This is a genomic window from Streptomyces sp. L500 (assembly GCF_054551825.1).
Map to the genome: position 1 here is coordinate 1 of NZ_JBTOLC010000031.1, position 57671 is coordinate 57671.

The 57671-nt window shown below is 73.7% G+C and carries 46 protein-coding genes and 1 pseudogene (1 of these 47 running past the window's edge); 13 read left to right on the forward strand and 34 right to left on the reverse strand.

The features are described 5' to 3' along the window. Positions 1–157 precede the first annotated feature (157 nt). Complete coding sequence (locus tag ACX9I7_RS23875; protein ID WP_459388453.1) at positions 158–511, forward strand: zinc ribbon domain-containing protein YjdM; 354 nt, start codon at positions 158–160, stop codon at positions 509–511. Between the two features lie 60 nt (positions 512–571). Here the strand turns inward: ACX9I7_RS23875 and ACX9I7_RS23880 are convergent, their stop codons facing one another. From ACX9I7_RS23880 to ACX9I7_RS23890, 3 genes are all read right to left on the reverse strand, one after another. Continuing rightward, positions 572–1468, reverse strand: coding sequence for an esterase/lipase family protein (locus ACX9I7_RS23880; RefSeq protein ID WP_387577017.1), 897 nt, complete (start codon positions 1466–1468; stop codon positions 572–574). Positions 1469–1650: 182 nt separating this feature from the next. After that, positions 1651–2634: a DNA polymerase Y family protein gene (locus ACX9I7_RS23885; protein ID WP_387577015.1), complete on the reverse strand. Its 984-nt coding sequence runs from the start codon at positions 2632–2634 to the stop codon at positions 1651–1653. Positions 2635–2738: 104 nt separating this feature from the next. Further along, on the reverse strand, positions 2739–6224 hold the full coding sequence (locus ACX9I7_RS23890; RefSeq protein WP_459388454.1) for a DNA polymerase III subunit alpha: 3486 nt from the start codon (positions 6222–6224) through the stop codon (positions 2739–2741). Positions 6225–6400: 176 nt separating this feature from the next. On the opposite strand from ACX9I7_RS23890, the gene ACX9I7_RS23895 reads away from it, so the two are divergent. Next, complete coding sequence (locus tag ACX9I7_RS23895; protein WP_459388455.1) at positions 6401–7435, forward strand: YhgE/Pip domain-containing protein; 1035 nt, start codon at positions 6401–6403, stop codon at positions 7433–7435. 484 nt (positions 7436–7919) lie between these two features. Beyond that, positions 7920–8369, forward strand: coding sequence for a subtilase-type protease inhibitor (locus ACX9I7_RS23900; RefSeq protein ID WP_387577009.1), 450 nt, complete (start codon positions 7920–7922; stop codon positions 8367–8369). A 106-nt stretch (positions 8370–8475) separates the two neighbouring features. Here the strand turns inward: ACX9I7_RS23900 and ACX9I7_RS23905 are convergent, their stop codons facing one another. The 8 genes from ACX9I7_RS23905 to ACX9I7_RS23940 all read right to left on the reverse strand — a co-directional run bounded on the left by ACX9I7_RS23905 (position 8476) and on the right by ACX9I7_RS23940 (position 18862). Beyond that, complete coding sequence (locus ACX9I7_RS23905) at positions 8476–9519, reverse strand: S1 family peptidase (RefSeq protein ID WP_459388456.1); 1044 nt, start codon at positions 9517–9519, stop codon at positions 8476–8478. A gap of 304 nt (positions 9520–9823) precedes the next feature. Further along, positions 9824–10681: a slipin family protein gene (locus tag ACX9I7_RS23910; protein ID WP_459388476.1), complete on the reverse strand. Its 858-nt coding sequence runs from the start codon at positions 10679–10681 to the stop codon at positions 9824–9826. A 174-nt stretch (positions 10682–10855) separates the two neighbouring features. Beyond that, a complete protein-coding gene (locus ACX9I7_RS23915; RefSeq protein ID WP_459388457.1) occupies positions 10856–11785 on the reverse strand; it encodes a S1 family peptidase in 930 nt (309 codons plus the stop codon). A 261-nt stretch (positions 11786–12046) separates the two neighbouring features. Continuing rightward, positions 12047–12841, reverse strand: coding sequence for a DUF1684 domain-containing protein (locus ACX9I7_RS23920; protein ID WP_387577003.1), 795 nt, complete (start codon positions 12839–12841; stop codon positions 12047–12049). A gap of 5 nt (positions 12842–12846) precedes the next feature. Further along, positions 12847–14160 carry an NtaA/DmoA family FMN-dependent monooxygenase gene (locus ACX9I7_RS23925; RefSeq protein WP_459388458.1) on the reverse strand — a complete coding sequence of 438 codons (1314 nt, stop codon included), beginning with the start codon at positions 14158–14160 and terminating at the stop codon, positions 12847–12849. Then, positions 14157–15236, reverse strand: a complete 1080-nt coding sequence (locus ACX9I7_RS23930) for an LLM class flavin-dependent oxidoreductase (protein ID WP_459388459.1) — start codon at positions 15234–15236, stop codon at positions 14157–14159. Before ACX9I7_RS23930 ends, ACX9I7_RS23925 begins: the two co-directional genes overlap by 4 nt. A 107-nt stretch (positions 15237–15343) precedes the next feature. Further along, complete coding sequence (locus ACX9I7_RS23935) at positions 15344–17206, reverse strand: FAD/NAD(P)-binding protein (protein WP_459388460.1); 1863 nt, start codon at positions 17204–17206, stop codon at positions 15344–15346. Positions 17207–17632: 426 nt separating this feature from the next. After that, positions 17633–18862, reverse strand: coding sequence for a DUF5685 family protein (locus tag ACX9I7_RS23940; protein ID WP_387576995.1), 1230 nt, complete (start codon positions 18860–18862; stop codon positions 17633–17635). A 275-nt stretch (positions 18863–19137) separates the two neighbouring features. Here ACX9I7_RS23940 and ACX9I7_RS23945 point away from each other — a divergent pair, with 275 nt between their 5' ends. Beyond that, positions 19138–19581, forward strand: coding sequence for a cell division protein SepF (locus ACX9I7_RS23945; RefSeq protein ID WP_387576993.1), 444 nt, complete (start codon positions 19138–19140; stop codon positions 19579–19581). A gap of 90 nt (positions 19582–19671) precedes the next feature. Here ACX9I7_RS23945 and ACX9I7_RS23950 read toward each other — a convergent pair whose 3' ends face one another. Both ACX9I7_RS23950 and ACX9I7_RS23955 read right to left on the reverse strand, forming a co-directional pair. Next, complete coding sequence (locus ACX9I7_RS23950) at positions 19672–20844, reverse strand: acyl-CoA dehydrogenase family protein (protein WP_358622806.1); 1173 nt, start codon at positions 20842–20844, stop codon at positions 19672–19674. Positions 20845–20950: 106 nt separating this feature from the next. Beyond that, positions 20951–22537: an MFS transporter gene (locus ACX9I7_RS23955; protein WP_387576991.1), complete on the reverse strand. Its 1587-nt coding sequence runs from the start codon at positions 22535–22537 to the stop codon at positions 20951–20953. Between the two features lie 197 nt (positions 22538–22734). Between ACX9I7_RS23955 and ACX9I7_RS23960 the strand changes: the two genes are divergently transcribed. Further along, positions 22735–23919, forward strand: coding sequence for a hypothetical protein (locus tag ACX9I7_RS23960; protein WP_459388477.1), 1185 nt, complete (start codon positions 22735–22737; stop codon positions 23917–23919). A 263-nt stretch (positions 23920–24182) separates the two neighbouring features. Continuing rightward, a complete protein-coding gene (locus ACX9I7_RS23965) occupies positions 24183–25205 on the forward strand; it encodes a phosphatase PAP2 family protein (RefSeq protein WP_387576989.1) in 1023 nt (340 codons plus the stop codon). A gap of 83 nt (positions 25206–25288) precedes the next feature. Here the strand turns inward: ACX9I7_RS23965 and ACX9I7_RS23970 are convergent, their stop codons facing one another. Continuing rightward, the gene (locus tag ACX9I7_RS23970) at positions 25289–25504 is read right to left on the reverse strand and encodes an I78 family peptidase inhibitor (protein WP_387576987.1); all 216 of its coding nucleotides are present in this window, start codon (positions 25502–25504) and stop codon (positions 25289–25291) included. A gap of 431 nt (positions 25505–25935) precedes the next feature. On the opposite strand from ACX9I7_RS23970, the gene ctaD reads away from it, so the two are divergent. After that, positions 25936–27624 (forward strand): aa3-type cytochrome oxidase subunit I, encoded by a 1689-nt coding sequence (ctaD, locus tag ACX9I7_RS23975; RefSeq protein ID WP_387576985.1) that lies wholly within the window; start codon positions 25936–25938, stop codon positions 27622–27624. Positions 27625–27633: 9 nt separating this feature from the next. Here ctaD and ACX9I7_RS23980 read toward each other — a convergent pair whose 3' ends face one another. Beyond that, complete coding sequence (locus ACX9I7_RS23980; RefSeq protein ID WP_459388461.1) at positions 27634–28497, reverse strand: hypothetical protein; 864 nt, start codon at positions 28495–28497, stop codon at positions 27634–27636. Positions 28498–28595: 98 nt separating this feature from the next. Then, positions 28596–29846 (reverse strand): glycosyltransferase family 4 protein, encoded by a 1251-nt coding sequence (locus ACX9I7_RS23985; RefSeq protein ID WP_459388462.1) that lies wholly within the window; start codon positions 29844–29846, stop codon positions 28596–28598. Between the two features lie 264 nt (positions 29847–30110). Here ACX9I7_RS23985 and ACX9I7_RS23990 point away from each other — a divergent pair, with 264 nt between their 5' ends. Both ACX9I7_RS23990 and ACX9I7_RS23995 read left to right on the forward strand, forming a co-directional pair. After that, positions 30111–30893, forward strand: coding sequence for a hypothetical protein (locus ACX9I7_RS23990; RefSeq protein WP_387576979.1), 783 nt, complete (start codon positions 30111–30113; stop codon positions 30891–30893). 206 nt (positions 30894–31099) lie between these two features. Beyond that, positions 31100–31414 carry a hypothetical protein gene (locus ACX9I7_RS23995; protein WP_387576977.1) on the forward strand — a complete coding sequence of 105 codons (315 nt, stop codon included), beginning with the start codon at positions 31100–31102 and terminating at the stop codon, positions 31412–31414. A gap of 126 nt (positions 31415–31540) precedes the next feature. Here ACX9I7_RS23995 and der read toward each other — a convergent pair whose 3' ends face one another. The 4 genes from der to ACX9I7_RS24015 form a co-directional block, all read right to left on the reverse strand. Continuing rightward, a complete protein-coding gene (der, locus tag ACX9I7_RS24000) occupies positions 31541–33001 on the reverse strand; it encodes a ribosome biogenesis GTPase Der (protein WP_387576975.1) in 1461 nt (486 codons plus the stop codon). Between the two features lie 65 nt (positions 33002–33066). Continuing rightward, on the reverse strand, positions 33067–33654 hold the full coding sequence (locus tag ACX9I7_RS24005; RefSeq protein WP_387577226.1) for a lysophospholipid acyltransferase family protein: 588 nt from the start codon (positions 33652–33654) through the stop codon (positions 33067–33069). Between the two features lie 44 nt (positions 33655–33698). Further along, positions 33699–34412 carry a (d)CMP kinase gene (gene cmk / locus ACX9I7_RS24010; protein WP_387576973.1) on the reverse strand — a complete coding sequence of 238 codons (714 nt, stop codon included), beginning with the start codon at positions 34410–34412 and terminating at the stop codon, positions 33699–33701. 110 nt (positions 34413–34522) lie between these two features. Then, positions 34523–35608: a prephenate dehydrogenase gene (locus tag ACX9I7_RS24015; protein ID WP_459388463.1), complete on the reverse strand. Its 1086-nt coding sequence runs from the start codon at positions 35606–35608 to the stop codon at positions 34523–34525. Positions 35609–35675: 67 nt separating this feature from the next. Here ACX9I7_RS24015 and ACX9I7_RS24020 point away from each other — a divergent pair, with 67 nt between their 5' ends. Both ACX9I7_RS24020 and ACX9I7_RS24025 read left to right on the forward strand, forming a co-directional pair. Beyond that, positions 35676–36038, forward strand: a complete 363-nt coding sequence (locus ACX9I7_RS24020; protein ID WP_387576969.1) for a DUF952 domain-containing protein — start codon at positions 35676–35678, stop codon at positions 36036–36038. A 54-nt stretch (positions 36039–36092) separates the two neighbouring features. Beyond that, positions 36093–36356: pseudogene (locus ACX9I7_RS24025) on the forward strand (nucleotidyltransferase); the annotation flags it as partial. 54 nt (positions 36357–36410) lie between these two features. Here ACX9I7_RS24025 and ACX9I7_RS24030 read toward each other — a convergent pair. From ACX9I7_RS24030 to ACX9I7_RS24070, 9 genes are all read right to left on the reverse strand, one after another. Beyond that, a complete protein-coding gene (locus ACX9I7_RS24030; RefSeq protein ID WP_459388464.1) occupies positions 36411–37712 on the reverse strand; it encodes a pseudouridine synthase in 1302 nt (433 codons plus the stop codon). Beyond that, complete coding sequence (gene scpB / locus ACX9I7_RS24035) at positions 37712–38350, reverse strand: SMC-Scp complex subunit ScpB (protein ID WP_358621980.1); 639 nt, start codon at positions 38348–38350, stop codon at positions 37712–37714. The genes ACX9I7_RS24030 and scpB overlap by 1 nt, the downstream gene beginning before the upstream one ends. Beyond that, positions 38347–39378 (reverse strand): segregation and condensation protein A, encoded by a 1032-nt coding sequence (locus ACX9I7_RS24040; RefSeq protein WP_387576963.1) that lies wholly within the window; start codon positions 39376–39378, stop codon positions 38347–38349. Before ACX9I7_RS24040 ends, scpB begins: the two co-directional genes overlap by 4 nt. A 69-nt stretch (positions 39379–39447) precedes the next feature. After that, a complete protein-coding gene (locus tag ACX9I7_RS24045) occupies positions 39448–39987 on the reverse strand; it encodes a hypothetical protein (protein ID WP_387576961.1) in 540 nt (179 codons plus the stop codon). Beyond that, positions 39972–41102 carry a ParA family protein gene (locus ACX9I7_RS24050; RefSeq protein WP_126913525.1) on the reverse strand — a complete coding sequence of 377 codons (1131 nt, stop codon included), beginning with the start codon at positions 41100–41102 and terminating at the stop codon, positions 39972–39974. Before ACX9I7_RS24050 ends, ACX9I7_RS24045 begins: the two co-directional genes overlap by 16 nt. A 322-nt stretch (positions 41103–41424) precedes the next feature. Continuing rightward, complete coding sequence (ald, locus tag ACX9I7_RS24055; RefSeq protein WP_126917918.1) at positions 41425–42540, reverse strand: alanine dehydrogenase; 1116 nt, start codon at positions 42538–42540, stop codon at positions 41425–41427. Positions 42541–42733: 193 nt separating this feature from the next. Continuing rightward, entirely contained in the window at positions 42734–44893 is a 2160-nt protein-coding gene (locus tag ACX9I7_RS24060; protein ID WP_459388465.1) for a tetratricopeptide repeat protein, read from the reverse strand. Between the two features lie 228 nt (positions 44894–45121). Next, entirely contained in the window at positions 45122–45769 is a 648-nt protein-coding gene (locus tag ACX9I7_RS24065; RefSeq protein ID WP_387576956.1) for an NUDIX domain-containing protein, read from the reverse strand. Positions 45770–45857: 88 nt separating this feature from the next. Continuing rightward, complete coding sequence (locus ACX9I7_RS24070; protein WP_373298228.1) at positions 45858–47513, reverse strand: CTP synthase; 1656 nt, start codon at positions 47511–47513, stop codon at positions 45858–45860. A gap of 544 nt (positions 47514–48057) precedes the next feature. Here ACX9I7_RS24070 and ACX9I7_RS24075 point away from each other — a divergent pair. Then, positions 48058–49860: a glycoside hydrolase family 15 protein gene (locus ACX9I7_RS24075; RefSeq protein ID WP_387576954.1), complete on the forward strand. Its 1803-nt coding sequence runs from the start codon at positions 48058–48060 to the stop codon at positions 49858–49860. Between the two features lie 69 nt (positions 49861–49929). Here the strand turns inward: ACX9I7_RS24075 and ACX9I7_RS24080 are convergent, their stop codons facing one another. Next, entirely contained in the window at positions 49930–51228 is a 1299-nt protein-coding gene (locus tag ACX9I7_RS24080; protein WP_387576952.1) for an MFS transporter, read from the reverse strand. A 53-nt stretch (positions 51229–51281) separates the two neighbouring features. Between ACX9I7_RS24080 and ACX9I7_RS24085 the strand changes: the two genes are divergently transcribed. Continuing rightward, positions 51282–52979: a PucR family transcriptional regulator gene (locus tag ACX9I7_RS24085; RefSeq protein ID WP_387576950.1), complete on the forward strand. Its 1698-nt coding sequence runs from the start codon at positions 51282–51284 to the stop codon at positions 52977–52979. A gap of 268 nt (positions 52980–53247) precedes the next feature. Here ACX9I7_RS24085 and ACX9I7_RS24090 read toward each other — a convergent pair whose 3' ends face one another. The 4 genes from ACX9I7_RS24090 to recN form a co-directional block, all read right to left on the reverse strand. Next, complete coding sequence (locus ACX9I7_RS24090) at positions 53248–54363, reverse strand: glycosyltransferase family 4 protein (RefSeq protein ID WP_358621962.1); 1116 nt, start codon at positions 54361–54363, stop codon at positions 53248–53250. Between the two features lie 135 nt (positions 54364–54498). Continuing rightward, a complete protein-coding gene (locus ACX9I7_RS24095) occupies positions 54499–55245 on the reverse strand; it encodes a hypothetical protein (RefSeq protein WP_459388466.1) in 747 nt (248 codons plus the stop codon). Next, complete coding sequence (locus ACX9I7_RS24100) at positions 55242–56060, reverse strand: ATP-grasp domain-containing protein (protein WP_387576946.1); 819 nt, start codon at positions 56058–56060, stop codon at positions 55242–55244. The genes ACX9I7_RS24095 and ACX9I7_RS24100 overlap by 4 nt, the downstream gene beginning before the upstream one ends. 51 nt (positions 56061–56111) lie before the next feature. Further along, on the reverse strand, positions 56112–57671 hold the 3' portion of the coding sequence (gene recN, locus ACX9I7_RS24105; protein ID WP_459388467.1) for a DNA repair protein RecN. The gene runs 192 nt beyond the window's last position; 1560 of the gene's 1752 nt are visible here — the last part of the coding sequence; the start codon falls outside the window, past its right edge; its stop codon occupies positions 56112–56114.

A 57671-nucleotide genomic window follows, 5' to 3' on the forward strand; every position in this document is an offset into this window, starting at 1 on the left:
ACGAAAACCCCAGCCTCTCGCGTCACCGGCCTCCGACGCGGAGGCAGCGTCTGATGCTGTGCCCGCGGCTACCTACGGGCACAGCGAAGCCATCATGTAGCGAATTGCAAAGTTTTGCAATTCGTCATGCTTGCAGACCTCGCCATAGACTGTCCTGGTGAACGAGAACCTGCCCCCTTGCCCCGAGTGCTCCGGCGCCTACACCTACGAGATGGGCGCGCTGCTGGTCTGCCCGGAATGCGGCCACGAGTGGACGCCCGCCCCCGCCGAATCCGCGGGCGGTGCGGAGGAGGGCGTGATCCGGGACGCGGTCGGCAACGTCCTCGCCGACGGCGACACGGTCACCGTCGTCAAGACCCTGAAGGTCAAGGGCCACCCGACCGGCATCAAGGCGGGCACCAAGGTCCGCAACATCCGCCTCGTGGAGGGCGTGGCCGGGCACGACATCGACTGCAAGATCGAGGGCTTCGGCGCCATGCAGCTCAAGTCCAGCGTGGTCAAGAAGGCCTGACCCCAACAGGGCCGGGGGCCGCACGCGCGTGCGGCCCCCGTGAATACGGATCGGTCCGGGTCAGCTGAGCATCGAGGCGCAGGTGGCCGGGGTGGCGTGCTCGGGGTCGAGGGCGTTGACGGCCTCGTGGAAGGCGACGCGGTCGATGGTGCCGAGCGTCAGGTGCATGGAGATGTCGACCGGGCAGAGGTCCTGCACCAGCACGTTGCGGACGTTCGGGCCGTCGAGGAACCCGGACCGGTAGGGAGTGACGACCTCGTCGTAACGGGTCGCGATGACGGTGTAGCGGACGCCGGGGACGGTGTCGCCGCCCGCGTTGAGCTTCTTCATGAAGTCCGAGCCGACGACCTGGTCGGTCAGACCGGCGGCGGTGCCGCTGATGACCTTGCGGGCGCCCGGGACGACGTCCAGGAGCTTGGCGATCCCGGACAGGGTCGTGCCGTGGTTGTTGGGCGCGATGCCGACGAGGGCGTTCACCTTGGGTGCTCCGCCCAGGAACTTCAGGTAGTAGCGGGGCAGCATCCCACCCTGCGAGTGGCCGACGATGTCCACCTTGGCCGCGCCCGTGACCGCCAGCACCTTGTCGACGTACCGCGCCAGCTCCCCGGCGGACTTCTCGACCGGGCCGAGGCCGTACATGCCGGGGACGCCGATCTTGCCGTAATCGAAGGAGAAGACGCAGTAGCCGCGCGCGGTCAGATAGGGCGCGAAGGACCACCAGTTGTTGGTGCCGTTCTCCAGGGTGCCGTGGACGAGCACGACGGGGCGGGGGTGGGCGGCGGAAGGCCTGCACGAGTCGTCGTTCCAGCCGCTGCTGACGGTACCGGCACTGCCGACGGCGGACGACGAGGCCGTGGCGGCGGACGCGGTGGTGGGCATCGCGACCGCCGCCACGGCCAGGCCGAGCGCGGGCAGCAGGGATCTGACGGCTCTCCAGACGCGGCGACGCTGCTTCATCTGAACTCCTCGCGGGTGGGGGGTGGGTACGCCGAACAGCGCCGGCAACAGCTGTTACGGGCGTGTGAAAAAGTCGTGAACTTACTTGCGGGTAGATTGCGGGCGATCTTTGCTTGCGTCAAGCAAAATCACAAAGATCGCAATGACTTGCTCAAGTCACGCCATCTCTTCACGCCACGTCTTCATGCCACGTCGTCATGCCGGTCCAGGGCCGCGGCGGGGCCCACCACCCCCGGCCCGAAGCGCGCCCGCGCCCGGTCGATCACGGCCTCGACGCGCCGCGCCTTCTCGTCGGCGGGATCGAACGACAACTGGTGCGCGGCGGCCCCGCCGTCGCGCAGCCGCTCCGCGCGCAGTGCCACGGACCGCACCCTGGCCCGCTGGAGGGCGAGCGCGGCGTGCAGCGCGTACGCCGCGGCGATCAGGTCGGGCGAGTGCGCGGTCGGTTCGGCGAAGGACTTGGCGCGGGTGCTCGACGAGCCGTCCGCGTAGCGGACGGTGAGCTTCAGCCCCTGGGCGACCTGGCCGCTCCCCCGCAGCCGGGCGCCCAGCCCGTCGGCGAGCGCGAGCAGCGCGCGGCGCCGGTGGTCGGGGTCCAGCTCGTCGGTGGCGAAGCGGTGCTCCGCCCCCATCGACCGCGCCCGGGCGTCCGGGGTGACGGGCGTCGGGTCGATGCCTCGCGCCCGCTCGTGGACCCGCCGCCCGGCGGCCGCGCCGAGGATCCGCTCCAGGGTGTGGAGCGGCGCCCCGGCGACCCGGCCGACGCTGTCGAGCCCGTACGCGCAGAGCGCGCGGGCGGTGGCGGGCCCCACGCCCGGCAGCGCGGCGACCGGCTTGCGGGCCATGAAGCCGGCGACGGCGTCCGGCTCGTCGGGGAACGTGCGGACGGCGCCGGGCGGGCCGTCGCGGGCGACCATCCGGGCGAGGGTGGGGTTGCTCGCGATGCCGACGGTGCAGTCGGCGCCGTATCGCGCCAGGGCGCGGACGCGCAGCAGTGTGGCCAGCTCGGCCGGGTCGTGCCCGAAGTAGCGCACGGCGCCGCGCACTTCCGCGAGCGCGGCGTCGGGAGGCAGGGCCTCCACGACGGGCGTCACCTCGGCGAGCAGCGCGAGCAGGCCGTCGTACACCTCCTCGCCGAGGGCGCCTTCGGGCGCGTGGAAGTGCACGTACAGGACGGTCGTCCGCACACCCGGTTGTGGGCAATCGTTCCGCAGGGCGGAACGGGTGGGCACAACCCGGCCCACCGGCCCGCACCGACGCCCTCGCACACTCATCCCGCACTCCCGGAACTCGCGTGCCACAGCTTCCGGCCCGTCGGGGCGCCCTCACCCGCCGGTTGCAGATCCGCCCACGGGTTCATGGCATAGCCGGTGGACAGCCGGACCCGCCGGGAAACCGGCGCCCCCGCCGGCCCCGCCGGCGCTGCCAGAACGGCGGCCACCGCCCCCAGTCCCCCCTCCGCACGGAGCGCCGCCAGCTCCCCCAGGTCCCACGCCGCCGCCCCCACCACGCTCAGGCTGCGCGGCCCGCGTCGCTGGACCACGCCGCGGACGAGCAGCAGCCAGGAGTGGAAGACGACGTGCGCGCACGCCGCGTGGCTGTCGTCGAAGAAGGCGCAGTCCACGAGGCCCGTGCCGTCGTCGAGGGTGGTGAAGATGACCCGTCGCCCCGACCGCACCGGAGGTGTCTGCGTGGCGGCCTTGGCGCCCGCCACCAGAACGGTCTCGCCGTGGCGGGCGTCGCGCAGCCGGCGGGCCGGGATGGCGCCCAGTTCGGTCAGGAAGGCGCGGTGATCGGTCATCAGGTGGCGGGAGGCGTCCATGCCGAGCACGGACAGCTCGGCGCCGAGCCGTTCGGCCGCGTCCAGGTCGGGCAGGCCGGCGGGCTCGGTGCGGGCGCTGTCGATCAGCGTGGGCTGGGCGGCGGACACCCGCCGCTGCCCGCGGTGGAGTTCGGCGATGTGCAGCAGCAGGTCCCGGCGGTTGGCGCCGAAGGCGTCCAGCGCCCCGACCCGCGCCAGCCGTTCGGTCACGGGCCGCCCCGGGCGGGCGCGCTGCCACAGGTCCTGGAGCGAGGTGTACGGGCGCCCGGCGACGATCCGGCGCGCCTCGGCCTCGCTGATGCCCTGCACCTCGGAGAGCGCGAGCCGCACCCCGAGCATGCCACCGGAGGCGCCATCGGACACCAGTTCGATCGAATAGGCCGTTCCCGAGCGGTTGACGTCCAGCGGCAGGATCGGCACCCCGCGCCGCCGCGCGTCGGCGAGCAGCAGCCGTTTGGGATACATCCCGGGGTCGTGGGTGAGCAGCCCGGCGTAGAAGGCCGCCGGGTGGTGGGCCTTGAGCCAGGCCGACTGGTAGGTCGGCACGGCGAACGCCACCGCGTGCGCCTTGCAGAAGCCGTAGCTGCCGAACGCCTCGACGATCTCCCAGGTGCGGCGGACGACGTCCGGCGCGTACCCGCGCGCTTCCGCCGCCGAGGCGAACCAGGCCCGTACCCGGCCGACCCGCGCCGGGTCGGAGAGCGCGCGGCGCGTCTCGTCGGCACGGCCCCGGTCACAACCGGTCATGATCCGCAGGATTTCGATGATCTGCTCGTGGAAGACGACCACGCCGTGGGTCTCGGCCAGCACCTCCTCCAGGTCCGGGTGGGGGTAGCGCGCGGGGGCGCGGCCGTGGCGGGCCTCGATGAAGGGCCGGACCATGTCGGCGGCGACCGGGCCGGGCCGGAAGAGCGAGATGTCGACGACGAGGTCGTGGAAGGTCGAGGGCTGCAGCCGTCCGATCAGGTCCCGCTGTCCGGGCGATTCGATCTGGAAGCAGCCGAGGGTCTCGGTGGAGCGGATCAGCGCGTACGTCCGCCGGTCGCCGGGCGGCACCTGCGCGGGGTCGTCGAGGTCGATCCGGCGCCCGGTGGCCCGTTCGATCTCCCCGACGGCGTGGGCCATGGCGGACTGCATCCGCACGCCCAGCACGTCGAGCTTGAGCAGGCCGAGGTCCTCCACGTCGTCCTTGTCGAACTGCGACATCGCGAACCCCTCGCCGCTGGTGGGCACGACGGGGGTGCGGGCGCGCAGCGTGGCGTCCGAGAGCAGCACCCCGCACGGGTGCATGGCGATCCCGCGCGGCAGCGCGTCCAGCGCCTCGACCAGCTCCCACAGCCGGGTGTTGCCGGGCCCGAGGGGCCCGGCGGCGATCTCCCGCAGCTCGGGCAGCTCGGCGAGCGCGGCGCGGGCGTCCCGGGCGCGGATGTGCGGGAAGGACTTGGCGAGCCGGTCCACGACGTCCGGTGCCATGCCGAGGGCGGCGCCCACGTCCCGTACGGCGTGGCGGATGCGGTAGGTCTCGGGCATGGCGACGGTGGCGACGCGCTCCGCGCCGAAGCGGTCGAAGATCGCGCGGTAGACGTCCAGGCGGCGGGCGGACTCGACATCGATGTCGATGTCGGGGAGCGCGGTCCGCCGCGTGGACAGGAAGCGCTCCATCAGCAGGCCGTGTTCGACGGGGTCGGCGTGGGCGATGCCGAGCAGGTGGTTGACGAGGGAGCCCGCGCCGGAGCCCCGTGCCGTGACCCGGACGCCGAGGGCGCGGGTGTCGTCGACGACCTGGGCGACGGTGAGGAAGTAGGAGGCGAGGCCGCGCTGTTCGACGATGCGCAGTTCCTCGTCCAGCCGGTCCCAGTAGCGGCGGTCGCGGTCGCGTCCGCGCAGCACCAGGGCGGCGGCGCAGCGGGAGCGCAGCACACGGGCGGCGGTGCGGGGGCCGGTGCCGACGAGGTGGGGCTCGGGGAAGTGGACGGAGCCCAGGCCCAGGTGGTCCTGGGGGTCGACGAGGCACTCGGCCGCGGTGTCCTCGGTGGTGGCGAGCAGCCGGTGGGCGCCGGTCCGGCCGAGGCCGGCGGCCTCGGCGATCCGCGCGGCGGCGGCCGTCATGGCGGCCGGGTCCTTGAGCCAGCGTTCGCCGCTGTCGAGGGCCTCGGGCCGACGGCGGTCGACGGGCACGAGCCGGCGGGCGGCGTCGAGGACGTCGGCGACGGGCCCCTGGCCGGGGTCGGCGTAGCGGACGGCGTTGCTGAGGACGGCGCGCACGCCCTGGTCGGCGGCGAAGCCGACGGTACGGGCGGCGAGCCGCAGCGAGCCGGGTCCGATGCCGGTGCGGCCGTGCCAGACGGCCTCCAGCCGCAGCCCGTCACCGAACATTTCGCGCCAGGGCCGCAGCAGTCGTGCGGCGCGGTCGGGGCGTCCGGCGGCGAGCGCGCGGCCGATCTCCGAGTCCGGTCCGAGCAGGACGGTCAGCGGGGCGCGGATGCCGGTGGCGGCGCGGGCCAGCTCCTCCCGGGGCACCTCGGGCCGCTCGGCGCCGCTCACGTGGGCGGCGGAGACCAGCCCGCACAGCGCGGCCCAGGCGGGCGCGCCGTCACGGGCGAGGAAGACCGCGCGGGGCGCGGACTCGTCGACGAAGGCGCCGCCGCGGGCGGGGGCGCGGTGGCGCACGGTGGGGCCGTCGGCGGGCGGCGGTCCGGAGACGGCCAGGTCCACGCCGAACAGCGGGCGTACGCCCGCCCCGGCCGCGGCCTTGGCGAACCGGACCGCGCCGGCGAGGCTGTCGCGGTCGGTGAGGGCGAGGGCGTCCATGCCGCGCTCGGCGGCCCGCTCGGCCAGCCGCTCGGGGTGCGCGGCCCCGTAGCGCGCCGAGAAGCCGGACGCGACGCGCAGGTGTGTGAACCCGGAGCCCGGGGTCGCCCGGAACGCCTCCATCGCACCTCCTGCCGCTCGCGATCACCCTCCCCTTGGCCGATTCTTTTCGCCCCTCCTGTCTCCACCATAAACCACGACTCGAACGTTCGTGCGAACATAAGTGCGAACACCTCCTCCTGTCACCCGGCCGGACCGCACCGACTGCGCCCGCCGCCGGGGCCCCGCAGGCTCGGGGCATGGTCAGCACACCCGGCGGCGGCGCCCGCTTCGTCCAGGAGGTCCGGGACGCCGTGACGGGCCGGGCGGCGGCCCTGGTGATCGGCGTGCTGGTGCTCCAGCTCGCCTTCGTCGCCTCTTACGTCGGCGCCTTCCACAGCCCGAAGCCCAAGGACATCGCGATCGGCGTGGTCGCGCCCGGCCCGCTCGGCGACCAGCTGGTGAAGAAGCTCGACGCGCTGCCCGGCCACCCCCTGGACCCGCGCACGGTCCCCGACGAGGCGCGGGCCCGCGCGGAGATCGGCACCCGGGACCTGGACGCGGCCCTGGTCGTCCATCCACGCGGCACCACCGACACCCTGCTCGTCGCCGGGGGCGCGGGCGCCTCGCTCGCGCAGGCCACCGAAGCGGTCCTCACCCGCGCCGAACGGGCCGAGGGGCGCACCCTGCGGGTCGTCGACATCGCCCCGGCCGCCGCCGGGGACGCCCGTGGCCTCAGCGCGTTCTACCTGGTCGTGGGCTGGTGCGTGGGCGGCTACCTGTGCGCCGCGATCCTCGCCATCAGCGCGGGCGCCCGCCCCGCGAACGCCCACCGGGCCGTCATCCGGCTGGCCGCGCTCGCCGCCTACGCGCTGGCGGCGGGCCTGCTCGGCACGGTGATCGCGGGCCCGGTGCTGGGCGCACTGCCGGGCGGGATCCTCGGCCTGTGGGGGCTGGGCGCGCTGGTCGTCTTCGCCGTCGGCTCCCTGACGCTGGCCCTCCAGGGGCTGGCCGGCGTCGTCGGCATCGGGCTGGCGATCGCGATCGTCGTGGTCCTGGGCAACCCCAGCGCGGGCGGGGCCTACCCCTACCCGCTGCTGCCGCCCTTCTGGCGGGCCATCGGCCCGGCCCTCCCGCCGGGCGCGGGCACCTGGTCGGCCCGCTCCCTCGCCTACTTCCGGGGCAACGCGCTGACCGGCCCGCTGCTGGTGCTCTCCGCGTGGGCCGTGGCGGGCACGGCGGCCACCCTGCTCTCGGCGGCGCTCCGGCGCGGGCGCCCGGTCCCGACGGACTGACGGCTGTCACGACCCCCGTCAGGCAACAGACCGAACGGTCGGTCTGAGTGGTCTTCGGCCATTGCTGCGACGCTCCGGGCTCGGCGTGGCCGCCGCGCGGCCACGGTGCGAGCCCCTTTTCGGCCGGGCGGCGGGGGCCGCCCGAACCGGCTCGGGGATCCTTGGATCCCACGATTCAACGACCCGTAAACAACACTTCCGAAGGCTCTCTTGAGATTCCGTCAACGAAAACAAGGTGTCCTCGCTGGTCAACATTGCTGAAACATTAAATCCCTCCATATCCCGCCGATCCGGACTCGCTTCTTCACCCGGCACTCCCGTGGCGCCGCCGAGGGGGCCCGCCCCGCGCGAGATCCGGCCACCGCGCTCCGCTACACAGTGCTTTCGGGTGACGACCGAAAGTGCTCGCCCAGGGTGCGTTCATGCGCGAGTTGGGCCAGACTGCCGTCCGTTATCTGCACCGACGAACAAGGGAGTGTTCGGAATGCGGTACATCACTGGGGGGATCGCGCTGGGAGCCGCGCTCGCGCTGGGCAGCCTGGCGGGAGCGGGAACGACGGCGACCGCCTCGCCCTCGCCCATACCCGCGGCGCAGACGCAGAGTCTGTACGCGCCCTCAGCGCTCGTACTCACCATCGGCCAGGGCGACTCGGCGGCGACCTCGGGCGTTCAGCGCGCGGTGACGCTCACCTGTACGCCGAAGGCCGCAGGCACCCACCCGAACACGCGTGGCGCCTGCGCCCAGCTGCGCCTCAGCGACGGCGACTTCGACAAGCTCGTCAAGATCAAGGACGGCACCATGTGCACGCGGGAGTGGAACCCCTCCACCGTCACCGCGGAAGGCGTCTGGGAAGGCCGCCGGGTCAGCTTCGAGCACACGTTCGCCAACCCGTGCGAAATGAAGGCGGGCAAGGGCACGGTCTTCGAGTTCTGAGCCGGGCCGGAAAACCGGCCCGGCTCCGACCGGAGCGCGCCCTCGCGCGAAAAGCGGCCCCCGGACACCGTGGAGGTGTGTCCGGGGGCCGCGGTCCGTGGCGGGGTCAGCCGATGGCCGCCCCGGTGGCCGCCAGCGCCCCCGGCACCGGCTGGTAGTACGTCTTCGCGCCCGGGGCCTTGCAGTCCCCGCTGCCGCCCGAGGTCAGGCCGATCGCCGCGTCGCCGTCGAACAGGGGACCGCCGCTGTCGCCGGGCTCGGCGCACACCGTCGTCTCGATCAGCCCGGTGACCTGGCCCTCCTGGTAGTTGACGGTCGCGTCGACACCGGTGACCCGCCCGCCGCGCACCCCGGTGGTGGAGCCGCTGCGCCGCACGGACTCGCCGTTGTAGGCGGGTGCGGCATGGGTGATGGGCTGGGCCTGGCCGCCGTTGAGGGTCACCGCGCTGGGGTGCTCGACTCCGGGCGCGTACTTCGCGAGGGAGTAGTCGTGGCCGGGGAAGACGGAGGTCTGGGTGGTGGCGACCACCGGCCCGCCCTTCTCCGCCGACCAGTTCGCCACGACGTTGCCGCAATGCCCGGCGGTCAGCAGATACGGCTGTCCGTCCTTGACGACGTTGAAGCCCAGCGAACAGCGGGCGGAGCCGCCCCGGATCGCGTCGCCGCCGGCGATCATCCGGGTGAGCCGGGTGCCGATCCTCCGAACGGTCACGGTGTCGCCGAGTTCCGAGGTGACCTCGTTCAGCCGGGCCAGCCTCTCCCCCTTGACCGTGCTGTCGGCGGTCACGACGACCCGGTTGACTCTGGGATCCGTCACCCACGCGGTGCCGGGGATCGCCGCCCGGTCGTCCAGCAGCCGCCGGGTCGCGTCCAGCCGCGCCTGCGAGAACCGGGCCTGCCTGGGCAGCGCGCCCGCCGCCCGGACGATCTCCTCGGCGTCCCGCCCGAGCACGTTGACCACGAGCCGCCCGGTCCCCTCGTCGTAGTACGACCCCGCGGCCGTCAGCGCCGTGAGCCCCGCGAGGGCGGCGGTGGGGACGAGCGGACCCGGCACGGCCTGGGCCTGCTGCGGGGCGAGCGTCATCACGGCGAGGGCGGCGGCCGCCGCGACGGCCGGCACGGCACGCACGGACACCCGACGGATCTTCAACTCGGCACCTCCAGTGGGGGGTTGAGCCCAGGGTCGGGATGCGGCGCCCGGGGCCCGGAGGACGAACGACACAGCCGCACCCCCGAGAGGAGGTCGCGTCCATGCCAAGTTGGTCCGTCGAGTGTCCCGATCGGGTGAGGGACTGCACAAGGGCGAATTTCAGAAGCGCGCATTTCCATGCGCGCGCCCCCTCTTGTCCTCAAGCGCCGGACGGGCTGTTCAGCCCGTCCGGCGCCCCCGGACCGGGGGTCCGGGGGCGGAGCCCCCGGGAAACGGAGAAAGGGCGGGACCGGGGCCAGCCCCCCTACCCGTGTCCGATACCGGCCTCCCCGTCACCGGTATCCGGAATGGCGGGCGGAACATCCGGCGTACCCGAAGCTTCCGGAGCCTCCGGCTCCGCAGGCGCCCCGGCCCGTTCCAGGAACCGCAGCAGCTCCACCGGGAACGGCAGCACGAGCGTCGAGTTCTTCTCCGCCGCCACCGCCACGATCGTCTGGAGCAGCCGGAGTTGCAGCGCGGCGGGCTGCGCCGCCATCGTCCCCGCCGCCTCCGCGAGCTTCTTCGACGCCAGCAGCTCCGCGTCCGCGTTGATCACCCGGGCCCGGCGCTCGCGCTCGGCCTCCGCCTGGCGCGACATCGAGCGCTTCATCGTCTCCGGCAGCGAGACGTCCTTGATCTCGACCCGGTCGATCTGCACGCCCCAGCCGATGGCCGGGCTGTCGAGCATCAGCTCCAGCCCCTGGTTGAGCTTCTCCCGGTTGGAGAGCAGATCGTCCAGATCGCTCTTGCCGATGATCGAGCGCAGCGAGGTCTGGGCCATCTGCGAGACGGCGAAGCGGTAGTCCTCGACCGCGATCACGGCCTCGGCGGGGTTGACGACCTTGAAGTAGACGACCGCGTCCACCCGGACGGTGACGTTGTCGCGGGTGATGCCCTCCTGGGCCGGGACGGGCATCGTGACGATCTGCATGTTCACCTTGCGCAGCCGGTCGACGCCCGGAACGATCATGGTGTATCCCGGCTGCCGGACGTTCGGCAGCAGCCGGCCCAGCCGCAGCACCACACCGCGCTCGTACTGCTTGACCACCCGGGACGACGCGGCCAGGTACACCGCCCCGGCCGACCCGGCGGCCACCGCCGCCGCCACGAGGTCTTCGAGCATCATGACCCCCTGCCGTTACCGTCGGGTGATACATCTCCACGGTATGCCCGCGCCAGGGTGTGGTCGAGCCCCCGGCCCAGGGGGGCCGGGGGCTCGTGTGCTGCTGGCCGCAGGCGTGGGGAAGGGCGGAGCGCGCTCGCGGTCAGGCGCTTGGAGGAGTGCCGGGCGGGTGGGTCAGAAGACGGTCACCCCGTAGGCGGCGAGCGCCTTGGTGACCGGCTGGAAGAAGGTCGTGCCGCCGGAGGAGCAGTTGCCGCTGCCGCCGGAGGTGAGGCCGAGGGCGGTGGAGCCGGCGAAGAGCGCGCCGCCGCTGTCGCCCGGCTCCGCGCAGACATCGGTCTTGATCAGGCCGCGGACGACCTGGCCGTTGCCGTAGTTGACCGTGGCGTTCAGGCCGGTGACGGTGCCGCCGTGGACCCCGGTCGTGGAGCCGCTGCGCTGGACGCGCTGGCCGACGGTGGCGTTGCCGGCGGTGGTGATGCGCTGCGATCCGCCGTTGTAGAGGTCGACCGCGCTGGGATGCGGGATCGAGCCGTTGGTGTACTGGACGATGCCGTAGTCGTTGCCCGGGAAGCTGGTGCCGGTGGTGGGGCCGATGCTCGTGGTGTGGCTGGAGTCGGTGTAGTACTGCGGCTTGCCCTGGGTGCAGTGGCCGGCGGTCAGGAAGTAGTAGGTGTTGCCCTTGCGCACGTTGAAGCCGACCGAGCAGCGCCAGGTCGGCGCGTAGATCGCGTCACCGCCGGCGAGCAGCTTCCGGAAGGTGCCGGGGGTGCGCTCGACGCGTATCGCGTCCGCGTCGTCCCCGGCCGAGCGTCTGATGCTCTCGATGGCCTCGTCGGAGACGGTGGAGTCGGCGGTGACCACGACGGATCCGGCGGCCCGGTCGACGACCCACGCGGTGCCGGGGACGTCGGCGGACTCCACGGCCGTGCTCAGCGAGGCCAGCCGGGCCGCGGATGAGGCGGACGAGGCGGCCTGCGCGCCCGGCTCGGCCCGGGCGACGCCGGTGACGAGGGCGGAGGCGGCCAGGAGTCCGGTCGTCACGGCCAGGGCCCTGCGGTGTCCGGTGGTGCCGCTGCGGGGGGTGGTGCGCTTGATCCTCACGTTCTTCCTCCCGAGGGGGGTCGGGGGTCCACGTGGTGGGCGCGGACCCGTGAGGCGCAGCCAAAAAGGCACACCGGATTCCACTTTCGCCGTGCCCCTGACAAGCGCTGTTCGGGAGTATTCGGGCCATCGACGGCATGGCGCAAGGGCTCCTTTCGGACGCGCCCCCGCGCACCACGAACCGCCCCGGCGGCTCTCCGGCCGCCGGGGTCACCGCCCGGTCTTCATCCGGACATTGCTTTGAGTAGACACTGTGACGCGTCAGCGGGCGAGGAGGTTCCGCTCCCCCGCCTGGACGTCGAAGGGCAGCCGGTTGCCCGGCGGCGGGAAGGGGCAGATGAAGTGCTCGGCGAAGGCGCACGGCGGCAGCAGCGCCCGGTTGAAGTCGACGGTCAGCCGCCCCTCGGCGTCCGGCGCCCCGGGCTTGAGGAAGCGGAAGCGATAGCTGGAGACGCCGCTGGTGCCGTCGGCGACGACGGCCCACAGCGAGCCGTCGGCCTCCGCCGAGACCCGCAGCGCGTACTCCTCCCCGTCCTTGACGAAGGCCAGTTCACCCGCGACGCCCAGGCCGCGCGTCCGCCCGTCGGCGTTCTCCACCGCGACCGTCCGGTCACGGTCGTACGGGCGGAACACCCCGGGCAGCACCCAGCTCGCGTCGTACGCGAAGGCGTCGATCCCGGCGAACGCCCGGCGGCCCGGGGCGGCCGGGTCGAACACCCGGACCGCCCACTGCCCTTCGCGGCACAGGACGACCAGCTTCCGCTCCCCGTGCCCGACCCGGGCCGAGCCCGGCCCGGCGTCGGCGGTGAGCACCGTGGCGCCCTCGAACGGCCGCCCGTCCAGGGTGAGCCCGTCGCCGGCGGAAGCGGTCAGCAGGACCCCGGCGCCGTCCGGGGCCCCGGTCCAGCGCCCGGGAGTGTCCGGGATTCGCCCCTCCGGAAGCCCGGACAGCCAGTGCGTACCCGTCAGGGCGAGCGGGCCGTAGGGGGCCGAGGCCGCCTCGGCGCGCTCCTCGCGCCACTCTTTCCACCGCTGTCGCGCGTCACTCGTGCTCATGGCGGTCAACCCTTCCATACGGGCAGCGGAAGCCCGAGGTGGTCCCGGAGTGTCGACCCCGAGTACTCCGCACGGAACGCGCCACGCTCCTGGAGCAGGGGGACGACCCGCTCGACGAAGTCGTCGAGCCCGCCGGGGGTGAGATGGGGGACGAGGATGAAGCCGTCCGCGGCCTCCTCGGTGACGAACTCCTCCATCCGCGCGGCCACTTGACGTGGAGTGCCGATGAAGGACTGCCGCCCGGTCGCCTCGATCACGGTCTGCCGGATGGACAGGCCCTTGGCCTCCGACAGGGCGCGCCACTTGGCGGCGACGGCGAACGGATCGCCCAGCGGCACCCTGCCCTGGGTCAGCCGCCCCTCCGGGTCGGGGTCGACGTCGGGCAGCGGCCCGTCGGGGTCGTAGCCGGACAGGTCCCGGCCCCAGACCTGTTCCAGGGTGAGGATCGCGGTCTGCGGGGAGACCTGCTGTTCGCGGATGACGTCCGCTCTCTCCTGCGCCTCGGCGGCGGTGTCGCCCAGCACGAAGGTGACCCCGGGCATGATCTTCAGCTCCTCGGGCCGCCGCCCGTGCGCCGCCAGCCGCCCCTTGACGTCGGCGTAGAAGGCGCGGCCCGCCTCCAGGGTGCCGTGCCGGGTGAAGACGACGTCGGCGGCGGACGCGGCGAACTCCCGGCCCTCCTCGGAGTCCCCCGCCTGGATCACCACGGGGTGGCCCTGCGGGCTGCGGGGCACGTCGAAGGTCCCGGAGACGGAGAAGTGCCGCCCTCGGTGGACGAAGGGGCGAGGGGTGCCGTCGGCCCCCGACGAATGTGGCAGCCAGGAGTCCCACAACTCCCGGGCCGTGGCGACGAACTCGGCGGCCCGGGTGTAGCGGTCGGCCCGGTCGAGGTAGCCGCCGCGCCGGAAGTTCTCGCCGGTGAAGGCGTCGGAGGAGGTGACGACGTTCCAGGCCGCGCGCCCGCCGCTGAGGTGGTCGAGGGAGGCGAGGCGCCGGGCGAGCTCGTAGGGCTCGTTGAAGGTGGCGTTGACGGTGGCGGCGAGGCCCAGCCGCTCGGTGACGGCGGCCAGCGCGTTCAGCACGGTGACCGACTCGGGCCGGCCGACGACGTCCAGGTCGTGCAGCCGCCCCTTGTGCTCGCGCAGCCGCAGCCCCTCGGCGAGGAAGAAGAAGTCGAAGAGCCCGCGCTCGGCGACGCGCGCGAGGTGCTCGAAGGAGGAGAAGTCGATCTGGCTGCCCGCCCTGGGGTCGGACCAGACGGTGGTGTTGTTGACGCCGGGGAAGTGCGCGGCGAGGTGCATCCGCTTGCGGCTGGTCATGCGGTCTCCCTGACAGTGGTCTCCTGGGCCGTGGTCTCCCGGACGGTGGCGTAGCGGTTGGCGGGGCGGGCGAGACACAGGTGCTCGCGGAGGGTGGAGCCGGGGTAGAAGCCGCGCGGCAGGCCCCGGTGCTGGAGCACGGGCACGGTGCCGTCGACGAGCAGCGCGAGGTCCCGGTCGGGGTCCTGCGGGCGGAAGTGGAAGCCGTCGGCGACGCCGTCGGTGTACCAGCGGTCGACGAGATCGGCGAGCGCCACCGCGTCGGCGGCCGCGTGGAGCGCGACCGGCAGCGAGGCGAGCACGACGAGCCGGCCGTCGTGGCCGCCGGGGTCGCGGCCGTGGGCCCGGGCGCGTTGCCGTAAGTCGCCGCGCGCGGCGCGGACGGCGTGCGCGGCCCGGGGGTCGTCCGGGTTCCCGACGCGGACGTAGGCGACGTCCGCGTGGCGGGCGGCGGTGGCCTGGGCGGCCGGCGCGGTGGCGTCCACGGCGACCACGGGCCGGCCCTGCGGCGGCCGGGGCACGATGGAGGGGCCGCGCACGCTGAAGCCGGGGCCCTCGAAGTCGACGTGGTGGAGCTTGTCGCGGTCGACGAACCGCCCGGAGGCGACGTCCCGGATCTCGGCGTCGTCCTCCCAGCTGTCCCACAGCCGGGCGACGACGTCGGCGACGGCCTCGGCCTCCCGCCAGGCGGCCCAGGCGTCCGGCGCCTCGCGCCGCCCGAAGACCGCCGCCTCGCGGTCGTCCGTGGACACCTCGACGGTCCAGCCGGCGCGGCCCCGGCTCGCCCAGTCGAGGGTGGCCAGGGCGGAGGAGACGTGGAACGGCTCGGTGTGGGTGGTGGTGACGGTGGGCACGAGCCCGATCCGCTCCGTGGCGGGCGCGACCCGGGCGAGTACGGCGAGCGCGTCGAGCCGCCCCCGCCCCCGCCCGGGCGGCCCGAACGAGTCGCCGAGCGTGACGAAGTCGAACCGCCCCCGCTCGGCGAGCCGGGCGGCCTCGACGTAAGGCTCGGCGGCGTAGGCACCGACCCCGTCGAGAGCGACGGCGAGATGAAGCGGACGAGTAGGTTCAGGCATGGGATCTCCCTAAGAGGTTGTGGGCAGGCGTTCCGCAGGGCTGGGGGCACCTCCCAGCGGTAGCTGGGGGAGGGTGGGCACAACCGGCCCGCGGCCGCGAACCGGCCTCAGCGCACACCGGCGCACAGCGCAAGAAGCGCCCGCGCAGCGGCATCGTTCTGCCGAAAGGCAGGCGCGTTGGTACCCGGCCGCGCAAAGGCACCCGAGGACCGCGCGTCCGTATGCGGCCCGAGCGCGAACCGCCGAGGATGCGGCACCCCGTCGGTCCCGAGGACCCGCCCGTCCTCGGGGTGGACGGCGAGCAGCCCGGCGGGGGTGACGCGCACCTCTCGCCGCAGCTCCCGTAACAGCGGGTCGCGCGACCGGTCGACGGACGGCTCGGGCAACCGCGCCTCCACCAGCGCCCGCGCCTCGACGCCGAGGCCGGGCGCGCTGACGCTCCGCGCCCGGAACACCCCGCGTTCCGCGTCCGTCTCGTAGGCCGTGTCGGCGCCGAGGAACCGGACGACGCCCGCGCGGGAGAGCGCGAGCAGTTGCCGCAGCCGGGGGCCGGGCGGCCCGGAGGCGAGATAGCTGAAGAAGCCGTGCCACTCCGTGCCGATGTCGCCGAGCGCGGCGAGCTGCCCGTAGACCGAGAGAAGTCCGAGGAAGACGGCGAGGTCCGGGCTGTGGCAGGGGTTGTGGCGGCGGGCGAGGTCGGCCTCGATGTGGGCGCGCAGGCCCTCCTGGAGGGCCTCCCCGTCGGGGAAGCGCAGCCCGGCGAGCGGGCGGTCGAGCACCTCCAGGTCGAGCCGGTCGGCGGGGTCGGGCACGGACGCGGAGACCAGCGCGTCGAGTTCGGCGCTGCCGGGTGCGCAGACGGCGTACTTCTCCTCGAAGACCTGCCAGTCGACGGCCGTCCGCGCCGGATGGGCGGTGAACAGCCGGTGGTAGTGGGCGAAGCCGAGCTCCTTCTCCACCAGCGGCCGGATGTCGCGGTGATAGTCGAGCCGGCCGGGGCGGGCGCGGAGTTCCTCGATCTCGGCGGGGCCCAGGAAGCGCGGCAGCGGGGGCGGTTCGCCGTGCCAGCCGTAGCCGATCTTGGCGCGGTAGGGGACGCCGCGCCGGGATCCGACGTGGAGGACGGGCTCGCGCCCGGAGGGGCGGTAGGTGAGCGCGCCCTTGGCGTCGGTGGTGAACCGGCCTCCTCTGCCCTCGGTCAGCAGGGACATGAGGTCGACGAAGGCGAGGCCGAAGCCGCGGACGAGGACGGGCTCGCCGGGGCGCAGGGCGTCCAGGTCGCTGTCGGCGGTGAACTCGGGGGGCAGGTAGGTCAGTCCGTGGTCGGTGGCGAAGGAGGCGAGGGCCCGCTCGCCGGGGCCGGGGTCGGCGTCGAGGTGGCCGAGGGCGAGGACGACGGCGTCGGCGAGGAGCGGCTGTCCCCGGCCCTCCAGCCACACCCGTTGCCGGCCGTCGCGGGGACCGGAGAGCCGTACGGCCCGGCGGCGGTGTTCGTGGACGGTGATCCCGGCGGGCAGGGTGGCGACCGCGCGGTCGTACACCCAGGACAGATAGGCGCTCTGGAGCCGTCGGCCGGCGAAGCTCCGGGGCGTCAGCTCCCGGGCCTCGGCGGCCGTTCCTGGGTCGAGGTGGATCGTTTCGGCGCCGTCGCGGACGCGGGCCGCCCACTCGGCGAGCGAGGGGCCGTGGCGCACCGGGCCGGCGCATTCGACGGAGTCGTCGGTGTACATCGTGACGTCCTCGGCCATGGAGTTCATCCACAGCAGCGGGGACTGGTCGTGCCGCCAGACCCGGCCGCCGCCCGGTGGGTGGGGGTCGACGAGGTGGAGGTCGAGGCGGGCGCCCGCGAGGAGTTCGGGGGCGTTGGCGGCGATGCGCTCGACGAGGCCGGTGCCACGCGGGCCCGCGCCGACGACGACGAGGGAGGGGACGGGACGGGGGTGGGACGAGGGGCGCGGGTGCGCGGGCATGCGAAGGCTCCGTGGATGCGGTGATCGAACACGGGATGGTGCCGCCTTCACCGGACGCGCCCCTCAGCACGGCCGGACGTCGAGGCTAAGCCGGGGCCTCGGTGCGCTGTCAACCCTGTCCAGAACGGCGTCCACAGTGTGGGCAGCTCGTCTCAACTCGGTTGACGGAACAACCGGATGGCTGCTCCACTTACCTCATGCGTCCTGGGCAGCGGCTCGTCACCCGCGACCACATCGACTTCGGCCGGGTGTGGTCCGCCTCCTGTACGAGCTGACCGCGCGTCCTCGTACCGCCGAGACACGACGCGCGCCGTGGCGCCCGCGCGCCCCGGCGCCCGCTGCCTTCACCAGCGCGGCAGTTCTGCCGCACCCTCCCCTCGCACGTCCACGCACCGCCCCTTCGCCCGGCCCTTCGGGCCGTGCGGTTCAGCAGTCACAGCCGCAATCGCAACCGTCACAGCAGTCGCATCCATCGCAGCACTTACTGCAACAGTCACAGCAATTGCAGCAGTCACCACAGTCGCCGCAATCGCCACCATCACAGTTGTCACAGCACTTGGCGCACCAGCCCTCACGCGGCCGCCCGTCCCAGGGGTCCGAGTAGGGGTCCTTGCAACAGACCTGGCCGGTGCAGAACATGCCGGTCCAGACCGCGCAGCCCGCGATGAGCCCCCGCCGTCGCCGGCGGCCGCCCCTCGGCGGCTCCGGCGGCGCGGTCGGCGGCATCACGGGCGGCGGCCCGAAGGCGCCCTCGGGCGCGGTGTGCCCGTGGGTCGCGCAGCCGCCGGTCGCGAACGCCCGGTCCACGGAACGTTCCAGCTCGTGCGCCAGCAGGAGGTGGGCCAGCCTGCCCTGGGACTTGCTCGCGAACGCGACGTCGCGCAGCGCCAGCCGCACCCCGCGCACCGCGTCGTCGCACAGCCGCCGCGCCTCGTCGAGGCCGGTGCCGGTGGCGGTGATGGGGTTCCAGGACCCGGTGCGGGCGTCCTCCTCCAGGTCCTCGACGGCGTCGAGGAGATGGGCGAGCCGGCCGAAGAGCCGGCCCGCCTCCTCCAGCGCCGGCCGGTTGGCGGGCCTGCCCGCGAGCACGGCCGTGTATCCGAAGGCCATGGCGGTGGCCGTCTCGGTGGGCTCGGTGACCTCCAGCAGCGGGGTGCCCGGACCGGCCAGCGCCTCGACGCCCGCCTGCCGTTCGACGGCGTCGACCAGAACGGCCGTGTCGAAGCCGAGTTCCGCCCCTGTACGGGCACCCGCCCCCTCCCAGCGGGCGGCGATGCCGCGCGCTGCCGCCGCGACCGGACGGCGCGCCAACAGCCCGTCGCCGTCGGCGACATGGTCGCGCATCTTCGCGGAGGCCAGGACGAGCGAGACCGTGGCGGCCAGCCGGGCGCCCTCACCGTGGGCCACGGACGCGGAGCGCATCCCCCGGAGCGGGCAGGGGCCGGCGGTGCGCCGCCAGGCGCCGGACTCCTTCGTGTCCGCGGACTGCGCCTCGACCAGCACCGATATGACGAGACCGTCATAGTTGGTTGCTATTCGAGCGAATTGCCCGTGATCACCCCTCAACGCCAGACAGAGTCCGCAGAGATGCGCCATCCACTCCGCTCGCATGCGCTCCGAGAGTCTGTGACGGCATGGCCTGATGATCCCGAACAAAACGTGTCCCCGTGTGTGGTGTCGATGTGCCCGGGCATCCTAGTCAGCGGGGACAATCGAGCTGGGCCGGAGGCCGTCCACTCCGGTCCATGCCGCATATGCCCAGGTCCGGCGCCTAAGGTCGGCTCATAGGAGTTTCTGACGCACCGCCACCCACTTTGCACCAGATGCGTCACGAAATCCCCGCATGGCCGCCATCCACTTGGCACATCATCCGCATCATGGACGACCATAGAGGAGCGGGCGGAACACACCGCGTGTGAGAGGAGGCGTCCATGGGATCGGTGCGCAAGGCGAGTGCGTGGCTTGGCCTCGTCGACGACAACGATGACGAGCGCTACTACGGCGGCTACGAAGAGGACTCGGACGAGGGGACCGAGCCCGGCGACTCCTGGGTGACCAACCCCAAGGTCCGTGTGGCCGACGAGGTCGCGCAGGAACAGGGCACCCGTATCGCCACGGTGACCCCGGACGGCTTCCGGGACGCCCGCGGCATCGGCGAGCTGTTCCGGGACGGCGTACCGGTCATCGTCAACCTCACGGGCATGGAGCCCAGCGACGCCAAGCGGGTGGTGGACTTCGCCGCCGGGTTGACCTTCGGCCTCCGCGGCTCGATCGAACGCGTGGCGAACAGGGTCTTCCTGCTCACCCCCGCCGACTACAAGGTCGTCAGCGGGGAGGGGGGCCGCGCGCAGGGCGGCTTCTTCAACCAGAGCTGATGCGGGCTCGGGGTCAGCGGCCGGGGGTCCGGGGGGTGTCCCCCGGGACAGCACAGCAACCAGAGCTGACGCACGGGCAGGGCCCGGTGCTCACCGGAACGCGTCGAGGCCGGTGAGCGCCTTGCCCAGCACCAGCTGGTGCATCTCCACGGTGCCCTCGTAGGTCAGCACCGACTCCAGGTTCGTCGCGTGGCGCATCACGGGGTACTCGAGCGAGATCCCGTTGGCACCCAGGACCGTCCGGGCGGTACGGCAGATCTCGATCGCCTCCCGCACGTTGTTGAGCTTCCCGAAGCTCACCTGCTCCGGCCGCAGCCGCCCCGCGTCCATCCGCCGGCCCAGATGGTGGGCCAGCAGTACGCCCTTGTGGAGCTCCAGCGCCATGTCGGCCAGCTTGGCCTGGGTGAGCTGGAAGCCGCCGATGGGCCGGCCGAACTGCTCGCGCGTGCGCGCGTAGTCCAGGGCCGTCTCGAAGCAGGTGCGCGCGGCGCCCATCGCGCCCCAGACGATGCCGTACCGGGCGTGGTTGAGACAGCCGAGCGGGCCGCCCAGCCCCTTCGCCCCGGGCAGCACCGCGTCGGCGGGCAGCCGCACCTCGTCCAGGACCAGCTCGCTGGTGACGGAGGCGCGCAGCGACCACTTGTGCTTGATCTCGGGCGCGGAGAAGCCGGGGCTGTCGGTGGGGACGACGAATCCCCTGATCCCCTCGTCCGTCCGGGCCCAGACGACCGCGACGCCGGCCACCGAGCCGTTGGTGATCCACATCTTGCGGCCCGTCAGCAGCCAGTCGCCGCCCGCGTCGCGCTTGGCGTACGTCCGCATCCCGCCGGGGTCCGAGCCGTGGTCGGGCTCGGTCAGCCCGAAGCAGCCGATGATCTCGCCGGCCGCCATCCCGGGCAGCCAGCGCCGCTTCTGCTCCTCGGAGCCGAAGCGGTGGATGGCGTACATCGCGAGGGAACCCTGCACGGAGACGAGGGAACGGATGCCGGAGTCGGCCGCCTCCACCTCCAGGCACGCCAGCCCGTACTGCACGGCGCTCGCGCCCGCGCAGCCGTAGCCGGTGAGCTGCATGCCGAGGGCGCCCATGGCGCCGAGCTCCCGGGCGAGCTCGCGCACGGGGACCTCGCCGCTCTCGTACCACTCCGCGATGTGCGGCAGGACACGGTCGCGCGCCCAGCTCCTGACGGAGTCCCGGATGGCCCGGTCCTCGTCGGTGAGCAGGTCGTCGATGCCGAGCGGATCATGTGGGTCGAACACGGTCAGCCTCCGGCTCGGTTCGGGGTGATCATCGCCTGCCCAGAACGCTACGGGTGGGTAACCCCCGGCGTCCAGACCTGGCCGGTGTGGCTTCGGCCCCGCCGGGCCGGCCTCAGCCCTCCGCCGGCTCCAGCCCGCGCGGCAGCCGCAGCGCCGCCACCGCGCCCAGCGCGAGCAACCCCGCGCTCACCACGAGCGTCACGTGCAGGCCGTGCACGAACGCGTCCCGCGCGGCCGCCCGCAGCGCGGCGCCCGCCGGGCCGTCGAGGCGGTCGGCGATCTCGTACGCCTCGCCCAGCGAGTGGCTCGCGGCCCGGCCCGCCGCGCTCGGGACGCCGGGGACGGCGTCGACGCCCGGCGCGTACGCCGCGTTCATGACGCTGCCGAGGAGCGCGATGCCAATGCCCGCGCCGAGCTGGTACGACGTCTCGCCGATCGCGGCCGCGCCGCCCGCCGCCCGCGCGGGGGCCTCGCTCAGCATCGACTCGTACGCTCCGAAGAGCGTGGTCTCCAGGCCGAAGCCGAGCAGGACGAAGCCGGCGATCAGCGCGTAGGGGCGGTCCTCCGGGCCCATGACGGTCAGCGAGAGCACCGCCATCGCGGTGAGCACGAAGCCCGCCGAGACCATCGCGCGCGGCCCGAACCGCTGGAGCACTCGCGAGCCGGCGAGGCCCGCGGCCATCGCGGCGAGGGTGAGGGGCAGCAGGCGCAGTCCCGTTTCCAGCGGGGTGAGGCCGAGGACGAGCTGGAGGTACTGGGCGGCGATGAGTTCCAGGCCGACCAGCGCCAGCATGGCCAGCACGATGCAGCCGACGGAGGTGCCGAAGGCGGGACGTGAGAACAGCGTCAGGTCGACGAGCGGATGGGCCCGCCGCCTCTGCCGGCGGACGAAGAGGACGAGCAGGGCGGCGCCCACGGCGGCCGGGACGACCGTGCCCAGCGAGAGCGCCTCCGCGCCGCCCACCCGCTTGACGCCGTAGACGACGCCGAACAGGCCGAACGCCGCCATCAGCGCGCCGAGGACGTCCCACGGGCCGTCGTGGTCGCCGGTCGACTCGGGCAGCAGCCAGCGGCCGACGGGGAGACTGACGGCCATGAGCGGGATGTTGATGAGGAAGACGGAGCCCCACCAGAAGTGCTCCAGCAGGAATCCCCCGAGCAGCGGCCCGACGGCCGCGCCCACCGCTGCCACCGCGCTCCACACCCCGATGGCCAGGGCGCGCTCCCGGCGGTCGGGGAAGACCTGCCGGAGGATCGAGAGCGTCGCCGGCATGATCATCGCGCCGCCGGCGCCGAGCAGCGCCCGGGCGGCGATCAGGATCTCCGGTGTCGGCGCGACGGCGGCGAGCCCGGAGGCCACGCCGAAGAGGGCGTAGCCGAGGAGCAGTACCCGGCGGCGGCCGACCCGGTCGCCGAGGGTGCCGAAGAGGATGAGCAGCGAGGCGCAGACGAGGGGGTAGACGTCGACGATCCACAGCAGCTGTATCGCGCCCGGGCGCAGGTCCTCCGTGACGGCCGGGACCGCGACGTGCAGCACGGTGGCGTCGACGGCGACCAGGAGCAGGCTGACGCAGAGGACGACGAGCACGGTCCACCGGCTCGTCGAGGCGGCACCCGGCCCTTCCGCGCGGCGCGGCCGAAGCCGCTGCCGGGGAACGCCGACCGGCCTTCTGGTGCCGGCGGTGGTCGTCCCGGACATCCACACACCTCCGTGTCATGCGCTCGCGGCCAGGGGGCCGGGGAAACCAGTTGGGGACCAATGAGCCCCGGCGGTATCAGGGGGCGAGTGAGTCGACAGCGTACGCGAACCCCGCCGGAACCCACGTGGCCCCTCTCGCGTCGCCGGGCTGGGACAATCGATCGGTGACCGTTCGCGCTTCCTCCGCCTCCGCCGGCATGTCCGCCGGCGGGCCCACCGGCATATCCGCCGGCGTCCCCGTCGGCGGCCGGCCCGCGCGGGCGCGTGCCGCGCTGCGCCGGGCGGCGCCCGCGCTGCTGCTGTACGCGGCGGTGCGGGTGCTGGGCGTGCTGGCGCTGGCGCTGTGGGGGCTGACGGACGGCAAGGAGGCGCGTCATCTGCTCTCGGCGCGCTGGGACTCGATCTGGTACGCGCGGATCGCCGAGCAGGGCTACGGCTACACGCTCCAGCTGGCGGGCGGCAAGGTCCATTCCGATCTGGCCTTCTTCCCGCTGCTGCCCTGGCTGGAGCGGTCGCTGTCGGCGGTCCTGCCGCTGTCGGCGGGGGACGCGGGCCTGGTGGTCTCGGCGGTCGCCTCGCTCGCCGCCGCGTGGGGGATCTTCGCGGTCGGCGCGCTGCGGTACGGGCGGCGGGCCGGGGTGGCGCTGGCGGTGCTGTGGGCGGCACTGCCGGTGGGCGTCGTCGAGTCGATGGCGTATTCGGAGTCGCTGTTCACGGCGCTGGCGGCGTGGGGTCTGTACTGCGTGCTGACCGGCCGGTGGGCGTGGGCGGGCGCGCTGGCGGCGCTGGCCGGGCTGACCCGGCCGGTGGGAGCCGCCGTGGTGGCGGCGGTCTGGCTGACGGCGGCGGTCGTCCTGGTCCGGGCCCGCCGCCGGGGCGGGACGCCGCCGTTCGCCCGGGTGCTGCCGGGAGTGGTGCTCGCGCCGCTGGGGTGGCTGGCGTATGTCGCCTGGGTGGGGGTGCGCACCGGTTCCGCCACCGGTTATCTCGATGTCCAGGGCGGCTGGGGCAATGGTTTCGACGGCGGGCTGGCCTTCGGCTCGTTCATCCGGGAGCGGCTGACGGGCCCGGCCTGGCCGGCGGGGGTGGCGCTGCTGCTCGGGGTGGCCCTGGTGATCCGGCTGTATCTGGCCGGAGTGCGTCAGGGGCAGCCGCTGCCGCTGCTCGTCTATACGGGCACGGTGTTGCTGCTGGCGCTCACGGCCAAGGGGTACTTCGGGTCCAAGCCACGGCTGATGCTGCCGGCCTTTCCCCTGCTGCTGCCCCTGGCGGTGGCCCTGGCCCGGCTACGCACGGTACGCGCGGTGACGGTGATGACGGCTGTCGCGCTCGCGTCGGCGGCCTATGGCGCGTTCTGGCTGCACGGTTCCGGCCCACCATGATCGTAATTCCCTTCCCGGCCGGCGGCCCGCCGGGAAACGGCGCGGAACCCCTCGGCCACACACCGATAAACGGGGTCCCACGAAAAGGAATTAATGCCTCGCCAGGCTTTGACCAAAGCCGCTCGGCACTTCTTTAGCCGATTCTTATTCCGCCGTTTCAAACATGCGGCGAGCCACGATTGAGACGCATTCCACATCACATCGTCATCACAAAGAGCCTCGATCGGCCGAACCCTCCTGTCACGCAATGTAACGTCGATTGAGTGCGTACCAACGACGAGCTCGTCCCTGCGGAGGAGCGCTCCCAACCCGTGCGGCCGCGGATGACCCGGACCCGCCTGGGCATCTTCGTGGCGACCTCCGTGGTCTACGTGGCGATCGTGGTCGGCGTGCTCACCACGTCCTGGCCGGTGCGCTTCGACTGGCAGGTCATGCTCTTCCGGCCCTACAAGCAGTGGCCGGAGATCCACGCCTTCCTCGACTACTTCGTGGTCCTGGGCCAGCGCGGCCCGACCGCCGTGGCCGTCGCGGCCTGGCTCGGCTGGTGTACGTACAGGCAGAAGACCCTGCGCCCGCTGCTGGTGCTGGGCACGTCGCTGCTGCTGCTCAACGCGACGGTGGGCGCCGCCAAGATCGGCATGGGCCGGCTCGGTCCGCACTACGCCACCGCCATCGGCTCGAACGAGATGTTCGCCGGCGGCGACATATTCCCCTCGGGCCACACCGCGAACGCGGTGGTGACCTGGGGCGTCCTCGCCTATCTGGCCACCACTCCGCGCACCCGGCGGATCTCCTCGGTGTGCGCCGCGATGCTGGCGCTCGGCGTCGGGATGACCACGGTCTACCTGGGCACGCACTGGATGAGCGACGTCACCCTGGGCTGGACCGCCGGTCTGCTGGTGCTGCTGGCCCTGCCCTGGTTCGAGCCGCTGATGGCACGTGCCGAGGGCTGGCTGCTGGGCGTCTGGCTGCGGCTGCGCAGCGGCCGGCTGCTCACCGCGGTGCCCGTGCCCGCGCCGGTCGCGGCGTCCGTGCCGCTGGGCGCGCCGCGCGCCCCGGCCGACGACGAGCTGCCGGTCCGCGAGCCCGTGGGCGCCGGCAGCCGCTCGGGCGGCGGGTCGGCCACCCGGGTCGCCGAGGGCAGGCCGCATCTGGTGCCCCGGCCGCACACGGTCCGCTCCGAGCGGAGCCCGGTCACCCCGGCCGGCAGCCGTCGGCCGCCGCACGCCGACCGGATGCCGCGCGGCACGTCGTTCGGCCCGTCGGCCGGGCGCGGCCGGGCCTGAGACCGCCGGCACCGGCCGGTCACGCACCACGCGAAGGCGGCCCCGGAACTCTTCCGGGGCCGCCTTCGCGCGCGTCCGGGCCGTCAGCCCTTCCAGCAGCGCCGTACGGTGCCGTGCTCGACCTCGAGGTTCAGCCGGCCGGCACGGTACTCCATGGTGACGACCGTGCCGGGCGGCAGCGTCCGCACGTCCGTCCAGCCGCGGGCACGGGCGCGGGCGGTGGCCTCGTCGGCGGGGAGGCCGACGTAGTCGGCGGGGTCGTCGTCGGGATCGGCGGGGAGTCCGGGGAGGGTTGCCATGGCAGTCACCGTAGGCGGCCGGGCGGGGCGTCGCCCAGCCTCCCGTCGCCGCAGGGTCCGCCACTGGTCACACTTCTGTCACAGTGACCCCGAGGGGGTTTACGCCGAATTCCCTCACCCCCACGGGGTGTTCCTTTTCCCTCGCGACGCCTCCACAAAAACTCGCCGGTGAATTCACCACTCCTTCCCGGACGCCCCTCCGGCAACTCCCCCGGAGCCCCGGCGAATTCCCGCCCCGCACCCCTGCCCGGCATTGATCCACGGGAATTACCAGGGGTACGGCCCTATCGGCGCGAGAGCCATCGGAATTTCGTGTTCCGGAACGTCCCGGGGGTGAGGCACCCTCGCGCGCGCGGCGCCACCGGAGCATCATGGCGGGTGCCCGCGAGGACACTCGCGTATCCGAGAGCACCACAAGCGAGGGGGCACGGATGGGGACCGACACCGCGCAGGCCGCCGCGGCCGGACCGGCCGGGCCGGCCGGGGAGCGCAGCCCCGGCCGGATCATCGTGGACTGGCTGACGACCACCGACCACAAGAAGATCGGGAACCTCTACCTGATCACATCGTTCGGCTTCTTCCTCATCGGCGGGCTGCTCGCCATGCTGATGCGGGCCGAGCTGGCCCGCCCCGGGCTCCAGCTGATGACCAACGAGCAGTTCAACGAGGCGTTCACCGCGCACGGCACGATCATGCTGCTGCTGTTCGCCACCCCGGCCTTCGCCGGCTTCGCCAACGCGATCATGCCGCTGCAGATCGGCTCGCCGGACGTGGCCTTCCCCCGGCTGAACATGTTCGCCTACTGGCTCTATCTCTTCGGCGGGCTGATCGTGGTCTCCAGCCTGCTGATGCCCGAGGGCGGCGCCGCCTTCGGCTGGACCGCCTACGCCCCGCTGAACAGCGCGGTCCGCTCACCGGGCATGGGCGCCGACATGTGGATCATGGGGCTGGCCCTCTCCGGCTTCGGCACCATCCTCGGCGCGGTCAACTTCCTGACCACGGTCATCGGGATGCGCGCCCCCGGGATGACGATGTTCCGGATGCCGGTCTTCACCTGGAACGTGCTCTTCACCTCGATCCTCATCCTCCTCGCCTTCCCCGTGCTGGCGGCTGCGCTGCTCAGCCTGGAGGCGGATCGGCGGTTCGGGGCCCTGGTCTTCGAACCCCAGTGGGGCGGGGCGCTGCTGTGGCAGCACCTGTTCTGGTTCTTCGGCCACCCCGAGGTGTACATCATCGCGCTGCCGTTCTTCGGCATCATCACCGAGATCATCCCGGTGTTCTCCCGCAAGCCGATCTTCGGCTACCTGACGCTGATCGGCGCCACCATGACCATCACGGCCCTGTCGGTGGTGGTCTGGGCGCACCACATGTTCGCCACCGGAGCGGTGCTGCTGCCCTTCTTCTCGTTCATGTCGTTCCTGATCGCGGTGCCGACCGGGGTGAAGTTCTTCAACTGGATCGGCACGATGTGGAAGGGCTCGCTGTCCTTCGAGACGCCCATGCTGTGGGCGGTGGGCTTCCTGGTGAGCTTCCTCTTCGGCGGCCTGACCGGGGTGATCCTCGCCTCGCCGCCGCTGGACTTCCACGTCACCGACACCTACTTCGTCGTGGCCCACTTCCACTACGTGGTCTTCGGCACGGTGGTCTTCGCGACGTTCGCCGGCTTCTACTTCTGGTGGCCGAAGCTCACCGGCAAGATGCTGGACGAGCGGCTGGGGAAGATGCACTTCTGGACCCTGTTCACCGGCTTCCACCTCACCTTCCTCGTCCAGCACTGGCTGGGCGCCGAGGGGATGCCCCGCCGCTACGCCGACTACCTGGCGGCCGACGGCTTCACCGCGCTCAACACCGTCTCCTCCATCGGGGCGTTCCTGCTGGGCCTGTCCAATCTGCCCTTCTTCCACAACGTCTGGAAGACCGCCAGGTACGGGAAGAAGATCGAGGTGGACGACCCCTGGGGCTTCGGGCGCTCCCTGGAGTGGGCGACCTCCTGCCCGCCGCCCCGGCACAACTTCACCCGCATCCCGCGCATCCGCTCCGAGTCCCCGGCCTTCGACCTCCACCACCCGGAGACCGCCCGGCCTGAACGGCCGCACGCCCCGGCCGGGTCCGCCGGCTGAGCCCGGCCGCTACCGGCCGGCCGTCGGCGGGCGCTCGACGACGCGCACCGAAAGGTCGTTGTCGGCGGTGTAGTACGGGCCCGCCTGGGCAGGGGCACGCGGGGAGGTCACGTCCCGCGCCGGATAGACGAAGACGTGCTTCTTGTCGGCGACGTCGTCCAGGATGCGGGCCAGGCGGACCGGGGTCCCCTCCGGTCCGCGCAGCCACAGGTCCCACACCTGCGGGCCGCCCCGCCACTCCTCGCACAGCCCGGCGAAGGGGAGGGCGAAGGCGAACTCCTGCCCCTCGGCGGCGGTGAGCGGGACCGTGACGGTCGGGCCCGTCCGCCGGCAGCGGGCCTCCACGACCGCGCCCGCCAGCCAGGCCCCGGGGTCCTCCACCCGGTAGAGGGTGCCCCGGACGGTTATGCCCTCGGGGTCGACGAGCACGTCCCCGGCCTCCGCGTGGGGGGCGCGCTGCCAGCTGCGCAGCGAGAGGTTGCCGTGCTTGGTGGCGTAGGGGATGCGCACGGCCAGCGGGGAGGTGCTGGGGCCGGGCCGGCGGTCGATCAGGGAGCGCAGATCGGCGAGGCCGGGCAGCAGCCGGAGCGTCGTCTCCTCGCCGCAGGCCAGATGGACGTCCCAGCGGCCCTCGGGCAGGGCGACGGTGCTGGGCAGCACGGCCCGCAGCCGGCCGGTCCCGTTGGGGGTGAGCGGCAGCCGGACCTCCTCGTCCTCCTCCCCGCCGCGCGGGCGCAGCACGAGCGCGGCGGACCAGTGGGCGTCGGCGGCGCGGCCGGGGGCGTCGAGGTCGAAGGTGAGCCCGCCCGCGGAGTCCGCGATGCAGTCGGCGCTGGGGTTCCCCGCGCCGGCGGACAGGGGAGGGGCAGACACGATGACGCACTCCTCGGAAGTGGTGGTCGGGGCCGGCGGGGCGGCCTCGGTGGACGGGCGGTCCCCGGCCCGCTCAGGCACGGTGGGCTGGGTCGGCGTCATGCGGCGCGTACTTTCCGCAGTGCGGAGCGGCCCCGGTCCTTGGCCTGGAAGGCCGTGCTGAGCAGGGCGCCCCGGGTGCGGTGGAGCCCGCCCCGGAGGCCGCCGCGGGTGCGCAGCCCGGCGAACAGGGACTCGTAGCGGGCGGCGACGGCCGCGGGGTCGAAGCGCGCCGAGCTCGCCAGCGCCGCCGCGCCCATGCGCCGGCGCAGCTCGTCGTCGCCGATCAGCCGCAGCAGCCCGGCGGCGATGGCCTCGGTCCTCCCGACGGGCACCAGCAGGCCGTCGGTGCCGTCGGTGATGATCTCGCCGGGCCCGTGCGGGCAGTCGGTGGCGACCACCGGCAGCCCGCAGCGCATGGCCTCGACGATCGTCATGCCGAAGGACTCCAGGCTGGAGGTGACCGCGCCGATGGACCCCTTGACCCACTCGGCTTCCAGGGGGTTGGCGGGGCCCATGAGGTAGACGTGGTTGTAGAGGCCGAGCTTCTCGATCAGTGCCCGCAGCCGGGCGCGCTCGGCACCGGCGCCGTAGATCCGCAGCCGCCAGTCGGGGCGCTCGGCCACGACCAGGGCGAAGGCCCGGACGAGCACGTCGTAGCGCTTGACGGGGGCCAGCCGCCCGGCCGCGATCACCCATTTTCCGCTGCCGTCGGCGGGCGCGACCGCCGGGACGGGCACCCCGTTGGGCACCGCCTCGACGCGCACTCCGGGCAGCCGCATCAGCCGCCGGTAGGTGCGCGCGTCCGCCTCGGTCACGGTGGTGACGGCGTCGAGGCGCGGATAGTGCGCCCGCAGCACGCGCTTGAGCCGCTCGGAGTGGGTGCCGAGCGTCAGGTGCTCCTGGCCCACGCGGACCGGGCCGCGCCGGGCCTGCTGGGCGATGTGGACGTTGAGGCCGGGCCGGGTGCCGACGACCACGTCGCAGTCCAGGCGGCGCAGGTGCTCGGCGATCCGGCGGTCCGTCAGGGCGCTGTACTGCCCGTGGCGTCCCTCGGCGGCGGGGAAGACGACGGCGGGGCGCCCGTGCTCCGGGTCGTCGCCCTCGTAGCCGGGGCCGCCTCTGCGCAGATCCACCAGGTGCCTCAGCCGCACCTTGCCGCCGGGGGCGAGAACGGGCTGCTCGCGGTGCCGGAAGACGGAGACGATCTCCACGTCGTGCTGCTCGGCGAGGGTGCCGGCGAGGGTGGAGGTGGTCCGGACCGTGCCGCCGATCCCGTACGCGTTGTGGATCAGGAATGAGATGCGCATTCGTCCCCATGCCGCCGTATGCCGCGGATCCGTCCCGGGCCCGCCTCTACCGAGAGGTTAGACCGTGGGCGGGGGCCCGGGGTTGGCCTTGATCGCCAAGTCGTGCCGCAAGCGTTGCCCCATCGGTAGTCGCGTCCGGGAACTTTTCCGGAGCGTGACCCATGCCATGGATCCTCCGTTGTCTCCTTACGAGCCGGGAACCGCCCGGCTCGACCGCGCCCTGCGATGAGAACAACCGACCTACCTAGGTTTCGAGGAGCCCCCGTGCCGCGCATGCTCGATGTCAGCGACGAGGTACGTGCCGAGATCGGCGACGAAGAGGCGGAGCGACTGCTCGGCGGCGAGAACGCCCCGGATGTGTACGACTGCACCTCCTGCCGTACCCCCGGCCACACCGGCCAGGTGCCCACCAGCACCGTGCTGTTCGTCGGCGAGGAGACGGCCGTGCTGGCCTTCGCCCACGCCAGTTGCATTCCCTCCCAGGTCGTCCCGGTCGCCGAGGCGCAGCTCCAGGGCGCCGTCGCCTCCATCACGGCCGAGGGCGGCGCGACGGGCGTCCCCCGCGAGATCCCGCTCCAGGCCGAGCTCGGGGTGACGAGCGGGCTGGTGCTGGTCGGCGGCGAGGTGCAGCCGGCGCTGGTGGTCGAGCCGCTGGGGCCGATCGCCCGCCCGGGCACCACCGGGCCGGTGGACGTCTTCCTGGAGCTGCTCCACGAGCAGGGCTTCGCCCCGGTCACCGACGTCGAGCAGGCCCCGGCGGCGCTGCCGGGCTGGTCGGTGCTGCTCGCCATGGGCCGGCTGCACGCGGTCCTCCAGCCGCCGGCCGGCGGCACCGCGCCCCAGGCGTGGTGGCAGGCGCACCAGGCGATGCAGGTCGCCGACGGCTGGCGGGCAGCCGTCAACAAGACGCGCCGGGTGCTGGTCTACTGCGCCCCGGCGGGGACGATCGGCTCCCAGCCCCGGGAGGACCTGCTGCGGGAGGCACTGGACCGGGCCGCGGCGTCCGGGCGTCTGGTGGGGGCGGCCATGCCGCTCGCGGGCACATGAACGGGGGGCGCGTGAACGGGCACGGGGCGGACGAGCCGGAGTCGCACTCCTCGGTAAACCAGGACTTTTATCCTGTAGTCCACCCGGGCGGGATGCTCCCCGCCATCCATTCGCCGCGTGGACCGCATCCGACGGGCCTTGAGGTCGTTGGCAGGGATGTGTACTCATACGAACCCGCACGGACCTCGTACAACCACATCCCCGGCATGCGGCCACCCCGCGACGCCTCCTCGGAGAGTCACCCCGCCTCGGTCACCCCGATCTTCGACGCCCTCTGCTCCGAATACCGGCGGGCCTTCCGGGCCCTGCCCGGTGACCGCTCCGGCGAGGAGGAGCTGACCTTCAAGGCCTTCGGCCACCGCGGCACCTACGGCTACGCGGGTCAGCTCACCGGCCCGGCCGCGTACCCCGGTTCCTCGGGGTACAACGCGGTCTGGGATTCGTACTACGGACGGCAGCGCGGTGGTCAGCTGCCCGCGCTGCCCCCGGGGCAGCGGGACGGCCGCGGCCGGGGCTTCTGACCCGACGGCCCCGGGCCCCGAGCCGCCCCGGCGTGCTCCGCGTCACTTCTTCCTGCCGCGCTTCTCCCGGCTGTGCCCATCCGGGGGGTGACCCCCGGACCCCCAGCCGCCCCGGGGCACCCGGCGTTACTTCTTCTTGCCGCGCTTCTCCCGGACGCGCACCGAGATGTGGATCGGCGTGCCCTCGAAGCCGAACTCCTCGCGCAGTCGGCGCTCGACGAAGCGGCGGTAACCGGCCTCCAGGAAGCCGGAGGCGAAGAGCACGAAACGCGGCGGCTTGGTGCCCGCCTGCGTACCGAAGAGGATGCGCGGCTGCTTGCCGCCCCGGATCGGGTGCGGGTGGGCCGCGACGAGCTCACCGAGGAAGGCGTTCAGCCGACCGGTGGGGACCCGGGTCTCCCAGCCCGCCAGCGCCGTCTCGATCGCCGGGACGAGCTTCTCCATGTGCCGGCCGGTACGGGCCGAGACATTGACCCGCGGCGCCCACGCGACCTGCTGGAGCTCGGTCTCGATCTCCCGCTCCAGGTAGTAGCGGCGCTCCTCGTCGAGGTTGTCCCACTTGTTGTAGGCGATGACCATGGCACGGCCGGCCTCGACGGCCATGGTGATGATGCGCTGGTCCTGGACCGAGATGCTCTCGCTCGCGTCGATCAGGATGACCGCGACCTCGGCCTTCTCGACGGCGGCCGCCGTCCGCAGGGAGGCGTAGTAGTCGGCGCCCTCCTGGAGGTGGACGCGCTTGCGGATGCCCGCCGTGTCCACGAACTTCCAGGTGGTGCCGCCCAGCTCGATCAGCTCGTCGACCGGGTCACGGGTGGTGCCGGCCAGCTCGTTGACGACGACCCGCTCCTCGCCCGCGACCTTGTTCAGCAGGGAGGACTTGCCGACGTTCGGACGGCCGATCAGCGCGATGCGGCGCGGCCCGCCGAGCACCCCGCCGAAGGTCTGGGCCGGGGCCTCGGGCAGCGCCTTGAGGACCTCGTCGAGCATGTCGCCGGTGCCACGGCCGTGCAGCGCGGAGACCGGCATCGGCTCGCCCAGGCCCAGCGACCACAGCATGGCGGCGTCGGCCTCGGCGGAGGGGCCGTCGACCTTGTTGGCGCACAGCACGACGGGCTTGCCGGCCCGGCGCAGCAGCTTCACCACGGCCTCGTCGGTGTCGGTGGCGCCGACGGAGGAGTCCACGACGAAGACCACCGCGTCGGCGGCCTCGATCGCGTACTCCGCCTGGGCGGCGACGGACGCGTCGATGCCGAGGACGTCCTGCTCCCAGCCGCCGGTGTCGACGACCTTGAAGCGGCGGCCGGCCCACTCGGCCTCGTAGGTGACGCGGTCGCGGGTGACGCCGGGCTTGTCCTCGACGACGGCCTCGCGGCGGCCGATGATGCGGTTCACCAGCGTCGACTTGCCGACGTTGGGGCGGCCGACGACGGCGAGCACGGGCAGCGGGCCGTGCCCGGCCTCGCCGAGCGCGCCCTCGATCTCCTCGGCGTCGAAGCCCTCCTGCGCCGCGAGCTCCATGAACTCCGCGTACTCGGCGTCGCCAAGCTCACCGTGCTCGTCGCCGGTGTGGATCTGGTCGTCCATGAAGTCCGTTCCTCGTTCTTCTGTATCGTCGGCGGACCCTTACGGCCCGCTACTTCAAGTCTCGGTCAGCGGCCGGTCAGCCGCTTGGCGTCCGCCAGGTGGGCGCCCAGGCGCTCCTGGATGCGCGTGGTCGCCTCGTCCAGCGCCTTGCGGGTGCGCCTGCCGCTGCCGTCGCCCGCCTCGAACGGGTCTCCGAAGACCACGTCGACGCGACTACGCAGGGGCGGCAGCCCCGGAACGGCCCGGCTCTTCGCCTCGCCGCTGCCCAGCACCGCCACCGGGACGATCGGCGCGCCCGACCGTACGGCGAAGTAGGCCAGGCCCGCGCGGAGCGAGGCGAAGTCGCCCTCGCCCCGGGTGCCCTCGGGGAAGATGCCCAGGACCCCGCCGTCCTCCAGCACGCCCAGCGCGCCGGCGATGGCCGTGCGGTCGGTGCCCGTGCGGTCGACCTCCAGCTGGCCGATGCCGCGCAGGAAGGCGCCGAGCGGGCCCACGAACGCTTCCTTCTTGATCAGGAAGTGCACGGGCCGGGGGGCGGTACCCATGATCATCGGGCCGTCGACGTTATGGGTGTGGTTGACGGCCAGTATGCAGGGCCCGGTGGCGGGCACCCGCCAGGCGCCCAGCACCCGGGGCTTCCACAGCCCGTACATCAGGCCGATGCCGATCCGCCGCCCGACGGCGGCACCGGAGGAGGTCACGCCGACCGCTTCTCCTCCACCAGGGTCACCACGCACTCGATGACCTGCTCCAACGTCAGCTCGGTAGTGTCCACCTCGACGGCGTCGGCGGCCTTCGCCAGCGGCGACGTCTTCCGGCCGGAGTCGGCCGCGTCCCGCTTGACCAGGGCGGCCTGCGTGGCGGCCAGGTCGGTGGACTCCTTGCCCTTGAGCTCACCGCTGCGGCGGGCGGCCCGCGCCTCCGGGGAGGCGGTGAGGAAGATCTTGACGTCGGCGTCCGGCAGCACGGTGGTGCCGATGTCCCGGCCCTCGACGACGATGCCGTACGGCGCCTCGGCGGCGATGGCGCGCTGCAGCTCGGTCATCCGGGTGCGCACCTCGGGCACGGCGCTGACCGCGCTGACGGCCCCGGTGACCTCCTGGGTGCGGATGGGCGCCGAGGCGTCCGCGCCGTCGACCGTGATCGTGGGCGCGGACGGGTCGGTACCGGAGACGATCTCCGGCTTGCCCGCGGCGTCGGCCACGGCGGCCGGGTCGTTCACATCGATGCCGTTGCTCAGCATCCACCAGGTGATCGCCCGGTACTGGGCGCCGGTGTCCAGGTAGCGCAGGCCGAGCTTGGCGGCCACGGCCTTGGACGTGCTGGACTTGCCCGTGCCGGAGGGGCCGTCGATGCCGACGACGACTGCTGCCGGAGCGGTCCGGGCGGCGGTTTCCACGGTGTTGGGCACCTTCCTCGTACACGGGGCGTTTCCTGGCGGATCGCCTTGATGGCTCACTCAAGGTTACTGGCTCGCCGGACCGCCCCGCGCCGCCCTGCGGCCCCCGGGCCGTACGGGCCCTACTGGCGGACCGCCCAGCCCCGGTCGCGCAGCGTCGCGGCCAGGCCCGCCGCGGCGGAGGGCTCGACCATCAGCTGGATCAGACCCGACTGCTGGCCCGTGGCGTGCTCGATGCGGACGTCCTCGATGTTGACGCCCGCGCGGCCCGCGTCCGCGAAGATCCGGGCCAGCTCGCCCGGCTGGTCGCCGATGAGGACGATCACCGTCTCGTAGGTGGCCGGGGCCGCGCCGTGCTTGCCCGGCACCCGGGCCCGGCCGTCGTTGCCGCGCCGCAGCACGTCCTCGATGCCGGCCACGCCGCCCGCCCGCTTGTCCTCGTCGGCGGACTCCAGGGCGCGCAGCGCCCGTACGGTCTCGTCGAGGTCGGCGGCGACGCCCGCGAGGACGTCGGCCACCGGGCCGGGGTTGGCCGAGAGGATGTCGAGCCACATCCGGGGGTCGGAGGCGGCGATCCGGGTGACGTCGCGGATGCCCTGGCCGCACAGGCGCACGGCCGTGTCGTCGGCGTTCCGCAGCCGGGCGGCGACCATGCTGGAGATCAGCTGCGGGGTGTGGGAGACCAGCGCGACGGCCCGGTCGTGGGCGTCGGCGTCCATCACCACGGGCACCGCCCGGCACAGGGCGACCAGCTCGAGGGCGAGGTTGAGGACCTCGGTGTCGGTCTCGCGGGTCGGGGTGAGCACCCAGGGCCGGCCCTCGAACAGGTCGGCGATGGCCGCCATGGGCCCGGAGCGCTCCCGGCCGGCCATCGGGTGGGTGCCCAGGTAGCCGCTGAGGTCGCAGCCGAGCGCCTCCAGCTCGCGGCGGGGGCCGCCCTTGACGCTGGCGACGTCGAGATAGGCCCGGGCGAGACCGCCCCGGATCGCCTCGGCGAGGGTCGCCGCGACGTGCGCGGGGGGCACGGCCACGATGGCGAGGTCCACGGGCCCGTCGGGCGCCTGGTCCGTGCCGGCGCCGCGCGCCGCGGCCGTTCGGGCCTGGGCGGGGTCGTGGTCCATCAGGTGCACCCGCACACCGCGGCCCGCGAGGGCGAGGGCGGCGGACGTGCCGATCAGTCCGGTTCCGATGACGAGGGCGGTTCTCACGCCCCCAGCCTAGTGGGGCGGCCGGGGCGGCATGATCGGAAAGGCCCCGTCGGGTAGAACGATGTCCATGATCTATCACGTGGTGCCCCTGGACGACTGGCTCGCCGTGCCCGACCGTCCCTACTCCCCCGCCTCCCTCTCCGAGGAGGGCTTCGTCCACTGCTCGCCCGACGAGGAGACCACGCTGGCCGTGGCGACGGCGTTCTACCGCGAGGTGCCGGGACCACTGATGGTGCTGCTGATCGACGAGCACAAGCTGGACGTGATGGTCCGCTGGGAGGCCGCCGCCCCCGCCCCGCCGCCCGGCGTGGCCCCCGGCACCCTTTTCCCTCACGTCTTCGGCCGGATCACGCGTGACGCGGTCGAGGGGATGATGGAGATCCAGCGCGACGAGGAGGGCCGGGCGACGGGCCTGACGGTGTGGTCGTGACCCCGGTTTAACCGGATGACGGGCGGGTCGAGCACGTGGACGCGACGGGGCGCGAGCTTCCGCGATCTGCTGCGCACGGGGGCGCTGACGCTGGACGTCGGGGAGGGCCGGGAGGGGCTGCTGGCGGTGCGGCGCGGCGAGGTGCCGTGGGTGCGCGTCGAGGCGTGGGCGGCCCGGCTCTTCGAGGAGTGCGAGGAGGCCCTGCGGGGCACGCCGCTGCCGGAGGAGCCGGACACGGCCCGTGTGGAGGACTTCCTCGTACGCGTCCGCCGGACTGGCGTTGTGCCTTGTCCTCAAGCGCCGGACGGGCCTGAGTAGCCCGTCCGGCGTTCGAGGACCGGGGTCCGGGGCGGAGCCCCGGGAGAACGCGACCTACAGGTCGACCTCGCGCATCAGCATGCCGACCTCCGTGTTGGTCAGGCGGCGCAGCCAGCCCGACTTCTGGTCGCCCAGGGCGATGGGGCCGAAGGAGGTGCGGACGAGCTTCTCGACCGGGAAGCCCGCCTCGGCGAGCATCCGGCGGACGATGTGCTTGCGGCCCTCGTGGAGGGTGACCTCGACGAGGTAGTTCTTGCCGGTCTGCTGGATGACGCGGAAGTTGTCCGCGCGGGCCCAGCCGTCCTCCAGCTGGATGCCGCTCTTGAGCTGCTTGCCGATGTCGCGCGGCAGCGGGCCCGTGATGGCGGCCAGGTACGTCTTCTGCACGCCGTACTTGGGGTGCGTGAGGCGATGGGCCAGCTCACCGTGGTTGGTGAGCAGGATGATTCCCTCGGTCTCCGTGTCGAGCCGGCCCACGTGGAAGAGGCGGGTCTCCCGGTTGGTGACGTAGTCGCCGAGGCACTGGCGGCCGTCCGGGTCCTCCATGGTGGAGACGACGCCGGCCGGCTTGTTCAGCGCGAAGAACAGGTACGACTGGGTGGCGACCGTCAGGCCGTCGACCTTGATCTCGTCCTTCTCCGGGTCGACGCGCATGCCCTGCTCGGTGACGATCTCGCCGTTGACCTCGACGCGGGCCATCTCGATCAGCTCTTCGCAGGCGCGGCGCGAGCCCATGCCGGCACGGGCCAGCACCTTCTGCAGCCGCTCGCCCTCCTGCTCGGCGCCGGGGAAGGTCTTGGGCGTCTTCACCTGCGGCTTGTTGTGCCGCTCCCGGTTGCGCTCCTCGATCTTGGCGTCGAGCTCGCGCGGGCGGGCGGGGGCGTAGCCGTGGCCGCGGGCGGGCCCGCTGCTGCGGCCGCCGGAGCCGGCCGTGGAGCTCCGCTTGGGGCCGCCCTTGGCACCGCCACGGGCCGCCGCGCCGCGGCCGCTCGTGGGACCGCTCTGACGGCCGCTGGTGGCACCGCCACGGGTGCGCTCGGCGTCGGGACCCACGTCGTAGCGGCGCTCCTCGGGGCGCGGACGGCGCGGACGCTCCTGCTGCCGGTCGTCACGACGGTCGTCGCGGCGGTCGTCACGACGGTCCCCGCCGCGACCGCCCTCGTAGCGCCCGCCCTCGGAGCGACCGCCGTAGCCGCCACCGCCGTAGCCGCCGGAGCGGCCGCCGCTCTCGGGGCGTCCGCCACCGGAGCGGCCGCCGCCCGGGCGCCCGCCACCGGACCCCGGACGGGGGGACCCTCCTCGGGCACCCCGGTTGTCCCGGTCGCCGCTTCCGCTGTTCCTGCCGCTGCTTCGCATCAAAGTTCCGTCTTGTCGTCCGCTTCGGTGTCCGGGGCATCCGGATCGAATGACGGCACCCCTTCCGGGGAGTCGCCCTCGACCGCTTCCGCCTCGGGGAGGAACGGGGCGAGCTCGGGGAGCTCGTCCAGGCCGCGCAGGCCCATCCGCTCCAGAAAGTAGTTCGTCGTCCTGTACAGGATCGCACCTGTTTCGGGTTCCGTCCCCGCCTCCTCCACCAGGCCTCGCTGGAGGAGGGTGCGCATGACGCCGTCGCAGTTCACTCCGCGTACGGCCGAGACCCGCGAACGGCTGACCGGCTGACGGTACGCGACCACGGCCAGAGTCTCCAGCGCGGCCTGGGTGAGCCGGGCCTGCTGGCCGTCGAGGACGAATGCCTCGACGGCGTCGGCGTACTCGGGACGGGTGAAGAAGCGCCAGCCGCCCGCCACCTGGCGCAGCTCGAAGCCGCGCCCCTGGATCGTGTACTCGTCGGCCAGCTCGCGCAGCGCGTCGGCGATCTCGCGGCGGGGCCGGTCGAGGACCTTCGCGAGGTGCTCGTCGGTGGCCGGCTCGTCGACGACCATCAGGACGGCCTCCAGCGCGGGCTTCAGGGCGAGCCCCGCCACGCCCTCGGGGTACGTCGTGCTCTCGGTCACCGTGCGCTCTCCTCCGGGTCGGTCTCCGGGTCGGTCCCGGAACCGGTCTCCCGATCCGTCTCCGGATCCGTCTCCGGCTCGCGGTCGAACTCGTCGGTCACCAGCGGGGCGGCGTCGGCCGTGCCGCCCGTCCAGCGGACCGTCAGGGCCCCCAGGGCCTCGCCCTGGTCCAGGGCGACGGCCTTCTCGCGGTAGAGCTCCAGCAGGGCCAGGAAGCGCGCCACGACGGTGAGGGTGTCCGCGGCGTCGGCGGTGAGCTGGGCGAAGGTCGCCTCGCCCGCCGTCCGGAGCCGGGCCACGACGACCTCGGCCTGCTCCCGGACGCTGACCAGGGGCGCGTGGATGTGGTCGACGTAGACCTGCGGCGGGGGCTTGGGCCGCATGGCCTTGGCGGCCAGCTCGGCCAGCCGCTCGGGGCCGATGCCGAGGACGACCTCGGGCAGCAGCTCCGCGTGGTGGGGCTCCAGGCCGACCGTACGGGGGTACCGACGGCCCTCGTGGGCCAGCCGGCCGCTGAAGATCTCCGCGATGCGCTTGTACGCCCGGTACTGGAGCAGCCGGGCGAAGAGCAGGTCGCGGGCCTCCAGCAGGGCGAGGTCCGCCTCGTCCTCGACCTCGGCGGCGGGCAGCAGCCGGGCCGCCTTGAGGTCGAGGAGCGTGGCCGCGACGACCAGGAACTCGGTGGTCTGGTCGAGATCGAAGTCGGGGCCCATGGCACGGATGTGCGCCATGAACTCGTCGGTGACCTTGGACAGGGCCACCTCGGTGACGTCGAGCTTGTGCTTGGCGATCAGCTGCAGCAGCAGATCGAAGGGCCCTTCGAAATTCGCCAGCCGAACGGTGAACCGCCCCTCGGCGGGGCCCGGCGTGGGCTCCTCGGGCTCGGGGGCGGCGCTCGGCGGCACCGGCTCGGTGGCAAGGTGTTCGTCGGGGGTGCCGGCGCCGCCGGGGTGAGCCGGCCGGGGCCGGGGGCCCGGGCCGGGGCCCAGGGGTCGGCGGGCCGGGGAGGAGGCGGCGGCTGCGGGCATCGGGTTTCCAGGGTGGGGCGGAGCGGGCCGTACGGCCAGGGACCAGCGAGGCTAGCGCAGCGAAAGCGCTCAGCGGCCGCGCAGGCGCCGTACGAGGATGCTCGCGTCGCCGCGCTGCTCCAGGTCGGCCAGGACGACCGCGACGGCCTCCCGGACGATCCTGCCCCGGTCGACGGCGAGCCCGTGCTCGCCGCGCAGCACCAGCCGGGCGTGTTCGAGGTCCATGAGCTCCTCGGCGGAGACATAGACGGTGATCTTCTCGTCGTGCCGCTCCCGACCGCTGGGGCGGCGTCCGGACGCGCGGCCGCGGCGCTTGGGCTGGGCGGCGGGCTCGACCGTGCGGGCGGCCGGGGGCTGGGGGGCGGCGGTGCGCCGCTCGGCATCCGGCTCCTGCCCCGCGGCGGCCGGCTGCACGGTGGCGGTGCGGCCCTCGGGGACGGCCGCGGCCGTCTTCCCCGGCCGCTCGCCGTCGGGCGCGTCACCCGGGCCCGGCACCCTCGGCGGCGTCTCGCCGTTCGCCTTGCGGCGCGGGGAGGATGCCTGGAGGCCCATCCCGCCGGTGGTGCGGAACAGTTCGTCGGCGCCGGGCAGGCTCACTCGGCGTGACAACGGGCGAGCACCTCCCTGGCCAGCTGCCGGTACGCGGCGGCACCCACGGAGTTGGACGCGTAGGTGGTGATGGGCTCGCCCGCGACCGTGGTCTCGGGGAAGCGGACCGTACGGCCGATGACCGTGTGGTAGACGTGGTCGTCGAACGCCTCGACCACCCGCGCGAGGACCTCGCGGCTGTGCACGGTGCGCGAGTCGTACATCGTGGCGAGGATGCCGTCGAGCTCCAGGTCCGGGTTGAGCCGCTCCTGGACCTTCTCGATGGTCTCGGTGAGCAGGGCGACACCGCGCAGCGCGAAGAACTCGCACTCCAGGGGGACGATCACCTTGTGAGCCGCCGTCAGCGCGTTGACGGTGAGCAGACCCAGCGAGGGCTGACAGTCGATCACGATGTAGTCGTAGTCGGCCATCAGGGGCTTCAGGGCCCGCTGGAGGGTGGACTCGCGGGCCACCTCGCTGACCAGCTGGACCTCGGCCGCTGACAAATCGATATTGCTGGGCAGCAGGTCCATGTTGGGGACCGCCGTCTTCAGCAGCACCTCGTCGGCCTGCATGCCCCGCTCCATGAGCAGGTTGTAGACCGTCAGGTCCAGCTCCATCGGGTTGACTCCGAGGCCCACGGAGAGCGCGCCCTGCGGGTCGAAGTCGACGAGGAGCACCCGGCGGCCGTACTCCGCGAGCGCCGCGCCCAGATTGATGGTCGAGGTGGTCTTGCCGACCCCGCCCTTCTGGTTGCACATGGCAATGATCTTGGCCGGGCCGTGGTCGGCCAGCGGTCCGGGGATCGGGAAGTACGGCAGGGGACGCCCGGTGGGGCCGATGCGCTCGCGGCGCTGGCGGGCGGCGTCCGGCGCGAGGGTGGCCGCGTACTCGGGGTCGGGCTCGTACTCCGCGTCGGGGTCGTAGAAGTGCCCCTCGGGAACGTTCTCGTAGTCGGCGAGACGGGTGGACTCCGCCCCGTCGCCGGCCATGGCGTTCATGTGGTGACCGTCCATGCTCTGGTGGGCTGTCGTCATGCTCTGGATGTCCTGGTGCGCTGCGAGTGCTGAGTAGGTGTGGACAGCGACGGAGCCGACAGCGTGGAGTCCCACGGGACTCTGGCCCAGCGCAGACATTCCTGGGTGACCACCCCCGGGAGCAAATGTCGACTCATTCACAAGTCGTCCTACCTCCTTGGTGACCAGGAAACATCTAGATACGTCAGCGTGGCACCATGCCGACGGTTGGCGACTCTATGGCGTGTCGGCGGTCCGCAGCAACACAATCCGCCGGAGACGGCACGATGTGTCGGCAATCGAACACCCTTCTGTCAAGGGTGTGCGGCGGATAACCCGGAAGAATCACGGGCGGGTCAAACCATGGCGAAACGCCCCGGCCGGGCCTTGCTGCGCAAGGCCCGGCCGGGTATGTGCTCTTCGCCGATCGGCTGCTCTACGGTCAGCCGAGCAGGGTGCTCAGTTCGACGTGCGGCAGTCCGTGCGCCTCGGCGACCGGGCCGTAAACGACCTGACCCTCATGCGTGTTGAGACCCTTGGCCAGCGCGGCGTCGCGACGCAGCGCCTCCTGCCAGCCGCGGTTCGCCAGCTCCACGATGTAGGGCAGCGTGGCGTTGGTGAGCGCGTAGGTGGAGGTGTTCGGCACCGCGCCCGGCATGTTGGCGACGCAGTAGAAGACGGAGTCGTGGACCTGGAAGGTCGGCTCCGCGTGGGTGGTGGGACGCGAGTCCTCGAAGCAGCCGCCCTGGTCGATCGCAATGTCGACAAGTACACTTCCGGGCTTCATCTTGGCGACGAGCTCGTTGGTGACCAGCTTGGGGGCCTTGGCGCCCGGGATGAGGACGGCGCCGATGACGAGGTCGGCCTCGACGACGGCCTTCTCCAGCTCGTAGGCGTTGGAGACGACCGTCTGCACCTTGGTGCCGAAGACCTTGTCGGCCTCGCGGAGCTTGTTGATGTCACGGTCGAGCAGGGTCACGTGGAAGCCCATGCCGACGGCGATCTGCGCGGCGTTCCAGCCGGAGACGCCGCCGCCGATGACGACGGCCTTGCCGGCGTGGGTGCCCGGGACGCCGCCCGGGAGCACGCCGCGGCCGCCGACCGAGCGCATCAGGTGGTAGGCGCCGACCTGCGGGGCCAGCCGGCCCGCGACCTCGGACATCGGGGCGAGCAGCGGCAGCGCGCGGTTGGCGAGCTCGACCGTCTCGTACGCGATGGCGGTGGTGCCGGACTCCAGCAGCGCGTCCGTGCACTCGCGGGAGGCGGCCAGGTGGAGGTAGGTGAAGAGGGTCTGGCCCTTGCGGAGGCGGTGGTACTCCTCGGCGATGGGCTCCTTGACCTTCAGCAGCAGGTCGGCCGTGGCCCAGACCTCGTCGGCCGAGTCCAGGATGGCCGCGCCGGCCGCGACGTACTCGGCGTCGGTGATCGAGGAGCCGGTACCGGCCCCCTTCTCGACGAAGACCTGGTGGCCGTTGCGCACCAGCTCGAGCACGCCCGCGGGGGTGATGGCCACGCGGAATTCGTTGTTCTTGACCTCGCGGGGGATGCCGACCTTCACGTCGATCACGGTCCTTGAATCAGAGAATGACAGGCTAATCCTGATATGCCGGGCACACCAGAGCAGACCGCGTCGAACGCGGCCCAGCCAGTCTATTGAAGGATTGCGCGTTGTCTAGCCTTGCAATGCACCAATCTTTGCGCGATGCGCCACTGATTTCTTAGGTAGAAGATCCGTTACCCTGCGGTACCCCCTACTGGACCCCGGGTGGCTCCACCCCCTCGTCCGCAGCCCCCGGACCACCGGCGGGGCCGGGCGCGCCCGGCCCGTCCAGCAGCCGCTCCGCACAGCCCCGGTGCCGCAGCGCCCCCGCCGCGTCACCCAGCCGCTCCAGGGTCTCCGCCAGCAGCAGCCGCAGCGCCGCCTCCAGCCGGGCGTCCCCGGCGGCCTGCGCGGACTCCACCGCCTCCAGCGCGGTGCGCGCCGCCTCGCGCGGCCGGCCCGTGTGCTCCTGCGCCCGGGCGGCCTCGCCCAGCGCCCGGGCGTGCCCGGCGTGATCGCGCAGCCTGCGGTGGGCGGCGGCCGCCGCGCGCCAGTCGCGCAGGGCCTCCGGCCACTGGCCCGCGTAGCCGTGGACCGTGCCCAGCCGCCCGTACAGCCGCGCCTCGTCCGCCAGTTCCCCGCGCGTCAGCCGCAGCTCCAGGCCGCGCCGGTACCAGTCGGCGGCCCGCTGGAAGTCGCCCAGCTCCTGGTGCGCGGCCCCGATGGACTCCAGCGCCCGGCTGGTGGCGTACGGGTCCCCGGCCTCGCGCGCCGACGCGAGGGCCTGGCGGTAGCGGTCCAGCGCCTCCGGCGTCCGGCCGGCCCGGGCGTCGAGGTCGCCGAGGTTGAGCAGCGCGGCGGCCTTCTCCAGCGGCATCTCGCAGCGCCGGGCCACGTCCAGGACGAGCTGGTGCAGCCCGTAGAGCTCGGGCGCCGCCGCCTCCGGCCCCAGATGGGCCGTCAGGGCGCGGGTCAGGGCGGAGACCAGCCGCCGGGCGAGGGTGTCCAGCCGGCCGTCCTCCACCGCCAGCCGGGCCGCCGCGAGCAGCGCGGGCAGCCGGGCCAGCAGCCACTCCTCGGCGGCGCGGCGGGAGGGGAAGCGCAGCGGCCGGGGCAGCTGCTCGATCCTGCGGCGGACCGCCGGATCGTTCCGCTCCGTGGTGGCGCGGCAGGAGTGGAGCTGGCGGACGGTCCGCTCCAGCATCCGCGCCCGGGCCAGCTCGATCTCGCCGGGCCGCTCCTGGGCGTGCAGCAGCGTGCCGAGCAGGGGCGCCAGGCAGGTCGGCACCCGGTACTGCGGAGGCAGCCCGTCCGGGCCCTCGCCGGGCGTCTCCAGGCGCAGCAGGCCCCGGGCGGTCAGATCCTCCAGCACGGACTGGGCGGTGGTCAGGGAGGTGCCCGCGAGCGCGGAGGCGGTGTGGGCGTCGGCCAGTCCGGCGGGGGCCAGCGCGAGCAGGTGGAGCAGCCGGGCGGTGGGCGCGGGCAGGGCCTCGTAGGCCAGCCAGAAGGCCCTGGCCAGCAGCCGGCCGCCCTTGTCGTGGCCGTCGGCGGGCGGCAGCTCGCGCAGCCGCTTGGCCGCGTCGACGACCGTCGTCTTGGGCTGGGCGGCGAGCCAGCCGCCGACCAGCACCAGCGCGGCGGGCTGGCCGCCGCACTCCTCGACGACCGTCTTGGCGGCCACCGGGTCGCAGGTGATCCGGGTGGGGCCGGCGAACCACTCCAGCAGTTCGACGGCCGCCGGGGCGTCCAGGCCGCCCAGGGCGCAGGGCCGGACGTCCGGCACGCCGGTCAGCGGGCCCCGGGAGACGGCCACGATGAGGCACTCGGGCTCGTCGGGCAGCAGCGGGTCCACCTGTTCGGCGCCCGCCGCGTCGTCCAGGACGAGCAGCACCCGCCGCCCGTGGAGGGCGTCGCGCAGGGCCTGGGTGAGCTGGTCCTCCTCGGCGCCGGCCGGTACGGGGGCGCCGAGCTCGGCCAGCAGGGCGCGCGCGGTCCGCTCGGTGGGCACGGGCGCCCCGTCGGCGCCCGTCAGCCGGGCGCGCAGTACTCCGTCCGGGTAGTCCACGGCGAGCTGCCGGGCGAGCTCCTCGGCGAGGGCGGTGCGGCCGGAGCCGGGCCGTCCGGCGATGAGCAGCACCCGGCCGCGCGGCTTCTTGCGGCCGGAGAGGGTGTCGAGGCCCGCGCGCACGATGTCGGCGCGCAGCTCCTTGAGCTCGCGCTGCCGGCCGACGAACAGCTCGGTGCGCTGGGTCGTGAAGGAGGGTGTGCGAGCGGGCCGCTGACGGGGGCTCACCACGGGAGCGGCGCCCGCCGGCCGCCGCTCGGGCGGGACCACCGCCGGTCCGCCGGTCTCCACCGTCCGCTCCGCCACGGGTCCACTCCCTTCCCCTGCCCGCGGTGGAGGGATCCCCCGACCCGCACGCACGGGAACCTGCTGCACGCTCAACCCCCGCCGCGGCCGCGGTGGGGGACGCGTCGAGCCTAGTTCACCACCCACCGCACTCCGGGTAACGCGGTACCGCGTTGCTGAAGATCACCTATTCGGGTTGACCGATGGTCGGACCGCAGGGCCCGGCCGGACCAGCGGCCCGACGGGCCGTCAGACCTCGAAGGGGCGGGCCGGCCAGGGTGCGTCGGCCGGGCGCAGCGCCTCCAGCCCGTCCCCCGCGAGCGCGGCCATGGTGGACAGGACGCCGACGACCAGGCAGTTGTTGTGGAGCTCGCCCTTGAGGACGCCGCGCGCCAGCAGCGCCAGCGGAATCCGCGCGACCTCCATGTCGAGCTCCTCGTGCTCGACGGCGAAGCGCTCGCCCTCGGCGTCGGAGAGCCCGCGCGCCAGGAAGATCCGCACGGCCTCGTCGCAGCCGCCCGGCGTGGTGTAGACGTCGGTCAGCACCCGCCAGTCCTCGGCCTTGACGTGGGCCTCCTCGTAGAGCTCGCGCTGCGCGGCGCGCAGCGGGTTCTCCCCGGGGACGTCCAGCAGGCCGGCCGGGATCTCCCACAGCCGCTGCCGGACGGGGTGGCGGTACTGGTTGAGGACGAGCACCCGGTCCTGCTCGTCGAGGGCGAGGACGGCGACGGAGCCGGGGTGCGTCTGGTAGTCCCGCTCGGCCGTGGAGCCGTCGGGCATGACGACGGTGTCCGTGCGGACGCCGGTCTTGTTGCCGGTGAACGGGGTCTCGCTGGCGATGACCCGCCACTCCTCGGCGGTGTCCTTGATGGGCTCGTCGACGGACTCGTGCGCCATGGTTACGTCCTCCAGGAATACGGAAACCGGGGCGGGCGCCTCTCGTGCGAGAGGCGCTCACCCCGGTCAACCGTATAGGCCGGACGGATCAGCCCTGCTGCTGGCGCTCGACGGCCGCCTTCACCAGGCCCGCGAAGAGCGGGTGGGGGCGGGTCGGGCGGGAGCGCAGCTCCGGGTGGGCCTGGGTGGCCACCAGGTAGGGGTGGATCTCGCGCGGGTACTCGACGTACTCGACGAGCTTGTTGTCCGGGGAGGTGCCGGAGAAGACGATGCCGGCCTTCTTCTCGAGCTCCGCGCGGTAGGCGTTGTTCACCTCGTAGCGGTGGCGGTGGCGCTCCTCCACGTAGGCGGCGTCGCCGTAGACCTCGCGAACGATGGAGCCCTCGGCGAGCTTGGCCGGGTACATGCCCAGGCGCATCGTTCCGCCCATGTCGCCCTCACCGGCGACGATGTCCATCTGCTCGGCCATGGTGGAGATGACCGGGTGGGCGGTGGCGGGGTCGAACTCGGTGGAGTTGGCGCCCTCGATGCCGGCCAGGTTGCGGGCGGCCTCGACGACCACGCACTGCAGGCCCAGGCACAGGCCCAGCAGCGGGATCTTGTTCTCACGGGCGTAGGTGATGGCGCCGACCTTGCCGTTGACACCGCGGTCGCCGAAGCCGCCGGGGACGCAGATGGCGTCCACGTCGGAGAGCTGGGCGGCGGCGCCCTCGGGGGTCTTGCAGTCGTCCGAGGTCACCCACTTGATCTTGACCTTGGCGCGGTTGGCGAAACCGCCCGCGCGGATGGCCTCGGTCACCGACAGGTAGGCGTCGGGCAGGTCGATGTACTTGCCGACCAGCGCGACGGTCACCTCGTGGGAGGGGTTGTGGACGCGGTCCAGCAGGTCCTCCCACTGGGTCCAGTTCACATCGCGGAAGGGCAGGTCGAGCTTGCGCACGACGTACGCGTCCAGGCCCTCGGCGTGGAGCACCTTGGGGATGTCGTAGATCGACGGGGCGTCGATCGCGGCGACCACCGCGGCCTCGTCCACGTCGCACATCAGCGAGATCTTGCGCTTGATCGCGGTGGGCACCTCGCGGTCGGCGCGCAGCACGATCGCGTCCGGCTGGATGCCGATGTTGCGCAGCGCGGCCACCGAGTGCTGGGTGGGCTTGGTCTTCAGCTCGCCGGAGGGGCCGATGTAGGGCAGCAGCGAGATGTGGACGACGAAGACGTTGTCCCGGCCGACCTCGTGGCGCACCTGGCGGACGGTCTCCAGGAACGGCAGCGACTCGATGTCGCCGACCGTGCCGCCGACCTCGGTGATGACGACGTCGACGTCCTCGGTGGCCATGCGGCGGATGCGGTGCTTGATCTCGTTGGTGATGTGGGGGATCACCTGCACCGTGTCGCCCAGGTACTCGCCGCGGCGCTCCTTGGCGATCACCGTGGAGTACACCTGGCCGGTGGTCACGTTGGCCGAGCCGTCCAGGTCGACGTCGAGGAAGCGCTCGTAGTGGCCGATGTCCAGGTCGGTCTCGGCGCCGTCGTTGGTGACGAACACCTCACCGTGCTGGAACGGGTTCATCGTGCCCGGGTCGACGTTCAGGTACGGGTCGAGCTTCTGCATCGTCACCCGCAGGCCCCGCGCCTTGAGCAGCGCGCCCAGGCTGGAGGCCGTCAGGCCCTTGCCGAGCGAGGAGGCGACACCCCCGGTGACGAAGAGGTGCTTGGTCGTCGTGGGCTTTGCGGCAATGGCCAAAGGGGGGCTCCCGTGGTCGCGAGGTGAAGGTGCGTACCGGCGATCACCCGGTCGATTCCGGGGGTGCCGTCGCTGCGGTTGGGGGGTCTTGCACCCACCGGTCCACGGGGTACCAGGGTATCAGCGCCCGGGCCCGGACGCGTCCGGTGACGCGTCCGGCGACATCGCCCGAGGCCCGTCGTGACGGGGCGCGACGCCTCCGTGGGCGCTGTGTCACCGCGCGCCTCGGGAGCCCGTCACGGGCCGCGCGCCCGGCGCGCACCGGGCCACCCATTCGGCACATGTTCCCCCGCGAACCGTCGCGCGTGTCCCAACTCCGCGTCGTATCCTGCTCGGACACACGCAGCGAGCCGGCCGGCGCGGCACCACCCGGGCGCCCCTCCCAGCTACCGCTGGAAGGCACCCTCACCTCCGGAACAAGAGCTCGTCGAAGATCGCTTCACCATCAATCGCTTCACCGTCATACGGACCCCACCATGGGGATGGGGTCCTGGTTGCCGTTCGACCCCCAGGGGTCCTGGATGCCGTTCGACTGGAGATGACCGTGGCCGGGCGTATCGAGGATTACGCACTCATCGGCGATATGCAGACCGCCGCACTGATCTGCCGGGACGGTACGGCCGACTGGCTGTGCCTGCCCCGCTTCGATTCGCACGCGGCCTTCGCCGGGCTCCTCGGCACGGAGGAACACGGCTTCTGGCGGATCGGCCCGGCGCACCCCTCGGGGGCCGCCCCGCCGGCCGCCGACCGCCGCCGGTACCGGGGGGACTCCCTCGTGCTCGAATCCGAGTGGGACACCCCGCGCGGCACCGTCCGCGTCATCGACTTCATGCCCCCGCGCGACGGCGCCCCCCAGCTGATCCGCATCGTCGAGGGCGTCAGCGGCCGGGTGCCGATGCGCTCCGCGCTGCGGATGCGCTTCTCCTACGGGCGCGTGGTGCCCTGGGTGCACAAGCGGGGCGAGCGCACGGTGGCCGTCGCGGGCCCCGACTCCGTGTGGCTGGACACCACCGCCGACACCTTCGGCAAGGACCTGACCACCTACTCCGACTTCACCGTCTCCCCCGGCGAGCGCATCGCCTTCACCATCAGCTGGCAGCCCTCCCACGGCGAGCCGCCCGCCCTGCCCGATCCCGAGGGCTCGCTCGCGGCCACGGAGGAGTTCTGGCGGGAGTGGGTCGGCCACTGTACGTACCACGGCCCCTACCGGGACGCCGTGGTCCGCTCGCTGATCACCCTCAAGGCGCTGACGTACGCCCCCACGGGCGGCATCGTCGCCGCCCCGACGACCTCGCTGCCCGAGGAGATCGGCGGCGTCCGCAACTGGGACTACCGCTACACCTGGCTGCGCGACGCCGCCATCACCCTCTCCTCGCTGCTGCGCACCGGCTACCGCGAGGAGGCCCGCGCCTGGCGCGAGTGGCTGCTGCGCGCGGTCGCCGGCGACCCCGAGAACCTCCAGATCATGTACGGCATCGCGGGCGAGCGCGAGCTCGGCGAGGCGGAGCTGCCCTGGCTGCCGGGCTATGAGAACTCCACCCCGGTGCGGGTCGGCAACGGCGCCGCCGGCCAGCTCCAGCTCGACGTCTACGGCGAGGTCACCGAGGCCCTCCACCTGGCCCATATGACCGGGCTCGCCCGCAACGACTACGCCTCGGTGCTCCAGCTGCGCCTCATCGGCTATCTGGAGGACCACTGGAACGAGCCCGACGAGGGCATCTGGGAGGTCCGCGGCCCGCGCCGGCACTTCGTCCACTCCAAGGTCATGGCGTGGGTCGCCGTCGACCGGACCATCAAGCTCATCGAGTCCGGCGACGTCGACGGCCCCCTGGAGCGGTGGCGCGAGCTGCGCGAGGACATCCACCGGGACGTCTGCGAGAAGGGTTACGACAAGGAGCGCAACACCTTCACCCAGTCCTACGGATCCCGGGAGCTGGACGCCTCCCTGCTGCTCATCCCGCAGATGGGCTTCCTGCCGCCCGACGACAAGCGCGTCATCGGCACCATCGAGGCGATCCAGCGGGAGCTGTCCACCCCGGACGGGTTCGTGCTGCGCTACCCGACGGCCGGCCACGAGGCGGGCGTCGACGGGCTGGAGGGCGACGAGGGCGCGTTCCTCGCCTGCTCCTTCTGGCTCGCGGACGACCTCGCGATGATCGGCCGGGTCGACGAGGCCCGCCAGCTCTTCGAGAAGCTGCTCGCCCTGCGGAACGATCTGGGGCTACTGGCGGAGGAGTGGGACCCGCGGCTCCAGCGGCAGGTGGGCAACTTCCCCCAGGCCTTCAGCCACGTGCCGCTGATCGACACGGCGCTGCGACTGACGGCCTCCAGCGCGTTCGGCGGCTAGCCGACCCCGCGCCCCGCAAGGGGCGCGGGGAACTGCGCGACCAGCCACGACGGGCCCGCAGTCGTACGCTCAGCCGCGCCGTCGGACGGCGAAGACGAGCGCCAACGCGCTCACCGGCACGACGAGCGCGGCCGCGGCGACGTTGAGCCCTCCGTACCCGTACCCCGCCAGGACCACCCCCGACAGCGCCGCCCCCGCCGCCCCCACCAGATTCATCAGCATGTCCGACAGGCCCTGCACCTCGGAGCGGTGCTCCCCCGCCACCGACTCGCTGAGCAGCGCCGACCCGGCGACCGTCGCGCACGACCACCCCACACCCAGCAGGAACAGCCCCGCCGTCACCGGCCACTGCCGGCCGCCCGACGTCCCCGCCAGCACCGTGGCCGCCGTGAAGACCACCTGCCCCGCGAGGATCACCGGTATCCGGCCCAGCCGGTCGGCCGCCCGGCCCACCAGCGGGGACAGCCCGTACATGCCCAGGATGTGAAGGCTGATCGTGAAGCCGACCACGCTCAGCGAGGCCCCGTGATGGGCCAGGTGGACCGGCGTCATCGTCATCACCGACACCATCACGGCATGGCCGACGACCAGCGCGCCGAGGCCCGTCAGGGCCGCGGGCGACGCGAGGACGTGACGGGTCGCCTCGCGCATCCGGGTGCGGAAGCGGCGGGTTTCGACGCCTTCGGCCGCCGTCCCGGGCACGGGCGCCGCACGCGTCAGCAGCAGCGGGTCCGGGCGCAGCCCCTTGTGGATCACCGCCCAGCCCGCGAGGAACGCCCCCACCGAGAAGACGAACGTCCCCGCCGCGTCCGGCAGCCCCAGCGGGCGGGCCACCGCCTCCCCCGGCCCGCTCAGGTTGGGGCCCAGCACGCTGCCCGCCGTCGTGGCCCACACGACCAGCGAGAGCGCCCCCGCCCTCGCGTCCGGCCCCGCCAGATCGGTGGCCGCGTAGCGGGACTGGAGGTTCGCGGCCGAGGCCGCGCCGATGAGGAGCATCCCCAGCAGCGTGGGCCCCAGCAGCCCCAGCCCCGCCCCCACCGGCACGACCACCGCGCCGGCCGCCGCCACCAGCCAGCCCACGCCCAGCCCGGCCCGCCGGCCCCGGGCACGGGAGAGGGCCGCCAGCGGCACGGACATCAGCGCGGCGCCCAGCGTGGTGAGCGTCGTGGCGAGGCCCGCCACCGAGCGGGAACCCGTCAGGTGCTCCACCAGCAGGCCGCCCGAGGAGAGCATCGAGCCCATGCCGATCCCGGCGACGACCTGAGCCGTCATCAGGACGCGGACGGTGTGGCGCTGCACCGCCGCGAGGTCGGGTCCGCCGGGTATGCCCGGGGCGGCGGAGGAGCGGGATTCGGCGGCTGACGTCATGCGGGACAGGGTAGGGGCGCCGGGCCCTCGCGGTCGTGGCATAAATTCCCGCCATGGACGCCATGGAACCTTACGCTCCGTCCTCCGCCGCCCCCGGGGACGTCCCGGGGAACGCCCTGGGGAACGTCCCCGGGAACGCCCCCGCGGGCGTCCAGGGGGCCGTCACCGTGGCCCGCGCCCTGGAGCTGCCCGCCCTGCGCCGGGGTCTGCCCGAGGTGATGGCGGCCGGCGACCGGCTGCACCGGCCGGTGCGCTGGGTGCACGCGGGCGAGGTGCCCCACATCGCCGACCTGCTCAAGGGCGGCGAGCTGCTGCTGACCACCGGCCTGGGGCTCGGCGGCCGCCCCGCCGAGCAGCGGGCCTTCGTCCGGCGGCTCGCCGAGCGGGACATCGCGGCGCTCGTCGTCGAGCTCGGTTCGCGCCTGCCGACCCTGCCCGCCGCGGTCGTGGACACCGCGCGCTCGTGCGGGCTGCCGCTGGTGCAGCTGCACCGGGAGGTGCCGTTCGTGGCGGTCACCGAGGAGATCCACACCGAGCTCGTCAACGAGCACTACGCGCTGCTGCGGCGGGCCGAGGACGTCCACCGGCGCTGCACGGAGGTGCTGCTCGGCGGGGGTGGCGTCCCCGAAGTGCTGCGGCTCTTCGCCGACTTCACGGGCAACCCGGTCTTCCTCCAGACCCCGGAAGGGCGGCTGCTCTACGCCGCCGGGCCCTCCCCCGCGCCGCCGGGGGCCGCCGAGCCCCTCCAGGTCTGGGACGGGCTGGGGGCCGCCGGGCTGCCCGGCGGCGTCGTCGTGGACGTCCCCGGGCACGGTCCCGCCGTGCGGGCCCGGCTGTCCGTCCCGCCGGTGAACGCGCCGCTCGCCCCCGTCCACCGGATCGCCGCCGACCGGGCCGCCGGGCTGCTGGCGGTCGTCCTCCTCCAGGCCCGGCAGGAGGAGGAGCTGGCGGCGCGCGGGCGCGGCGACTTCCTCACCGACCTCGCCGAGGGGCGGCTGGAGGTCGCGGACGCCCCCGCCCAGGCGCGTGTCCTGGGCTTCCGGCCGGGGCCGGGGCCGCTGCTCCCGGTCGTGATGCGGCTGCCCGTCGAGCTCGTACCGGCCGACGGCTGGTCCGCGCTGGCCGGCGCGGTGCGGCAGGAGCTGGCGGGGGTGGGGGCGCCGGTGCTGGTGGGCGTCCGGCTGCCGGAGGGGAGGGTTCCGCTGCTTGTGGGGTTGCGCGGGGAGGACGAACGGGAGGCCGTGGCGGGGCGGGTGGCGGCGGCGTTGCGGGCGGGGGCGGCACGGGCGGGACTGCGGCCGCCGGTGGTGGTCGTGGGCGGGACGGCGACGTGGGCGACGGCGGGGGCGGAGCTGCGGCACGCGGCGGAGGCGGCGGAGGCGGCGCGTTCGGACCGTCCGTGGCACGACGTGCGGCGGCTGGCGGTCGACGTCCTGCTGTGGCGGTTGCGCTCGCACGGCGACGGGGAGCTGGCGGCGTTCGTGGACCGGGTCATCGGGCCGCTCCTGGCCCACGAGCTGCTGCCGACGTTGGAGGTGTATCTCGCCTGTGGCGGGCGGAAGGCGGAGACGGCACGGGAGCTGCATGTGAACCGGCAGACGCTGTACGACCGGCTGGGCCGGATCGGGCGGCTGCTGGGGGTGGACCTGGAGGATCCGGAGACGGCGCTGGCGCTGGGGCTGGCGTTGCGGGCACGGCGGCATGTGGGTGGTCGGGGGCGGGATGGGGCGGACGGGCCCTTACGGGGCTGAGCTCTTCGCGGCCCCTGGTATCACGGTGCTGGTTGCCCCGCCCGTGTCCCTAGCGGCGAAGAGCTCCTTACGCCCCTACCAGGGCCCGTCCACCCCACCCCGCCCCCTCACGTCACCCCAGGCGTGGGTACCCCCGGGAAGCCCCCGACCCCCGCCTCCTACCCGGGCAATCCGCGCCGGGCAATCGGGCGGGCGGGTGGGGTAGAACCCGCGCCGAAGGCGCGGAAAAACCACCGGCGGGCAGCCGGAAAGCTACGGGCGCCCGGAACTACCGGGCGCTGAGCTCGTCGTAGACGGCGAGGACGTGCGCCACCGTCTCGTCCTCCGACGGCCACCCCGCCGCCCGCACCCGCCCCGCCGCCGCGAGCCGCGCACACCGCATCGGATCCGCCAGCAGGCGAGCGACCGCCCCCGCGAGGGCGGTCGCGTCCCCATACGGGACCAATTCGGCCGCGTCCCCGACGAAATCAGGGACACCCCCCACCGACGTGGCGACCAGCGGCACCCCCGCCAGCAGCGCCTCCTGCGCCAGCAGGGAGCTGCCCTCCCAGCGGCTGGGCAGGATCGCCACGTCCGCCGCCGCCAGCAGCTCGGGGACGTCGTCCCGCCGCCCCACGAGCAGCACCGGGAGTTCCTCCTCCGTGATGCGCCGCTGCAGAGCGGGCCGTTCGCCGCCCTCGCCCGCCATGATGAGCAGGGGTTCGGGGTCGAGGTCCCGCCAGAGCCGGGCGGCGTCCAGGAGGGGGCCGTGGCCCTGGTCCGGCTCCAGGCGGCCGACGGTGACGAGCAGGGGGCGGGCCACCGCGCCCAGTTCGGCGCGGGCCTTGAAGCGCAGGTACTCGTCGTCCTCGGTCGGCGGCGGCGCCCGGCGCGGCGCAGGGAGGGCCACCGGGGCCAGCCGGGCGTCCCGCGCGCCGCGCCGCCGGGCCCGGTCGACGAGATCGGGCGTGGCGCCGAGCAGCACGGCCGCCCCCCGCGCGGCCTGACGCTCCATCAGCCGGAGCAGGAACCCCTCCGTGCGGGCCCGCGCGTGCCAGGTGACCACCAGCGGCGTGGGCCGCCCGCGCAGGGCCAGCGCCGCGAGCGTCCCGGAGCGCAGCCCGTGCGCGTGCACCACGTCGGCGCCCTCGCTCGCGGCGCGGATCCCCGCCACCGCCTGGGCGCTCGCCTCCGGGTCCAGCGGGGAGAAGGCCGCCCCCGACTCCGGGATTCCGTACCGCTCCCCCGTCGTCGACGGCCCGCACACCGTCACCCGCAGGCCCCGGGCCACCAGCCCGCCCGCCAGCGACCGCACGTGCGCCCCGCTGCCCGCGCTCCCGCTGCCCAGGACCTGAACGGCATGCAGCGGCGGCCGCCCGTGCGAGGGAACGGGTGTACTGCTCACGCGGGGGAAGCTCCTGGGTCGACGTCGGGCGGGGCGTACGGCGAGGTGCTCAGGCCAGGATGCCAGCCCTCGCCGGTGTCGGGGCACCACTGGCGCGAGGTCGGCCCGTCCTACCTCGCCCGTAGTTCCCCGGATTCACCCGCTTTGGGGATTCCGTACGTCGGCGGCGATGGTCGCGGCCGCCAGTACGGCGGCGTGGAGGGCCAGCCCCGCACGGCCGTTGGCCCCCACGACGGCCAGGCCCAGCCCCGCTCCGAGCGCGTGCGCGCCGGAGTCGCCCAGCATCGTGCGCCCGGCCGCGTCGTCGGCCAGCAGGGCCGCCGCGGCGCCCACGGGGGCGGCGGCCAGGGCGGCGCCGGGGCCGCCGCGCAGCAGCCCGCCCGCGCCGAGCGCCAGCGTCGCGCCGGCGGCCCGGCCGGGGCGGACGTCCAGCAGGTTGACCGCGTGGGCCGAACCGGCGATCACCACTCCGGCCAGCAACCGGTCGAGGGGCCGCTCCTTGAGCGCCGCCCCGGCGGCGAGGCCCGCCGCGCCGATGCCGAGGAGTTTGACCGCGCCGCTGGTGACCTCGCCCCGGCGCAGCGCCGACAGATGGGCGCGGAAGCCGCGCCGGTCGTCCCCGGCGACGTCGTCGTACGCCCCGCAGGCCCCGGCCGCCAGCACGGTCAGCGCGCCGGCCAGGCGGTGCCGGGCCGGCAGGGCGCGGACGGCGGCGGTGGCCACCGCCGTGCCGAGCGCGGCCGCCGGCCCGGCGCAGAGGGTCACGGTGCGGCCGGCGTGGTTCGTCCGGTTCCACAGGGTGTACCCGCCGGGGCGGGTGCGGCGCAGCGTCTCGTACGTTCCCCGGGCCACCGCGGCAGCCGTGGTCAGGGTCCTCTTCACGCGAGCAGGCCGCGGAGGGACTTGGCGAACCGGTCGACGAAGGCGTCCCGGGTCGGGGCGTCGAGGAGGTCCAGGGAGAGGTAGGGGTTGAGGTCCTCCAGCTCGACGAGGAGGAGGCCGCCTTCGGGCGTGCGGCAGGCGTCGACGCGCTGGATGCCGTGCTCGATGTCGTTCCAGGCGATGAAGCGCCGGGCGAAGTCCAGGTCCTCGGCCGTGGGCTCGTAGCGTTCGAGGGCCCAGCGGCGGTCGGGGTGGGGCGCGTACAGCGCGTACTGGAAGTCGTGGTCGACGAAGTAGAACGACACCTCGTAGCGGAAGTCGATACGCGGCTGGGCGAGGACGTCGCCGGTCAGGTCGGCCGGCTCGACGCGGGGGACGAAGCGCAGTCCTATGGAGTCCGCGCCCGCCTTGGGCTTGAGCACGTACCCGGCGGCTCCGGGGAGGCGGTGGAGGTCCTCGGCGCGGTCGACGGTCGGGATGACCGGGTACCCGGCGGCGGTCAGGTCGAGCAGGTACCGCTTGCCGCGCATGTCGGCCTTGCCGGTGAGCTGGTTGTGGACGGGCTTGCCGGTCTCGAGGGCGCGGGCGCGGAAGGCGTCGTACTGCTCCTGGTGGGTGAGCACGGGGCCGCTGTTGCGGACGACGACGGCGTCGAAGGCGTCCATGAGGGCGAGCGCGTCCCCGGGGTGGCACAGCGCGATGTCGAAGTCCGCGCGGAGCCGGGAGGTGAGGAAGATGTCCTCGTCGCAGTACCGCCGTCCCTTGGCCTCGTAGGCGAGGTCGGTGACATAGAGGACGCGGGGCCGGGCAGTCATGGCGCTCCTGAAGATCGTTCCGGTGCGTGCCAACCTACCCGGCCCGGGTGCTCAGCTTCCCGCCCGGGCCGCCTGGAGCAGTTCCTCCGCGTGTGCCCGGGCCAGCTGGGAGTCCTCCTGGCCCGCCAGCATCCGGGAGAGCTCGCGGATGCGGTCCTCGCCCTCCATGGCCTTCACCCCGCTGCGGGTGACGGCGCCGTCGACGGTCTTCTCCACGACGAGGTGGCGGTCGGCGAACGCGGCCACCTGCGGCAAGTGGGTGACGACCACGACCTGGGCGGTGCGCGCCAGCTTGGCCAGCCGCCGGCCGACCTCGACGGCGGCCTTGCCGCCGACACCGGCGTCGACCTCGTCGAAGAGGTACGTCGGCACGGGATCGGAGCCCGCGAAGACGACCTCGACGGCGAGCATCACCCGGGAGAGCTCACCACCGGAGGCGCCCTTGGCGATGGGCCGGGGCTGCGCCCCGGGGTGGGGAGCGAGCAGGAGTTCCACGTCGTCGACACCGTGCGGCCCGTAGGCGACGGCGCGCCCCCCGACCTCGACGCCCGACTCCGGGTCGGCCGTCTCATTCTGCCGGATGGCGAAGGTCACCCGGGCGTGCGGCATGGCGAGCGAGGCGAGCTCGGCGGTGACGGCGTCGGCGAATCGCTTCGCCGCCTCGGTACGGGCGTCGGTCAGCTCCTGGGCGAGCCCGCCGAGTTCGGCGCGGAGCGCGTCGCGCTCGGCGGTGAGCTCGCCGATGCGGTCGTCGTCGCCGTCGAGCTCGGCGAGCCGGGCGGCGCTCGTCCGGGCCCAGGCCAGGACCCCGGCGATGTCCTCGCCGTACTTGCGGGTGAGGTGGGCGAGCGAGGCGCGGCGCTCCTCGACGGTGGCGAGGCGGCGGGGGTCGGCGTCCAGGCCGGAGGCGTACGAGGCGAGCTCGCCCGCCACGTCGGCGAGGAGGATGCCCAGCTCGGCGAGCCGGTCGGCCAGGGCGGCGAGGGCCGGGTCGTGGGAGCGCACGGCGGCGAGGGCCCGGTGGGCGCCCGCCACGAGAGTGCCGGCGTCGACGCCCTCGGGGTCCTCGGGGTCGCCCGCGAGCGCGGCGTGCGCGGCGGTGGCGGCGGAGGCGAGGGACTCGGCGTGGCCGAGCCGCTCGGCCTCGGCGGCGAGCTCGGCGTCCTCCCCGGGCAGGGGCTCCGTCGCGGCGATCTCGTCGAGCCCGAACCGCAGCAGATCGGCCTCCTGGGCCCGCTCCCGCGCCCGCTCGGTGATCTCGCCCAGCTCGGCGGAGACGGCCCGCAGCCGCCGGTACGCGTCGGCGTACTTGGCCAGCGGGGCGGCCACGGCGTCACCGGCGTACCGGTCGAGGGCCTGCCGCTGCCGGGCGGGCCGCAGGAGCCCCTGCTGGTCGGTCTGCCCGTGCACGGCCACCAGCTCGTCGGCCAGCTCGCCCAGCAGCCCGACGGGCACGCTCCGCCCGCCCAGGTGGGCGCGGGAGCGCCCCTCGGCGGACAGGGTGCGGCTGACGAGCAGCGTCCCGTCGTCCAGCTCGGCGCCGGCCTCCTCGGCCCGCACGGCCACGGACGACCGGCCGCCGACGGCGAGCCGCCCCTCGACCACGGCCGC

What these genes read in the sequence shown, in the direction of transcription:
- ACX9I7_RS23910 (WP_459388476.1), bottom strand. Translation starts at nt 10,681, where the DNA reads ATGCTCGAAGACCTCGTGGCGGCGGCGGTGGCCGCCGGGTCGGCCGGG.
- ACX9I7_RS24040 (WP_387576963.1), bottom strand. Translation starts at nt 39,378, where the DNA reads ATGCCCGCAGCCGCCGCCTCCTCCCCGGCCCGCCGACCCCTGGGCCCC.
- ACX9I7_RS24050 (WP_126913525.1), bottom strand. Translation starts at nt 41,102, where the DNA reads ATGTCTGCGCTGGGCCAGAGTCCCGTGGGACTCCACGCTGTCGGCTCC.
- ACX9I7_RS23970 (WP_387576987.1), bottom strand. Translation starts at nt 25,504, where the DNA reads ATGGCAACCCTCCCCGGACTCCCCGCCGATCCCGACGACGACCCCGCC.
- ACX9I7_RS23895 (WP_459388455.1), top strand. Translation starts at nt 6,401, where the DNA reads ATGGTCAGCACACCCGGCGGCGGCGCCCGCTTCGTCCAGGAGGTCCGG.
- ACX9I7_RS24065 (WP_387576956.1), bottom strand. Translation starts at nt 45,769, where the DNA reads ATGGCGCACGAGTCCGTCGACGAGCCCATCAAGGACACCGCCGAGGAG.
- ACX9I7_RS23995 (WP_387576977.1), top strand. Translation starts at nt 31,100, where the DNA reads ATGCGGCCACCCCGCGACGCCTCCTCGGAGAGTCACCCCGCCTCGGTC.
- ACX9I7_RS23925 (WP_459388458.1), bottom strand. Translation starts at nt 14,160, where the DNA reads ATGACCAGCCGCAAGCGGATGCACCTCGCCGCGCACTTCCCCGGCGTC.
- ACX9I7_RS23930 (WP_459388459.1), bottom strand. Translation starts at nt 15,236, where the DNA reads ATGCCTGAACCTACTCGTCCGCTTCATCTCGCCGTCGCTCTCGACGGG.
- ACX9I7_RS24100 (WP_387576946.1), bottom strand. Translation starts at nt 56,060, where the DNA reads ATGACTGCCCGGCCCCGCGTCCTCTATGTCACCGACCTCGCCTACGAG.
- ctaD (WP_387576985.1), top strand. Translation starts at nt 25,936, where the DNA reads ATGGGGACCGACACCGCGCAGGCCGCCGCGGCCGGACCGGCCGGGCCG.
- ACX9I7_RS23890 (WP_459388454.1), bottom strand. Translation starts at nt 6,224, where the DNA reads ATGGAGGCGTTCCGGGCGACCCCGGGCTCCGGGTTCACACACCTGCGC.
- ACX9I7_RS24020 (WP_387576969.1), top strand. Translation starts at nt 35,676, where the DNA reads ATGATCTATCACGTGGTGCCCCTGGACGACTGGCTCGCCGTGCCCGAC.
- ACX9I7_RS23880 (WP_387577017.1), bottom strand. Translation starts at nt 1,468, where the DNA reads ATGAAGCAGCGTCGCCGCGTCTGGAGAGCCGTCAGATCCCTGCTGCCC.
- ACX9I7_RS24085 (WP_387576950.1), top strand. Translation starts at nt 51,282, where the DNA reads ATGGACGCCATGGAACCTTACGCTCCGTCCTCCGCCGCCCCCGGGGAC.
- ACX9I7_RS24080 (WP_387576952.1), bottom strand. Translation starts at nt 51,228, where the DNA reads ATGACGTCAGCCGCCGAATCCCGCTCCTCCGCCGCCCCGGGCATACCC.
- ACX9I7_RS23935 (WP_459388460.1), bottom strand. Translation starts at nt 17,206, where the DNA reads ATGCCCGCGCACCCGCGCCCCTCGTCCCACCCCCGTCCCGTCCCCTCC.
- ACX9I7_RS24005 (WP_387577226.1), bottom strand. Translation starts at nt 33,654, where the DNA reads ATGTACGGGCTGTGGAAGCCCCGGGTGCTGGGCGCCTGGCGGGTGCCC.
- ACX9I7_RS24030 (WP_459388464.1), bottom strand. Translation starts at nt 37,712, where the DNA reads ATGCGAAGCAGCGGCAGGAACAGCGGAAGCGGCGACCGGGACAACCGG.
- ACX9I7_RS23920 (WP_387577003.1), bottom strand. Translation starts at nt 12,841, where the DNA reads ATGAGCACGAGTGACGCGCGACAGCGGTGGAAAGAGTGGCGCGAGGAG.
- der (WP_387576975.1), bottom strand. Translation starts at nt 33,001, where the DNA reads ATGGACGACCAGATCCACACCGGCGACGAGCACGGTGAGCTTGGCGAC.
- ACX9I7_RS23945 (WP_387576993.1), top strand. Translation starts at nt 19,138, where the DNA reads ATGGGATCGGTGCGCAAGGCGAGTGCGTGGCTTGGCCTCGTCGACGAC.
- ACX9I7_RS23985 (WP_459388462.1), bottom strand. Translation starts at nt 29,846, where the DNA reads ATGCGCATCTCATTCCTGATCCACAACGCGTACGGGATCGGCGGCACG.
- ACX9I7_RS23955 (WP_387576991.1), bottom strand. Translation starts at nt 22,537, where the DNA reads ATGTCCGGGACGACCACCGCCGGCACCAGAAGGCCGGTCGGCGTTCCC.
- ACX9I7_RS23960 (WP_459388477.1), top strand. Translation starts at nt 22,735, where the DNA reads ATGTCCGCCGGCGGGCCCACCGGCATATCCGCCGGCGTCCCCGTCGGC.
- ACX9I7_RS23900 (WP_387577009.1), top strand. Translation starts at nt 7,920, where the DNA reads ATGCGGTACATCACTGGGGGGATCGCGCTGGGAGCCGCGCTCGCGCTG.